At 54.0% G+C, this 57,671-nt stretch carries 50 protein-coding genes and 1 pseudogene (1 of these 51 running past the window's edge); 6 read left to right on the top strand and 45 right to left on the bottom strand.

The window, feature by feature from the left end; all coding sequences use genetic code 11:
- The 25 genes from DQG23_RS17810 to DQG23_RS17685 all read right to left on the bottom strand — a co-directional run.
- On the bottom strand, positions 1–296 hold the 5' end (the start) of the coding sequence (locus DQG23_RS17810; RefSeq protein ID WP_113032228.1) for a DUF4349 domain-containing protein. Its footprint begins 1,042 nt before the window's first position; the window shows 296 of its 1,338 coding nt (coding positions 1–296); the start codon lies at positions 294–296; the stop codon falls past the left edge of the window.
- Positions 297–479: 183 nt separating this feature from the next.
- Positions 480–722 (bottom strand): hypothetical protein, encoded by a 243-nt coding sequence (locus DQG23_RS17805; protein ID WP_113032227.1) that lies wholly within the window; start codon positions 720–722, stop codon positions 480–482.
- Between the two features lie 177 nt (positions 723–899).
- Complete coding sequence (locus tag DQG23_RS17800; protein ID WP_113032226.1) at positions 900–2,171, bottom strand: adenosylhomocysteinase; 1,272 nt, start codon at positions 2,169–2,171, stop codon at positions 900–902.
- A 129-nt stretch (positions 2,172–2,300) separates the two neighbouring features.
- Positions 2,301–3,920, bottom strand: coding sequence for a bacillithiol biosynthesis cysteine-adding enzyme BshC (bshC, locus tag DQG23_RS17795; RefSeq protein ID WP_113032225.1), 1,620 nt, complete (start codon positions 3,918–3,920; stop codon positions 2,301–2,303).
- Positions 3,921–4,175: 255 nt separating this feature from the next.
- Positions 4,176–4,490 carry a DMT family transporter gene (locus DQG23_RS17790; protein WP_113032224.1) on the bottom strand — a complete coding sequence of 105 codons (315 nt, stop codon included), beginning with the start codon at positions 4,488–4,490 and terminating at the stop codon, positions 4,176–4,178.
- Positions 4,487–4,828 carry a DMT family transporter gene (locus DQG23_RS17785; RefSeq protein WP_113032223.1) on the bottom strand — a complete coding sequence of 114 codons (342 nt, stop codon included), beginning with the start codon at positions 4,826–4,828 and terminating at the stop codon, positions 4,487–4,489. The genes DQG23_RS17790 and DQG23_RS17785 overlap by 4 nt, the downstream gene beginning before the upstream one ends.
- A 54-nt stretch (positions 4,829–4,882) precedes the next feature.
- Positions 4,883–5,467: a TetR/AcrR family transcriptional regulator gene (locus tag DQG23_RS17780; protein WP_113032222.1), complete on the bottom strand. Its 585-nt coding sequence runs from the start codon at positions 5,465–5,467 to the stop codon at positions 4,883–4,885.
- Positions 5,468–5,731: 264 nt separating this feature from the next.
- Positions 5,732–6,880 carry a galactonate dehydratase gene (gene dgoD, locus DQG23_RS17775; protein ID WP_113032221.1) on the bottom strand — a complete coding sequence of 383 codons (1,149 nt, stop codon included), beginning with the start codon at positions 6,878–6,880 and terminating at the stop codon, positions 5,732–5,734.
- 6 nt (positions 6,881–6,886) lie between these two features.
- Complete coding sequence (locus DQG23_RS17770; protein ID WP_113032220.1) at positions 6,887–7,702, bottom strand: carbohydrate ABC transporter permease; 816 nt, start codon at positions 7,700–7,702, stop codon at positions 6,887–6,889.
- Positions 7,702–8,589: a carbohydrate ABC transporter permease gene (locus DQG23_RS17765; RefSeq protein WP_420330241.1), complete on the bottom strand. Its 888-nt coding sequence runs from the start codon at positions 8,587–8,589 to the stop codon at positions 7,702–7,704. The genes DQG23_RS17770 and DQG23_RS17765 overlap by 1 nt, the downstream gene beginning before the upstream one ends.
- 86 nt (positions 8,590–8,675) lie before the next feature.
- Positions 8,676–10,007, bottom strand: a complete 1,332-nt coding sequence (locus tag DQG23_RS17760) for an ABC transporter substrate-binding protein (RefSeq protein WP_113032219.1) — start codon at positions 10,005–10,007, stop codon at positions 8,676–8,678.
- 203 nt (positions 10,008–10,210) lie between these two features.
- A complete protein-coding gene (locus DQG23_RS17755) occupies positions 10,211–11,149 on the bottom strand; it encodes a DUF4434 domain-containing protein (protein WP_113032218.1) in 939 nt (312 codons plus the stop codon).
- 50 nt (positions 11,150–11,199) lie between these two features.
- Positions 11,200–12,273 (bottom strand): glycoside hydrolase family protein, encoded by a 1,074-nt coding sequence (locus DQG23_RS17750; protein ID WP_113032217.1) that lies wholly within the window; start codon positions 12,271–12,273, stop codon positions 11,200–11,202.
- A 114-nt stretch (positions 12,274–12,387) separates the two neighbouring features.
- Positions 12,388–16,554 carry a DUF4855 domain-containing protein gene (locus DQG23_RS17745; protein WP_113032216.1) on the bottom strand — a complete coding sequence of 1,389 codons (4,167 nt, stop codon included), beginning with the start codon at positions 16,552–16,554 and terminating at the stop codon, positions 12,388–12,390.
- Positions 16,555–16,592: 38 nt separating this feature from the next.
- Entirely contained in the window at positions 16,593–17,417 is an 825-nt protein-coding gene (locus DQG23_RS17740) for a carbohydrate ABC transporter permease (RefSeq protein WP_113032435.1), read from the bottom strand.
- A gap of 59 nt (positions 17,418–17,476) precedes the next feature.
- Positions 17,477–18,385, bottom strand: coding sequence for a carbohydrate ABC transporter permease (locus DQG23_RS17735; protein ID WP_113032434.1), 909 nt, complete (start codon positions 18,383–18,385; stop codon positions 17,477–17,479).
- A 110-nt stretch (positions 18,386–18,495) separates the two neighbouring features.
- Entirely contained in the window at positions 18,496–19,866 is a 1,371-nt protein-coding gene (locus tag DQG23_RS17730; protein WP_238177926.1) for an ABC transporter substrate-binding protein, read from the bottom strand.
- 260 nt (positions 19,867–20,126) lie between these two features.
- On the bottom strand, positions 20,127–21,728 hold the full coding sequence (locus tag DQG23_RS17725; protein ID WP_113032215.1) for an extracellular solute-binding protein: 1,602 nt from the start codon (positions 21,726–21,728) through the stop codon (positions 20,127–20,129).
- Between the two features lie 66 nt (positions 21,729–21,794).
- Positions 21,795–22,661: a carbohydrate ABC transporter permease gene (locus tag DQG23_RS17720; RefSeq protein ID WP_113032214.1), complete on the bottom strand. Its 867-nt coding sequence runs from the start codon at positions 22,659–22,661 to the stop codon at positions 21,795–21,797.
- Positions 22,661–23,686, bottom strand: coding sequence for an ABC transporter permease (locus tag DQG23_RS17715; protein ID WP_113032213.1), 1,026 nt, complete (start codon positions 23,684–23,686; stop codon positions 22,661–22,663). The genes DQG23_RS17720 and DQG23_RS17715 overlap by 1 nt, the downstream gene beginning before the upstream one ends.
- Positions 23,687–24,018: 332 nt before the next feature.
- On the bottom strand, positions 24,019–26,304 hold the full coding sequence (locus DQG23_RS17705; protein WP_238177937.1) for a helix-turn-helix domain-containing protein: 2,286 nt from the start codon (positions 26,302–26,304) through the stop codon (positions 24,019–24,021).
- 240 nt (positions 26,305–26,544) lie between these two features.
- A complete protein-coding gene (locus DQG23_RS17700) occupies positions 26,545–26,835 on the bottom strand; it encodes a late competence development ComFB family protein (protein ID WP_158560577.1) in 291 nt (96 codons plus the stop codon).
- A 42-nt stretch (positions 26,836–26,877) separates the two neighbouring features.
- Complete coding sequence (locus DQG23_RS17695) at positions 26,878–27,273, bottom strand: DUF3397 domain-containing protein (protein WP_158560576.1); 396 nt, start codon at positions 27,271–27,273, stop codon at positions 26,878–26,880.
- A gap of 35 nt (positions 27,274–27,308) precedes the next feature.
- The gene (locus tag DQG23_RS17690) at positions 27,309–28,331 is read right to left on the bottom strand and encodes a ketopantoate reductase family protein (RefSeq protein ID WP_158560575.1); all 1,023 of its coding nucleotides are present in this window, start codon (positions 28,329–28,331) and stop codon (positions 27,309–27,311) included.
- 146 nt (positions 28,332–28,477) lie between these two features.
- A complete protein-coding gene (locus DQG23_RS17685; RefSeq protein ID WP_113032207.1) occupies positions 28,478–29,128 on the bottom strand; it encodes an RsfA family transcriptional regulator in 651 nt (216 codons plus the stop codon).
- A gap of 345 nt (positions 29,129–29,473) precedes the next feature.
- Here DQG23_RS17685 and DQG23_RS17680 point away from each other — a divergent pair, with 345 nt between their 5' ends.
- The gene (locus tag DQG23_RS17680; RefSeq protein ID WP_113032206.1) at positions 29,474–29,704 is read left to right on the top strand and encodes a DUF2626 domain-containing protein; all 231 of its coding nucleotides are present in this window, start codon (positions 29,474–29,476) and stop codon (positions 29,702–29,704) included.
- An 85-nt stretch (positions 29,705–29,789) separates the two neighbouring features.
- Here the strand turns inward: DQG23_RS17680 and DQG23_RS17675 are convergent, their stop codons facing one another.
- Positions 29,790–30,926 (bottom strand): class I SAM-dependent methyltransferase, encoded by a 1,137-nt coding sequence (locus tag DQG23_RS17675; RefSeq protein ID WP_238177925.1) that lies wholly within the window; start codon positions 30,924–30,926, stop codon positions 29,790–29,792.
- 132 nt (positions 30,927–31,058) lie between these two features.
- Here DQG23_RS17675 and DQG23_RS17670 point away from each other — a divergent pair, with 132 nt between their 5' ends.
- Together DQG23_RS17670 and DQG23_RS17665 are read left to right on the top strand one after the other, a co-directional pair.
- Complete coding sequence (locus DQG23_RS17670) at positions 31,059–32,066, top strand: hypothetical protein (RefSeq protein ID WP_113032204.1); 1,008 nt, start codon at positions 31,059–31,061, stop codon at positions 32,064–32,066.
- A gap of 127 nt (positions 32,067–32,193) precedes the next feature.
- Positions 32,194–33,279, top strand: a complete 1,086-nt coding sequence (locus tag DQG23_RS17665; RefSeq protein ID WP_113032203.1) for a coiled-coil domain-containing protein — start codon at positions 32,194–32,196, stop codon at positions 33,277–33,279.
- A 264-nt stretch (positions 33,280–33,543) separates the two neighbouring features.
- On the opposite strand, the gene DQG23_RS17660 is transcribed toward DQG23_RS17665, so the two are convergent.
- Positions 33,544–34,635, bottom strand: a complete 1,092-nt coding sequence (locus tag DQG23_RS17660; RefSeq protein ID WP_475111643.1) for a sugar ABC transporter substrate-binding protein — start codon at positions 34,633–34,635, stop codon at positions 33,544–33,546.
- A gap of 410 nt (positions 34,636–35,045) precedes the next feature.
- Here DQG23_RS17660 and DQG23_RS17655 point away from each other — a divergent pair, with 410 nt between their 5' ends.
- On the top strand, positions 35,046–35,534 hold the full coding sequence (locus tag DQG23_RS17655; protein ID WP_146762330.1) for a hypothetical protein: 489 nt from the start codon (positions 35,046–35,048) through the stop codon (positions 35,532–35,534).
- Between the two features lie 290 nt (positions 35,535–35,824).
- Here DQG23_RS17655 and DQG23_RS17645 read toward each other — a convergent pair whose 3' ends face one another.
- Complete coding sequence (locus tag DQG23_RS17645) at positions 35,825–37,156, bottom strand: PhoH family protein (protein WP_113032199.1); 1,332 nt, start codon at positions 37,154–37,156, stop codon at positions 35,825–35,827.
- Between the two features lie 164 nt (positions 37,157–37,320).
- On the opposite strand from DQG23_RS17645, the gene DQG23_RS17640 reads away from it, so the two are divergent.
- Positions 37,321–37,869, top strand: a complete 549-nt coding sequence (locus DQG23_RS17640; protein ID WP_113032198.1) for a YhcN/YlaJ family sporulation lipoprotein — start codon at positions 37,321–37,323, stop codon at positions 37,867–37,869.
- Between the two features lie 56 nt (positions 37,870–37,925).
- Here DQG23_RS17640 and DQG23_RS17635 read toward each other — a convergent pair whose 3' ends face one another.
- The 10 genes from DQG23_RS17635 to DQG23_RS17590 form a co-directional block, all read right to left on the bottom strand.
- The gene (locus DQG23_RS17635) at positions 37,926–38,378 is read right to left on the bottom strand and encodes a pyridoxamine 5'-phosphate oxidase family protein (RefSeq protein ID WP_113032197.1); all 453 of its coding nucleotides are present in this window, start codon (positions 38,376–38,378) and stop codon (positions 37,926–37,928) included.
- A 140-nt stretch (positions 38,379–38,518) separates the two neighbouring features.
- On the bottom strand, positions 38,519–38,791 hold the full coding sequence (locus DQG23_RS17630) for a hypothetical protein (RefSeq protein ID WP_113032196.1): 273 nt from the start codon (positions 38,789–38,791) through the stop codon (positions 38,519–38,521).
- Between the two features lie 7 nt (positions 38,792–38,798).
- A complete protein-coding gene (locus tag DQG23_RS17625) occupies positions 38,799–39,233 on the bottom strand; it encodes a hypothetical protein (RefSeq protein WP_113032195.1) in 435 nt (144 codons plus the stop codon).
- Between the two features lie 50 nt (positions 39,234–39,283).
- Complete coding sequence (locus tag DQG23_RS17620; RefSeq protein WP_420330240.1) at positions 39,284–39,562, bottom strand: YlaH-like family protein; 279 nt, start codon at positions 39,560–39,562, stop codon at positions 39,284–39,286.
- 164 nt (positions 39,563–39,726) lie between these two features.
- Positions 39,727–41,565: a translational GTPase TypA gene (typA, locus tag DQG23_RS17615; protein ID WP_113032193.1), complete on the bottom strand. Its 1,839-nt coding sequence runs from the start codon at positions 41,563–41,565 to the stop codon at positions 39,727–39,729.
- Between the two features lie 50 nt (positions 41,566–41,615).
- Positions 41,616–41,861, bottom strand: a complete 246-nt coding sequence (locus DQG23_RS17610; protein WP_113032192.1) for a hypothetical protein — start codon at positions 41,859–41,861, stop codon at positions 41,616–41,618.
- A gap of 593 nt (positions 41,862–42,454) precedes the next feature.
- Positions 42,455–43,318 carry a hypothetical protein gene (locus DQG23_RS17605; protein ID WP_113032191.1) on the bottom strand — a complete coding sequence of 288 codons (864 nt, stop codon included), beginning with the start codon at positions 43,316–43,318 and terminating at the stop codon, positions 42,455–42,457.
- Positions 43,319–43,409: 91 nt separating this feature from the next.
- A complete protein-coding gene (locus tag DQG23_RS17600) occupies positions 43,410–44,150 on the bottom strand; it encodes a glycerophosphodiester phosphodiesterase (RefSeq protein ID WP_113032190.1) in 741 nt (246 codons plus the stop codon).
- Positions 44,151–44,237: 87 nt separating this feature from the next.
- Positions 44,238–44,792: a glycerol-3-phosphate responsive antiterminator gene (locus tag DQG23_RS17595; RefSeq protein WP_113032189.1), complete on the bottom strand. Its 555-nt coding sequence runs from the start codon at positions 44,790–44,792 to the stop codon at positions 44,238–44,240.
- A 65-nt stretch (positions 44,793–44,857) separates the two neighbouring features.
- A complete protein-coding gene (locus tag DQG23_RS17590; protein WP_113032188.1) occupies positions 44,858–45,631 on the bottom strand; it encodes an HAD-IIA family hydrolase in 774 nt (257 codons plus the stop codon).
- A 337-nt stretch (positions 45,632–45,968) separates the two neighbouring features.
- Here DQG23_RS17590 and DQG23_RS17585 point away from each other — a divergent pair, with 337 nt between their 5' ends.
- The gene (locus DQG23_RS17585) at positions 45,969–46,862 is read left to right on the top strand and encodes a hypothetical protein (protein WP_113032187.1); all 894 of its coding nucleotides are present in this window, start codon (positions 45,969–45,971) and stop codon (positions 46,860–46,862) included.
- 92 nt (positions 46,863–46,954) lie between these two features.
- Here the strand turns inward: DQG23_RS17585 and DQG23_RS17580 are convergent, their stop codons facing one another.
- From DQG23_RS17580 to DQG23_RS43445, 7 genes and pseudogenes are all read right to left on the bottom strand, one after another.
- Positions 46,955–48,946 (bottom strand): transglycosylase domain-containing protein, encoded by a 1,992-nt coding sequence (locus DQG23_RS17580; protein ID WP_113032186.1) that lies wholly within the window; start codon positions 48,944–48,946, stop codon positions 46,955–46,957.
- 175 nt (positions 48,947–49,121) lie between these two features.
- On the bottom strand, positions 49,122–49,607 hold the full coding sequence (locus DQG23_RS17575) for a hypothetical protein (protein WP_113032185.1): 486 nt from the start codon (positions 49,605–49,607) through the stop codon (positions 49,122–49,124).
- A gap of 173 nt (positions 49,608–49,780) precedes the next feature.
- Positions 49,781–52,762, bottom strand: coding sequence for a VWA domain-containing protein (locus tag DQG23_RS17570; RefSeq protein ID WP_113032184.1), 2,982 nt, complete (start codon positions 52,760–52,762; stop codon positions 49,781–49,783).
- Positions 52,746–54,785: a vWA domain-containing protein gene (locus DQG23_RS17565; RefSeq protein ID WP_113032183.1), complete on the bottom strand. Its 2,040-nt coding sequence runs from the start codon at positions 54,783–54,785 to the stop codon at positions 52,746–52,748. The genes DQG23_RS17570 and DQG23_RS17565 overlap by 17 nt, the downstream gene beginning before the upstream one ends.
- A gap of 27 nt (positions 54,786–54,812) precedes the next feature.
- Complete coding sequence (locus tag DQG23_RS17560; RefSeq protein WP_113032182.1) at positions 54,813–55,718, bottom strand: DUF58 domain-containing protein; 906 nt, start codon at positions 55,716–55,718, stop codon at positions 54,813–54,815.
- On the bottom strand, positions 55,715–56,704 hold the full coding sequence (locus DQG23_RS17555) for an AAA family ATPase (protein WP_113032181.1): 990 nt from the start codon (positions 56,702–56,704) through the stop codon (positions 55,715–55,717). The genes DQG23_RS17560 and DQG23_RS17555 overlap by 4 nt, the downstream gene beginning before the upstream one ends.
- 441 nt (positions 56,705–57,145) lie before the next feature.
- Positions 57,146–57,671: pseudogene (locus DQG23_RS43445) on the bottom strand (phage tail tape measure protein); the annotation flags it as partial.

Raw genomic sequence — 57,671 nt, 5'->3', positions numbered from 1 at the left:
GTTATAAGCAGCGCTGCCACAGCTTGCTGGAGCTTGCCGCTTCGCAAAGCGGCGCCTGACCCAGCCCGGATTCGAAATCGAGCCGGCTTTTCCTTCGATCTCGACAAGAGATTCTGCGAGGCGGCTTCACTCGATCGCAGTACAGTGCTTTGTGAGGCCGTCTCCACCAATCCCGAGACTGCGCTCTGCGAAGCGGCATCGCTCGATTGCGTTACCGGGGTTTCCGAAACCGCTTTCCCCAAATCCCGTACGCAGTTCACTTTCGTTCGATTAGCATGGTTGTCTCTAGTCTTCATGCCAAAACCCCCTTCGTCCCGGTTTACCGGAATTGGTCGAACGCCTTCTCGGCATCCAAACTTGTAAACGGAAGAGGGATGGAAAATGTTGCTTGCTGCGGTTAGATCTTCAAAATATACTAGAAACCAATAGGCTTCTCTGTAATCCCGCGGCGGGCGATCGAAACCGGCAGTGGTCGCTCCTTATTCGAGCTTACCGCGTTTTTGAGTTTCAAGCCGTTTATCGTAGCGATCGTCGACTTCCTTGGCCATTTGACGGTACAGCTCCGTTTCTTCGCGAACAGGATCTTTTTCCGTCTGGATTCGCATCACATACTTCGGATGAATTCGCTTTACCGCCGATTCCTTCGGGTCATCCGTTTTCATTTCGCCTTCGGAGAGCATTTCGATCAACTGCTGTTCCAGCATATTCCGTTTATCATCCATGAAAAGACCTCCCGTTTATAGATTGCCGAATACGTTTATTATATCGCATATACGCCCTCGCCAACCGAAAACCGTATGCGAAAGGTAAAGGTATCGAAACCGCCGGAAGCGACGTTGCGCTTGATAAGCTTCTTTTGTTTAATAAAAAAGCGTCCCCCGCAGGGAACGCCGATACTTCTAATGCTCCGTCCAGCTGTCCAAATATGCTTTCTGCTCGGCGGACAACGAATCGATGCCGATGCCAAGCGACTCCAGTTTAAAGCGAGCCACTTGCTCGTCAAGCTCATAAGGAACGTTGACGACTTTGCTTCCGATTTCTTTATATTCATCGTTAACATATTTCAGTGACATCGCTTGAAGCGCGAATGTCATGTCCATAATTTCCGCCGGATGTCCGTCGCCTGCCGCCAGGTTTACGAGACGTCCTTCCGCCAAAATATAAAACTTCCTGCCGTCCGCAAGCTGATACTCCACGATATTGCGGCGCACCGTCCGGATCGATACGGCCAGCGCTTCGAGCTCCGGCTTGTTGACCTCAACGTCGAAATGACCCGCGTTGGACAAAATCGCGCCATCCTTCATCACTTTGTAATGCTCGCCGGTGATGACGTCGCGGTTGCCAGTTACGGTTACGAAGAAATCGCCGATTTTCGCCGCTTCGCTCATCGGCATAACGTGGAAGCCGTCCATGTACGCTTCAACCGCTTTTATCGCGTCGATTTCGGTTACGACGACGTTCGCGCCGAGCCCTTTGGCCCGCATCGCAACTCCTTTGCCGCACCAGCCGTAGCCGGCGACAACGACCGTCTTGCCTGCCACGACGAGGTTCGTCGTCCGGTTGATGCCGTCCCATGCGGACTGGCCGGTTCCGTAACGGTTGTCGAACAAATATTTGCAGAACGCGTCGTTCACTGCAACCATCGGGAATTTCAGCTGTCCGTCCTTCTCCATCGCTTTCAAGCGCAGGATGCCTGTCGTCGTTTCTTCCGCGCCGCCGCGCACGTTCGCAAGCAAATCCTGGCGCTCCGCATGGAGTATGGAAACGAGATCGCCGCCGTCGTCGATGATCAGATCCGGAGCCGTCTCCAGCGTTTTGATCAGCAGCTCTTTATATTCCTCCGGGCTCGGGTTGTATTTCGCGAATACCGTAATCCCGTCCTCGACCAATGCCGCACAAACGTCGTCCTGCGTAGAGAGCGGGTTGCTGCCCGTAATCGCTACTTCGGCTCCGCCCGCTTTGACAACCTTCGCCAGGTAAGCGGTTTTCGCTTCGAGATGCAAGGAAATGGCGACCTTTAATCCTTTAAAAGGCTGCTCCGTTTCGAATTGTGCTTTGATCCGGTTCAGCACCGGCATATGCGCGCTTGCCCAATCGATTTTAAGATGACCTTCCGGCGCAAGGCCAAGGTCGGTAATGACACTGCGTTCTTTGGCATTATTGGATGACATCGGAAACCTCCATTAGCTGTAATGAAAAAACTTCGGAACCTTCAACTATAAGCTCTCGTCAATAGCGGCTCCGGTTGACGCACCGGATAGACTGCATTCGGGAGCGTTCGCGCCGCTTGCCGGGGGTCGTTATAAATGGACAATGCGATGCAAGCCGTCCGGTTCGTAAGGCGTTTCCGCCAGTACGTGCAGCCAAGAGTCGCCGTACTTGTTCAAGTAAGCATAAACATTATACACTCTTTCCTGCAGTTTGCCGATAGGTGATATCGTCAATCGGATCCGGTCAAGCTGACGGACAGCCGACTCCTGCTGCGCTTGGCGGGCGTCGATCGCCTTTCCTTTGAGAAACCGGATTTGCTCGGCGATTTTCTGCATATTCGTCTCCCCGAGCTTCCGCAGTCCGGCATTGATGCCGGCGATATCCTCGACAAGAGGCGTGTACATGTCGTTAAACTTCAACTCGATCTCGTCAAAACGCTGCTCGAGCTTCAGTTCGTCCTGCTCTTTCAGCCAGCCGTTTTTCTTCTCTTCGAAACAACCGAGCACATCTTCGAACGAAAGCCCGTATTTATCCATATGCTTGACGATGGTGCCTTCCAATAACGTATATTCCTGACGAGGAACGATAATCGGCATCCTCATCCCCAGCGCATGAAAAACGCCCTTCAGCTGCGACCAGTAGGCGATTTCTCCCGGTCCGAGCACGACGCCGAGCACCGGAAGCACGTAATCCTGCATGGCCGGACGCGTCATGACGTTGTTGCTGAAACGCTGAGGCGCTTGCTCCGTCCACTCGAGCAGCTGTTCCATGCCGTATCGGAACTGTTTCTTGCGATCCGTAAAATCGTCCCCGTCCGAATGCAGCAGCACTCGCTCGCCATCTTCCCGGAAAATAAAGAGGTTCACGCTGTCCGCAGCCGTTTCCGCTTGCGGACGGTATCCGAGCGCTTCCACATTCGCTACTCCGGCTTCGACCGCTTCGCGAATGTCGCGGTGCGCTTCCAGCATATGCCTGAACATCGGCGCTTCCAGCTTCCTTAAGGAAGGATCGTCGGAATCGATCAGCACGAGCCCATGCCGCCCGAACATGTCTGCGACGATCCGGGCAAAATAGGAGACGAGCGTATCGGAACGTTCGGCGAATGCTTGCAGCTTATCGAGAAGCGGCGCTTTAAATTCTGTATCGGGCAGTTGCCCTTCCAGCTGTTTGATCGCATCGCTCCATTCGGTTATCGACAGACGGCTTATCGACGTTCGGATGCCTGTCGGATGAGCGATTTGGACTTTCTCTATCGATTGCTGTGGACTCATAACATATGTATGATTCACTTCATCGAAATCATGATCCTCCCCGGCAATCCAAAACACGGGCACAACCGGCCTGCCCAGCTGGGCGGAAGCTTCCCGCGCGGCTTGCAGAACCGTAATTGCCTTGTAAACGACAAGCAGCGGTCCGGTAAACAGTCCCGCTTGCTGCCCGCCCGCAATGACAAGCGTTCGGGGATCGCGCAAAAGCCGGATATTTTCGATCGCTTCTGGCGCATTTTCCGATTTCTCGTTAAAAGCCATCAGCAGCTTCACAAGCTCTCCGCGGTTCGCCGCAGGCGAACTGCCGCTATCGAGCCATCCGGCGCGTTCCGTCCAAGCCCCGGGCGCGAAATCGTAAAACGATTGAACATTTTCGAATGCAGACGTATATTGTTCGGCTAACGGCTGGCTTTTGGGCCAGCTCGCCGTTTCGATCTTCATCGTTATGGCCTCCTCTTCCGCACATGCATGATGTAACCTAGTTTCGATTTTACACATCCGCCTTCCATTCGTCAAAGCTTACGCGATAAAAGCTGCTTACATGCATTTAGCCGAAGGCATGCCGCCCTCGGCTAAATCATTCCTTTATACGACTGAGCCGATTAAATCCGCTCTTTTCCGCAATGATTATCGTGTTATCTGCTATACCAAACGTAAGTTCGTATATTTCTCATTCGGCTGCAGCGACTTCAATTATTAAGCCAAAAGCTTCAAGCCGATGGCTGCGGATAAAATCATCGAGATGAACAATACCCGAATCCACTGCTTCGGCTCGCCGAACAGCAGCATTCCCGCCAAAGCGCCGCCGGCGGTGCCGATTCCGGTCCAGACCGCGTATGCGGTTCCCATCGGAATTTCTCTCATGGCAAGCGACAGCAGCAGGAAGCTGACCCCAAAGCCGCCGACCAGCACGGAGAACGATTTCCAGGTACGTTTTTCATTGACCTTCTGAATGCCGATTACGCCGACAACCTCACCAAATCCTGCAAGAACAAGTATGATCCAGCTCATGATGCGGCCGCCTCCTCGCCCTTCGACTTGGTGACCATTTTAAGCCCGATGACGCCCGTAAGCAGAATCAGAATAAATAAAACCTTCAACCAGCTGAACGGTTCGCCGAAAACGATCATTTCCAAAATAACCGTCCCCGCCGTACCCAATCCCGTAAATACGGCATAAACCGCACCGATGGGCAATACCCGAGTCGCGCGGATCAAAACGTCGAAGCTGAGAATGATCGCGATAATCGTCAGCAGCCATTCCCACCAAGCGGCGGAGTGTTTAAGTCCGGTCACCCAGGCAACCTCCATTACTCCGGCGCCGATAACCATTAACCAGTTGCGATTCATGATGCTCCCCTCCCAAGGTAAGCAGCGGGATCTCTCTTTTTGGCGATCCCTGCCTTAATTCTTTGCGTTCAACCCCTGCCAGAAAATCGCCCATGCAGCGTTCAAACGTTTGGAAAAGCGGTCCTTTCCTCCATACATCAGCTCCACGAGCAAGCCGTCCAGCAAGCAAAGGAATGCCGTCGCAGCCTGTTTGGCCTGCTCCTGATTTTCTTCGCCCCGCGGCGAAGCCTGCAAAAATACGGCCACGAGCGCCTCCTCGATCTTGTCCAAATACTCGTCATACATCGAATCCAAAATATTTTTCTGCAGCGAAGCCGGCGGAAAAAACATCATGCGCATCCAAAATTTCATTGCGCCGTCCCCGTCGAACCGCTCTTTAAAATGTGCGATTACGCCGAGCAGCCGCTCCTCCAACGGTTCATCATCCTGCCGCGACAAAACATCGGCGACAGATTTCCATTCCTGCTGGGCGACATCGCTGAATACGCCGAAAAACAGCGACTCCTTGCTCTTGAAATGAGCGTAAATGGAAGGCGTTCGAATGCCGACATCCGCCGCAATTTGCGAAAGCGAAGCGCCATCGTAGCCGTGCTTGGCAAAATGCTCGAGCGCAGCTTCTTTAATCCGGTTCGCAGTCATCTCCAACACCGCCTAACTATCATTAGTTAGGTACACTATCTCACACCCGTATTCCGGTGTCAATCATTTTTTTGCGCCGGTTTACCTTGTCGGGTTAAACGGTCTTGCGGACTGCCGTTTCCGACAGTTGCGCTTGGTTATGCCTTTTCCCTCGTATTCACACAAGGTTTGACCGCCGACGTGTGACTGAGCACCGTGTACTGGAGTCGCGCGCGGCGCGGAAAAGCCTCTTGAAGAACCGTTTGCCGCTCAGCCACATCATTCCTACCACTCCGCCACTGTACCGTCGTCCTGCCGCCATACGGGATTCCGCCAGCGATGGCCGGTTTCGGCCATTTCCCGCACTTTCGCTTCATTGATTTCTATGCCGAGCCCGGGGCCGGTCAAATTGGCGACAAAGCCCTCTTTGTACTCGAAAATACCGGGATCCGACAAATAGTCGAGCAGATCGCTCCCTTGATTGTAATGAATGCCGAGGCTCTGCTCTTGGATGAAGGCGTTCGGCGTGCACGTATCGAGCTGCAGGCAAGCCGCAAGCGCAATTGGTCCGAGCGGACAATGCGGTGCTACGGCGATATCGTACGCTTCCGCCATCGCCGCTATTTTACGCGTCTCGAGAATGCCTCCGGCATGCGACAAATCCGGCTGAATAATATCGACGATGCCCTGCGCAAGCAGTTCCTTGAAGCCCCATCGCGTATACATACGCTCGCCCGTTGCGATCGGACAGCTTGTATACCGGGCGAATTCGGCCAACGCTTCATTATTTTCCGGCAGCACAGGCTCCTCGATAAACATCGGCCTGAACGGCTCGAGCTCCTTGGCCAGCACCTTGGCCATCGCCTTATGTACGCGGCCGTGAAAATCGATGCCGATTCCGACATTCGGGCCGACCGCGTCGCGGACGGCTGCGATTCGTGCCGCCGCTTGTTCGACTTTGGCGAACGAATCGATATAATGCATTTCTTCGGTGCCGTTCATTTTCACCGCGGTAAAACCCGCTGCGACCTGCCGCTTGGCCGCTTCGCCGACGTCGTTCGGCCTATCGCCGCCGATCCAGCAGTAAACGCGGGTTTTGTCGCGGCAAGCCCCGCCGAGCAAATCGTAAACGGGAGCGCCGTAAAATTTCCCCTTAATATCCCATAACGCCTGCTCGATCCCCGACATCGCACTCGTAAGGATAGGTCCTCCGCGGTAAAAAGCCGCCCGGTAAAGCACCTGCCATATATCCTCAATCCGCATCGGGTCCCGCCCGATCAAGTAGTCGGCCATTTCCTGAACGGCAGCCGCCACCGTATCCGCCTTGCCTTCGACGATCGGCTCGCCCCAGCCCGCTATCCCCTCATCCGTATCGATTTTGAGGAACAGCCAGCGGGGCGGCACTTTGAACAGCTCCAGCTTCGTTATTTTCAACGCGTTTCACCCCTTCACGGCGCCGGCCGCAAGACCGCTGACGATATAACGCTGGGCGACGAGCGCGATAATGAGCACGGGAAGCGTAATGATGCAGGCGGCGGCCATCAACGCGCCCCAATTGATTTCCGAGTAAGACATGAAGTTGAATACCGCGATCGGCAGCGTCTTCGTTTTGTCCCCGGCCAGAATGATCGAGAACATAAAATTGTTCCACGAGAAAATGAACGAAAGCAGCGACGAGGTAATGACGCCCGGCCCCGAAATCGGCATGATGATCCTTAGGAACACTTGATGCCGCGTGCAGCCGTCGATCAAGCCGGATTCCTCGATTTCAAGCGGAAGCGCCTCGAAGAACGAAATCATGATCCAGATGATGAACGGCAGACCGACCAGCATATGGCTTAGAATAAGCGCCGTATACGTATCGACCAGATTGATTTTGGAAAATAAAATGAACCATGGAATCAGAAACGTAATACCCGGAATGATCCGGGCGACCAGGATGACAAGCCCTAACTGCTGCAGCTTGTATCTGGCGATCGCATATGCGGCCGGCAGCCCTAACACGAGCGACAGCACCGTCGAGCCTACCGCTACGATAAAGCTGTTGACGATAAATTTCAGGAAGTCGTACTCTTGGAAAACGCTCGTGTAATTATGTCCCGTCGGCTTGAAAAACAGAAAGTTGCCCGTGGACATAATTTGCGCTTGCGTCTTGAACGAAGCGAGAAGCATCCATATAAACGGAAATGCGAACACGAACAGGACGATACACGTCAGCACGGCGAGCGTCGCCGTGCCGCCTTTTTTACGTTTCATTACGCAGCCTCCAATCGTTTGCGCGCCCAAATCATCAAAAGCGTGAAAGCCATTACGATGGCAAAGAAAATGACGAGCAGCGAAGAGGCCATCCCCAGCTTGAAATATTGAAAGCCGAGCACGTAGCCGTATAAATTCAGCGTCTCCGAAGCGAAGTTCGGCCCGCCTTGCGTCGTCGCGTAAATAATGTCGAACGTTTTGAGAACGTCGATCAGCCTCAGCATCGCCGCTACGATGATGGTAGGCCTCAGCAAAGGAAGCGTAATGGCCGTGAACTTCGTCCAGGCGGAAGCCCCGTCCACGTCTGCGGCTTCATACGGATCGTTCGGCAAAGTGGACAAACCCGCCATAATGATCAGCGAAATCATCGGCGTCCACTCCCATACGTCGATCACGATCAGCGAAGGCAGCACTTGGCTCGGCGATGCAAGCCAGAGAAGCGGCTTTAAACCGAGCGATTTCAGCACCGTGTTCGCAACGCCGATCGACGGCTCGTAAATAAGCAGCCATACAAGCCCCATCGCCACAGGCGTCGCAACCATCGGCAGCAAAAACACGGTTTTTACGAGATTTTTGCCCATAAATTCGCGATTAAGCAGAACGGCTATGGCGATCCCGAGCACCGTTTCGAAAATTAGCGCGACAAACGTGAAATAAAACGTCGCCCTGACCGCATGCCAGAACCGATTGTCGTTAAACAGCGCGATGTAGTTGTCGATGCCGACCCACTTCGGAGGCGTCGTAGCGGACATGCTCCATTCGAAGAAGCTGATCCTCAGCGTATACACGATCGGAAACACCATCATCAGCAGGACGAACAGAACGGCCGGCAGCGTGTACACCCATTTGAGATTGCGGTCAAACCAGTTAAAGCCCACTCGCTTCATCCTTTCCCCGGAGCGATATTGCGGAGAGCCGCCAGGCACCATCGGATCTTTGCACACGGCGGCTTGTCTCCGCGCTTACGGAATCGCTACTTGGTTTTATCTTTGTCGATGATCGCCTGCAGCGCCTTGTTGGCACTTTCCGCGGCCGCCTGCACATTCGTATCGCCGTTCATAATCTTCTGCACGACTTCGCCTACGGCGTCCCGCGCTTCGCCTACGCTGATCACGACAGGACGGTCGTGGTCGACGCCGACCTTGGACGATTCTTTGATGATCGGCACAAGCTCCGCCGGAAATCCGGTTACGCCGTCCGGATTATCCCATACCGACATCCGCGCGCCGGGATTGCCCTGCTTCTGTGTTTTGAGCACGATTTCCTTCGACGTAGCCCACTTGATAAATTCCCAAGCAGCATCCTTGTTCGCCGCCTTCGCGTTTACCGCGAGCGCCCAGGACGTTATGCTGTATGGCTTGGAGCCCGCTTTGCCGCCAGGAAACATTGCGAACCCGACTTTATCGGCAACCGTCGATTTTTCTTTATCGGTGACGTTTTTGTACAGCGAGTTGGCGTCCGTCATAAAAGCTACCTTGCCTTGGGCATAAATGCCGAAAGCTTGCGGCCAGGACATATTCAGCACGCCCGGAGGCCCATAATCGCGCAGCAGCGTACCGTACGTCGTAAACGCCTTGACCGCTTCCGGCGTATTGATCGTCGCCTTGTCGTCCTGCATAAAATCGGCGCCTTCGGAGTAGAGAAACGACGACAGCTGCGTAATGAGCGGCGATCGTTGACCCCGGGCTACGAAGCCGTACTGCTCGATTTTCGGATCATGCAGCTTCTTGACCGCAGCGGCTAGCTCGTCAAGCGTTTTCGGGACGGCGATACCCGCTTTCTCGAGCAAATCCTTCCGGTAATACAAAATTTCCTGCTCGGTAATAATCGGGATGCCGGCGAGCTTCTGGTCGACCGTCGTCGAGCCGATTGCCGACTTGGAGAAATCGGCGAAGTCGTAAGCCGCATCCTTGTTCGAAAATTCGTCAAGAGGATGCACCCAGCCGTTTTTGTAGAACAGCTTACCCTCCTGCAGCGGACGGTACATAAAAACATCCGGCGTCGCCGATCCCGATGTGAATTGAACGGTAAGCTTCTGCGTCAGCTGATCCTCAAAGAAGCTTTCGACCTTTACCTTCATCCCGGTTTGCGCTTCGAATTCCGGCAGCAGCGCTTTTATCGCATCGCCCCACGGATGGTTGGCCGTCACAAGGGAGACGGTTTTACCTGCGAACGGCTTCTCCCCTCCCGCTTGGTTCGTATTGCCGGCGCCTTCCTGCGGCTTCTTGCCGCAGCCCCCGGCAACGGCTGCAGCCAGCGCCAGCGAAAGCGAAACGTATAAGCCCCTTTTCCAATGAACGTTCATTCTCGCTCCTCCTTAAATATGTTGCAGGTATTGCACCACAGTCCGAAACAGTCCGAATCCGAAATCGATAAATCGCATGCATTTCATAGATTCCCTACTTTCGAGAAAAATTACTCAAAGCCACTCCCGCGATATACTTTCCGATAAACGCAAAAAAGGACTGCCGCGGAGTAAACCAGTTACTCCGGACAGTCCTTATGATTTTATTTCAGCAGCCCAAGCTGCTTCATCCTTGCGGCATAAGCTTCGTACAGCGCGACGGACGTTTCATGGCCTGCATGTGCGCTCGAACCCGGCTTGTTCATCATGCCGAGATATTGGTAACAGAGCACCTTGTCGGCATATTCGGACAAAATCGACAGCTGCCGTTCCACGCGCTCGAAGGATCCGGGCATCAGCACTTTGCCTTGGAAGCGGAACAGCTCCAGATCCGCCCAAAGCGGCTTCCCCGCTTTGTCATGCGCTTCCCGCAGCCTGGCGAACGTTTCCTCCACCGCCTCAAACGTCGTCCGGTCGACGCCGATCTCGTCCTGATAAGCGATGTAGTCGACGTCTAGCGATCGAAGCTGTGCGACAAAACGGTCATCGCCGTTAATCGACCTGGTTCCGTACGGCGCGATAAGCACCTTTTGCGGCCCGATTCGGCGGCAATAATCCGCAAGCTCGTTGGCATAAGCGATATATTCGTCCGGGAAATACGTGAAAATGGCGGCTTCGACCGGAAAATACCAGCCCGTGAACGAGCGGTGACGACCGTAACGCCGCGATAGTTCGTCTGCAACAGCGTACCGCAGATCGTTCCGGTCTCCGCGCACCGACAAGCTGCCCATGATCGGCGTCGTAAAAAATCCGAGACCGATGTAGAAGGAAAGCCCCAGCCGGTCTCCCGCCGACAACATCGCCTCGAGCGGATCGTCGCAGACAAGATCCCAGCGCAAAGGTATCGCTTCGGAAGGATAAAACGACTTTCCATGGAGGGCTACGTTAAGCAGAACGAACGTGTCCATGCCGACTTCCGCCATTTCCTCGATTTTGATCAACCAGTCGTCTGCCGTAAACTGCTGTGTCGTCGCATTCCACGTATCGCCCTCATAAGGATTGGGGTGATAAAAATCCAGCCATGTACCGCTTATCGCTTTCATTGCCCTTTACGCTTCCTTTCCGCTTTTTCGTTTCGCTATACCGCCGCTCCTCATTTCTCCACATCCGTCCGGTCCAAAAGCAGATAGGAAACGGTCGCCGCGAAGCCTGCCGCTTTCCGGAACGTCGTCGTGACCGGCGACCGTCCGGGATCGTCCGACTTGACCTTCGAACGAAACAGACCGAGCCCTTCATGCTCCAGCCTTGCGGCCACGGCGCGCAGCCGGTCTTCGACATGCGCGGCCCCTTCAGGGATGTCCGGGTACTGCGCATAAGCGATGCATATTTCCCAAACGCTGTTCCAATCCCGGCCCCACCAGGGCGCCTCGTTATCGTCATTCGGCTCCCCTTTCATCGCATCCAGTATCGTTCGCACGGCCATATCCGCAACATGGGCCCATTGACCGGCGAGTTCCGGCGGAAGCAGCTTGACGGCGGAAGCGCCGAAAGCGACGATCGTCGCCTGATAGCCGACGCTATTACCCATGCCGACGGTACCGTCCCAATATTCGGTATACGGCCACCAGCCCGGGTTGTTTCGTCCGAAACGGTCTGCCAGATGCGCGAAGGTTCGCTCCGCATGCTGCAAATAAATCGCGTTTCCGGAAAGCTCGTACGCCCTTCCCCAAGCGTGTGCGGCGTACATATCGCCGTTAAGGACGTCATGGTTTTGCGCATCCGGACGTTTGTAGACCGCTCCCGGATTTTCTTTCGCAACCTGCGTCAGCAAATAATCGGCGGCCCGCAGCAAGCTGCGTTTGGCATCCATGCTTCCTGTCAAGCGGTAAACGTGATACAGGCCGTTCGCGACGGCGCCGATCTCGGCTATATCGACGGTTTGCGGTTCTCCCTTCTTCACGTAAAACGGCTGTCCGAACGCTCCGCTCGGCAGCTGCCTCGCTTCCACGTTTGCCGCGAGCCGTTTTGCGATGTCATAACCGTCGCCGCCGTTCAACCATCCGTCCATTGCAAAAAAGCATGCCGCTTGCCCGATTGTGCAGCAGCTGGCCCTATCGCCAAGCTCCTCGTCCCATACGGTTATGCCGCCGCTCACCGGGTCCTCCTGAATAAGTTGTTCGAAATACGGTTTTAATTTCGCTGCGATGGCAGCTATCTGTTCGTTCATGGTTGTTCTCTCCCGTTTCGGATTGAGCCCGGCGCACCGCATACGGCGACCGGGCCGGCTTCCGTTTCTCTAATTCGGCGAGCCGCTCATCCGAGCGGCCCATTTTTTGTTCATCTAGCTTCCCGACCAAGCCTCAAGGAGCGCCTTGGCATCGGCGTCCAATGCAACCCTCGCGGCATCCGAGACGTAATCTTTTTTCGGCTTGCGCCCTTTTTCCTTCTCTTGCATCGCATCGTCGTAGTCTTTTTTGGACGGCTTATGCAGCGACTTCAAGAAATCTTTCATTTCTTTCACGGCGTTATTCATTTTGCCTTTCGCCAAATCTTTTTCGGCATGCTCGAGATTTTTCTCCAGCTTTTTCTTCAGCGAATCGCTCAGTTCATTCGAAGCTTCGTACCTGTTAAGCAATTGTTTCATGGAAGTGATGCTTGTTTTCACGATAACGCGGATCGCCGCCTCGGTCCGATTGCCCGCCCGGTCCGTCACCGCAATACCGATCGTATGCGTGCCGAGCTTGCCGGCCCAGTCGATCTTCGTCCCGGCGGCAACCGGCTTGCCGTCTGCCGATAGGGCTTGCTCCGCTACACCCGAAAGCGAATCGGACGCCTGCAAGTCCAGCGAAATCGGCATACCGTCGAGTAAAGCCGCCCCGTCTTCAAGCGTAATCCCGTTCGCTTTCAAAACAAAGGAAGGAGCGGTCCGGTCGATCCGGACGTCGGCGCGTTTGACCGCTTCGGCATTGCCGGCCCGGTCCACGCTGTAATAGGCTACCGTATGCGTACCTTCTTGGCTGATCGTCGCTTGCGCCCCTTCCGTTACGGGTTCGCCGTCGACGCCGATAAACGTCTTCGCGACGCCGGACAGATCGTCAGTCGCTTGCAGGCGAACGATTTGATCCGTACGGTGCCAGCCCGGCGCGGCATCATCCGTCGTCACGGGAGCCGTATGATCGGGGAATGCCGGATACGCGCCTTTGATCGAGGCGTACGTCTTGTCGTACACTTCCCGCTGCGTTTCCACCGCGCTCGCTTGCGCCTGCTGAAGCGTATCGGTCCCCATGTACCAAGCTCGCACCGCACCGTTCATATACCCTGCGGTCACGCCTTGGTCCAAATAGCGGAGAAACTTTTGCCGGTCCGCCTCCACCGTCAGCCCGTTCCAGTGAATTTCAATCTCAACCCCGAGCCCGAACCGTTTGGCGAGATTTGCCGCCTCGGTAGGTCTCGTATCGGGGCTTTCGTAAAACGCGTAGTTCGGCTGCATGATCGCATAGTCGAAGCCGAGCGCCTTCCACTTGTAGAAGCCGTTCGCTTGGTAGAACGGAATCCAGTAGTTCATTTTGCCGTTCTGATGAATGTAGGCGTTCACCTGCTGCAGCAAGCTTTCCTCGGCATTGCTCGGCAGCACCTCGACCGATTCGCTCAGCCAATAAAAGCCGTCGAAGCTCAAATGCGGGTAACGCTCCGGATTCCATCTTTGCAGAAGCTCGTCGACATACCATTTCACCGCAGCCACCCGGTTAGCAAGCGCCTGCTGCTCCCCGATGCCGGATGCGTTAAAGCTGAGCGCACTGCCGTTTACCGTCCCGAAATTCGTCTGCGCGACAAGCGGCTTCGGGATGGCTAGCTTCACCTTAGCCTTGTACGTCGGCCTGTTCAATGCGGATTTCGCTTGGCCGACGGCTTCGTTCAAAGCAGCGATCTGGTTCGCATCTTCGAACAGGAAGTCGATGTATCCCTGCCAATCCGTTTTGTTCGCCGAAGCCGCTGCCGTCGTCGAGGCTACGTAAGACCTGCCGCTGGACGCCGTTGCATACGGCAGAAACGTGAACGAATCGAACAGCATATCCTTGATCTCGCCGTCCCGATTCAAGTAAGCGGCCGCCGGGAGCAGCTTATCCGCCGTTTTGGATTCTTTAACCGTCCCGTTCGTGTGCCAGCCGGCATAGATCAAGTAATCGTTGCGCGTGCCCCAAACCTCATCCGAGCCCGGAGCCGGGAATGCGTTCGTTTCCTTATAAGGATCCTCGAAGCCGAGATCCGGGGCTTCTGTCGCCCCGTCAGCGATCCCATGCCGCCCGATTACTTCAAGCTCGTCGACGAACGCCCAAACCGAGACGTCGAATCCGATTTTCACGCGGTTCGCAATGTAATTCAGGCCGCTCAGTTTGAATGCCTTATGCTTGGCGTCGATCGTCTCCGTGTTCGCCGAAGCTACGGAGCCGATATATTGCCATGTCTGCCCTCCGTCGCCAGAGAGCGAGAAGCTCACGTTCGACGGCATGCCGATGCCCGCCGCCGCGTCTTGCATCACCCGCAGGCTCACTTCGTTGACGGTCGACGTTTGACCAAGGTCGACGATGATACTTCTGCCGATATTCCGGTAAAAGTCGATATATTTGTCCCGGTTTTTGCTCCAATCGCCGTTGCCGAACACATTGTCGGTCAGCCGGCCGATCATCGCCTTTTCTTTGTCCGTCTGCGGCTGATCGCCCGAAATCAGGCTGAGAACCGGCGTTTTGCCGTAAGCTAAGTTGGAGGCGAGCTGTTCCGGCGCTTTCGGGAACGAACCCTTGACCGATTTATAAGTCATCTCGTAGATGTCGCGCTGGGCCGGATCGGTGCTGTTGTAGGCGTCCTGCAGCGTCAAATTGCCCAAATACCATCCCCGGACGGACTCTTTCATATAGCCGGCGGTCGTCCCTTGGTAGACGTACTGGTAATACTTTTGCCGATCCGCCTCGTTCGTAATGTTGCGCAGCTCCATCTCGACCCCGAGTCCGTACCGTTTGGCGAGTAAGGCCGTATCCGTCGGCCTCGTCACCGGAGCCGCATCCTGGAACGCATAGTTCGGCTGCATGACGGCGTAATCGAAGCCGTAATATTTCCATTTTTCGAAGCCGGACGCCTGATAAAACGGAATCCAGTGAATGATTTTGTTCTGCTGATGAATATAGTCGATCGCTTGCATGACGAGGCTTTCTTCGAGATTGTCGACATAATAATGAATCGCTTCGTCAAGCCAATAAAAGCCGTCCAGCCGCAAATTCGGGTACTTGGCCGGATCCCAGCGCTGCAAAATTTGATCGACGTACCATTTCACTGCTTTGACCCGGTTTGTGAGCGCCTGCTCATTGCCGACTTCGGCCTGGTTGAAGTTCAAGTCTACACCGTCGATTGTGCCGAAGGCGTTTTGCGCTCCGACGGGATTCGGAATCGCGATTTTGACTTTTCCTTGATAGTCCGGCCGGCTTAAAGCCGATTTGGCTTCGCCTACCGCCGCGTTCAATGCGGCAAGCTGGTTTTGGTCGTTAAACAGGAAATCGATGTACTCCTGCCAGTCCTGCTTATTCGACACTTGATTCGCGGTCGCGCCGTTTTTGTAAAAGTACGAGCGTCCGCTTGAGGCCGTCGCATACGGAAGGAACGTAAACGAATCGAACATCATGTCTTTGATCTGCTTGGACGGGTCGATATAAGCGACGGCCGGAAGCAGCATGTCTTTCGTTTTGTCGTGACGGATCGTTCCGTTCGTATGCCAGCCGGCGTAAACGAGATAATCGTTTACCGCGCCTCTCGTCTGAGCGGAGCCGGGCGCCGGATAAGCGTTGATTTCCTCGTACGGGTCGAAATCGCTTCCCGCCGGAATCGCCGCGCCGTCGACAATCCCTTTTTTGCCCATGATTTGCAGCTCGTCGGCAAATATCCAAACGTCAACGGGGAAGCTGATCCGAACCTTGTTCGCCTGGTAGTTCAGACCGCCGAACCGGAATACGCCCGCTTTCGCGTCAACCTTATCGACCTGGTCCGCCGGAACGGAGCCCAAATACGTCCAGGTCTTTCCTCCGTCGTTCGACAGGGAAAACCCGACGCTTTGCGGGAAATAAATGCCGGCGCTTGTATCCTGCATCGCCCGGAAGTTCAGCTCCTTCACCGTGGACACCTCGCCGAGGTCGACGATCACATGACGGCCGATATTCCGGTAAAAGTCGACGTACAGCGTACGGTGCCCGTTCCAGTCGCCGTCGCCCAGAACCCCGTCGGTCAGCCTGCCGGCCATCGCCGCTTCCTTGGCCGTTTGCGCCGCATCCCCCGAAATGAGCGAGACGGAAGGCGTTTTGCCGGAAGCGAGGTTGTCGTAGTAAACATTTTCATAGACGGAGGCCGTAACCGCGGATGATTCCGCATCCGCCGACGCCGTTCTCCCTGCCAGCGCCGGGGCAATAATCGTAAGCAGGACGGCCGCGATCAGCCATTTGGACAAAAAAGCTTTATACCTCATGCATCAAGCTCCTCTTCACATCAGATTGATCATCCGGATCATTTGAAGCCGGTCAGCGTAATGCCTTGAATGAACCGGCGCTGCACGAAGAAATAAAGCACGATGATCGGGACCGTGAACAAAGCGGATGCCGCCATGAGAGGTCCCCACGACACTTTGTATTCGCCGATAAAGGCGCGCAGGCCGATCGAAAGCGTCCACATTTTCGGATCGTTCAGATAAAGCAGGGGGCCGAGAAAATCCCGCCATTCGTTAAGGAAGGCGAACAGCGCGACGGAATAAAGAGCCGGCCTCGCAAGCGGAATAATGATCTGCCAGTACATGCGAAACTCGGATGCGCCGTCGATTTTGGCGGATTCCGATATTTCGTACGGGATGCTCATGAAAAACTGCCGCAGCAGGAAAATGTAAAACGGGATGCCGAACAAATTCGGCAAAATGATCGGCCAATACGAATCGACCATGTTGAACTTGTTAAACATGACGTAGACCGGAACCATCGTCGCCTGCGCCGGCAAAATCATCGTGGCCATCATGACCAGAAAAATGAAGTTGCGGCCCTTAAACCGCAGCCGGGAAAGGCCGTAAGCGACAAGCGGAGCCGAGAATAGTTGGCCGATCACCGCAAGGATGCACAGAAACACCGTATTCATCGTGTACCTCAGAAACGGGATCGTTTGCACGGCGCCCGCATAGTTGGACCACTCGAATTTCGTCGGAAACCAAACGGTCGGAATCGCGAAAATGTCGTCGGCCGTTTTGACGGACGTCAGCATCAGCCAATAAAACGGCAGCAAAAACAAGATGCCGACGATGCCGAGCAGCAGATGAGGCAGCACCGATTTGCGGAAAACGACACCCATGCTCCGGCTTTTTTTGGCTTCGCGCTGCGGCTGAACGGACGGCACGGAAGCACCCTTCATTATTTTTCACCCCCGTAGTACACCCAGCGCGCGGACGTTTTGAATACGAGCAAGGTTAAAGCCAGCACAAAAATGAACAGCATCCACGCCATCGCCGACGCATAACCCATATTGAGGAACGAAAACGCCGTCTGGTACAAATAAATGGCGTAAAACAACAGCGAATTACCCGGGCCGCCGACGGACTGCGACGCTTCCGCGAACACGATCGCCTCCGTAAAAAATTGAAACGTGCTGATGAGGCCGATAATCAAAATAAAAAGCGTAACCGGCGAAATCGCAGGCAGCGTAATGTTCCAAAACTTGCTCCACTTGCCGGCACCGTCGATTTCAGCCGCTTCGTAATACGTCTGCGGCACATCCTGTAGAGCGGCCAAATACATGACCATATTCGTCCCCGTTCCCCAGAACCCCATCAAAATAATGGCGGGCTTCGTCCAATTCGGATCGATCAGCCAGTTCGGCTGGATCAGTCCGAAATAGCCGAGCAAGTCGTTGACCAGTCCGTACTGCGCGTTGAGCAGCCACATCCACAAAAGCGAGATGGACACGGACGGGACGAGCGTCGGCAGAAAGTAAATCGTCCTGTACACCGATTGGCCGCGCACGTTCATATTAAGCAGCAGCGCAAGGGCAAGGGCGAAGGCGACATGCGGAAGCAGACCGACGACGACGAGATAAATCGTGTTGTACAGCGACATGTAAAATTTTTCGTCCTTGAACAGCTCGGTATAGTTTTCCAGTCCCACCCATTCCGGAGCGGAAAACAGATTGTACGCCGTCAAGCTGTAAAAAAACGACATGACGGTCGGGTACAGCTTGAAAATCAAAAAGCCGACCGTAAATGGACTCGTAAACAAAAGGCCGACGAGTATCGCCTTCCGCTCGCGCTTTTTGATGCCCGTCATGTTTCGGCTCAGGTCAGCCACCGTATTCAGCCTCCTTCCCGGCGGACAAGCGGCCGGGCACAGGATGGACGGCTTTCGCCGCCCTGCCTGCCCCTGCCTCTAAATCCTCATTATTTCTTCGCTTTGTCGGCGAGCGGTTGAACCTTCTCGGCGACCTTATCCATCGCGTCTTTGGCGCTTTGCTGCCCCTTAAGCGCCTTCTCGGTTTCCTCGGACAAAAACTGCAAATATTGATTGATGTAGACGTTGTTCGGGAAGCCTTGAAGGTTTTTGTTTTTCGCCCGGTCGTAGAAATCCCAAAGCGTGCTCAGCTGCTCGTTTTTTCTGAGCCGGTCGTCGTCCAGAACCTTTGCCAGCGTCGGAATGACTTTGGATGCCGTCGCGAATTCGACCTGCGCGTCGGCGCTCATCAAATACTGCATGAACTCCCATGCCGCCTCCGGATTTTTCGCCTTCTTCGGAATGAAAACGGCGCGCGGCGAAACGAGTCCCGCTCCTTTTAAATCCGGGCGGTCCTGCGGATACGGGAACGGTGCGATGCCGAGCGGACCGTCCTTTTTGCGCTCTTCGGCGAAATTGTATTCCCAGCCGATCATCATCGCGAGCTGGCCTGTCAGCAGAGGATCCTGCGGAGTACCCCGCTGGCCGAGTCCCGAGCGGAACTTGCCGATCGCGTCGACTCCGAATTCCTCGTAATATTTACGTTGGTACGCGATCGCATCGACGTTTTCCTTCTTGTTCGGCGTTACTTTGCCGGTCGCTTCGTCCACCCACGATCCGCCGAAAATGAGCGGCCAAAAGACGTTGTCGATCCACGGGTAATCGGGCAGAAAGCCCATATTCGTCAGATTGCCGCCCGCGTCTTTTTTCGTCAGCTTTTTGGAGTAATCGAGAAGCTGCTCCAGCGTTTCCGGCGGCCCCGACAGACCTGCGTCCTGGAACGCTTTCTTGTTGTACATAAGCGTGCTGCCCATGCTCATCGTGAACGGAATGCCGTAATACTTGCCGTTCACCTTCATGCGTTCCATCGCCGAAGGAATGACGGCCGCCGTATCGAAATTGTCTTTTTTGAAATACGGATCCAGCTCGAGAACGGCGCCTGCGTCCGCCCACGGGCCGAGATTGTTCCAGAACGTCAGCGCGACGTCGGGAGGGTTTCCGCCGGATATGGCCGTCAGCTGCTTCGTAGCGTCTTGATTGCCTAGTACCTTGACCGTAATCCGATCCTGCTTCTTGTTGAACGCCGCGACTTGCGCTTCGATCGGCCCCGCGTCCTTCTCCGACCATACGTGCCAGAACGTGATTTCGACCTTTTCCTTCGGCTTATCCGACGGCTTGACGGACGCGGATGCCGACGGCGATGCGGAAGGGCTTGACGACGACCCTTTCGTGTCGGTATTGCTGCTGGAACATGCCCCCAAGACGGATAACGCGAGCACAGAGGATAACATAGGGGTTACCGCTTTTTTGATGTTGCTCAACCGAATTACCTCCCCAGCCGATTTTTGTTGCCTCAACGAAAAACCTCTTGCCTGCTCCTTGCAAAACCAAAAGCCCATGGCCCGTTCTGGCATCACCCCTTTCAAATGTAATCGTTTACACGTCTTGTCAAGCAAAACCGGCTCCGGTCCGCATATCCCCCCTCTCCGGAATAATCCGGAGAAAGAGGACTTGCGTTACGGAAACATTCGCTCGGCTCGTGGCCGAAAGTTCGTTATCGATATTTAGATCGCTGGAACAATTATTTCCATTCGCCTTTAATATTTGCGGCCTTCAAGGCATCGTTCACCTCTTTGACCATTTGCGCGCCGCCTTTGTCCTTCCATTCCTTGACGAGGTTATCCCAGTCGGAAATCGGACGCTGGCCGTATATCATTTTCGTTTGCTCTTCGTACATGTACTTCCACAGGTCTACTTCCTTGGACAATCTCGTTTCGGAGAATACGGCGTTAACCGGATTAAAGTAGTGCTTAGTATCCACATGCAGCTTTTCGAATTTGGCTGCTACATCGGCAAGGACGGGAACCTTATACGTTTTGGAATAGGAGTTTGCGTCGTCGCTCGGCGCCCAAGGGACGGCAAGCGGCATATAGTCAAGCGGCTTCAAGCCTTTCTCTCCGCTTTCTTTCTTGACCGTGCCGTTCTCGACTTTGTAGCCTTGGCCGTCGTTGCCTGTGATCCAATCGAAGTCTTTGTTGTTCGCGTTTTGCTGATCGATCGGGTAAAACTTCCTGCTGTAATCCAGCATTTCGAGTATGCGCTGCAGCTTCTCCGGCTCTTTGGCCAGCTTCGCGTTAAGCAGCGTTATGCCGGAAAACCCTTGGTGAGCCGTAAAGCCTTGCGAACCGTCCGGCGCCTTGAACGGCGGAATCGGTTCCAGCTTCGCTCCCGGCGCGACATCGGCCAAACCTTGCGCATACGTCTCGTTCATGCCGCGCGGCGTGCCGATGAATATGCCGGCTTTGCCGCCGTAAAACTCCTTGTTCGTCTGTCCCCAGTTCATAACCGCGAAGTCCGGCGTAGCGGCGCCTTGCTTGTAAAGGTCGGCCATCCACGTAATCAGTTCTTTGCGCGGCTCCGTAATGATGCCTGGAACATAGTTGCCTTCGGTATCCTTGTGGTACCACGCAAGGAAATCCCAGTAAGCGCCCATCGAGAACGGCGGGTTGATGTTTTGCGACATCGCGAGGCCGTACGTATCGTTTTTGCCGTTTTTGTCGGGATCCTGCGTCGTAAAGGCGATGGCGACCTGCTTTAATTCCTCGTAGCTCGTCGGCATTTTCAAACCGAGGTTGTCGAGCCAGTCTTGGCGGATCATCGGCGTCAGCTGATAGTTAAGAGGGAAGTATGCAGGAAGGCCGTACATTTTACCATCGATTGACACCGACTTGCGGACGTTCTCGGGAATCAGCTTGAACGACTCGTATTTGTCCAAATAATCGTTCAGCGGAAGGAATGCGCCCTGCTTCGCCCATTTGAAATATTGCGAATCCTGGTGATTCTCAAGCGTTATGATATCCGGCAAATCGCCCGATGCGACGGTCGCGCTCAGCTTTTGCAAATAATCGGTTACGACGACGATTTGCGGCTTGTAGTCGACATTGAACTTTTGATTGATCAGCTCGATCCCGCGTCCGTTTGAAGGAGGAACCGAACCCGCATAACGGAAATCGAGCGTCGTTACGGTAAATTTTTTGGGAGCATCGCTCGGCTTGGCGCTTGCCGCCTGTCCGCTTGCGCTTGGCGACGGCGACGCCTTCTCTGTAGAGCCGGATCCGCACGCGGCTACGCTGACCGACAAGGCGGCGATCGCTGCGGTGGATGCTATCTTTTTCATCTTCATGTGTTAACCCCTCCGTCTAATGTTCGATGTGGTGGTCCATTTCGTTTATGAAGCCGTTTCGTGCCGTTATCCTTTTACAGAGCCGAGCATCACCCCTTTCGCAAAATGCTTTTGCAGGAACGGATACAAAATCAGAATCGGAACCGTAGCCAGCAAAATGGCGGCCATTTGAATCGTCTCCGCCGGAGGCGCAAACTCCGTCGCCATTTCTAGACTCGCCTGCGGCTCGTTGACGACGACGATTTGTCTGAGCACGACTTGAATCGGCCAATCCGCCGAGTTGTTTAAGTACAGCAGCCCGGTGAAATAGTTGTTCCAATGCGCTACCGCATAAAACAGCCCGAATGCCGCCAATGACGGTTTGGACAAAGGCAAAATGATTCTCCAAAAAACGCTCAAATCGTTCGCGCCGTCGATCGTGGCCGCTTCGGTTATTTCCGCAGGGATGCTTAGAAAAAACTGGCGCATGACGATGAGATAATACGGACTTATCGCAACCGGCAATATCAGCGCCCAGATAGAGTTTAAGAGACCGGTTTCTTTGACGACCAAGTAGGTCGGAATCATCCCGGCTGTAAACAGCATCGTAAACACCACGAGAAACATGATCGTCCGCTGGGCAAACACTTGGCGGGACAACATATACGCAAGCGTTGTCGTAAACAGAAGGTTGACTAACGTCCCGATCACCGTAATTTCGATCGTAACGCCCAGCGACCGGATAAACGGCTTGGAATTGAGAATGTATTCGTATGCGGTGGTCACCCACGTTTTGGGAAACAGCATAAATTCGCTCTGCAAAAATTCCTTGTACGTCGAGAACGAGATCGTGAAAACGTAAAGGAAAGGAAACATCATGACGACGGCGATTGCCGTTAGCAATAAGTAATTGAAGCCGTTAAAAACATAAGTCGAAGCCGATTTATGCTGCATCAGAACATGCCCTCCTCGCCGAAGCGCTTCGCCAAATAATTGGCCCCCGTTACGAGTACGAGTCCGACCAGCCCTTTGAAAAGACCGACCGCCGTCGCGAAGCTATAGTCCGATTGCTGCACGCCTTTCACATAAACGTACGTATCGAGCACATCGCCGACTTCCTTCGTAAACGGATTCAGCATCAAGTAAATTTGCTCGAAGCCGACATCCATTACATTGCCCAGACGCAATATAAGCAAAATAACGATCGTGCTGCGAATCGCCGGCAGCGTAATATGCCATATTTGCCGCCATCTTCCCGCTCCGTCGACGATGGCCGCCTCGTAAAGCTGAGGGTTTACCCCGGCAAGCGCCGCCAAAAAAATGATCGTTCCCCAGCCGGCTTCCTTCCATATGACCTGCGCGATCAAAAGCGGCTTGAAATACGCCGGATCGGTGAGGAATGGTATCGCTTTCAGCCCAAACGTATCTTTAAGGAAATGATTGACGAGTCCGTCGCCCTTCAGAAAAACCACGCAAATGCCCACTACGACGACCCATGACAGGAAATGCGGCAAGTAAATGACCGACTGAACGAGCCGTTTAAAAATCTGATTCCGCACTTCGTTGAGCATAAGCGCAAGGACGATCGGCGCCGGAAAAGCGAAGGCGATCTGCAGGAATGAAATGTTGAACGTATTCCACAACACCCGCAGCACTTCTTTATTCTCGAAAATCGTTTGAAAATGCTTGAACCCTACCCACGGGCTGCTAAATAAGCCTTGAAACGGGCTATAGTCGTTGAAGGCAAGCACGAGTCCCGCCATCGGGATATATTTATAAACGAGTAAATATAACAATCCCGGAAGACCGATCAGCAGCAAGTAGCGATCCTTCCATATCCTTTTGGTTATCCCTTTGCGGGCTCTGTCCGGCTGCGTCTGCAAGTGCTCGGCTTTGCGGATCCCGGTAGTCGTGTCCAGTTGAAGCAGCCCCTTTCTTAGATGTTGAGTTGCATCCTTTCCGTTTGATGAATGATTCATCAGTAGCTTTCGGCATCACTCGGGCCGTCATGCAATTGTCGATGCCCGCGCTTAAGCCCATGCCTGTTTGTGTTATGCGCTTCCGTTGACCTTCCCTTCATCGTCTGTTCTGGTTCCTCACAATTCCTTGCCCGTTTGTTCTTGTTTCGCTTCGCAGGCTGTCTGGCACAACCGGCTGACATCACCATATCAATCCCCCATTTTAAAGGCAATTATCACTTCAGCCCGCCCTGACATATAAAGATAAATACTTTGCATCAAAAGAAAAAAGGCCTCCCGTTGCAGTCGGGAAGCCTTCATAGAGCAAGTATGGGCCGTATTCGATCTTCCGTTCAATCTTCGTGGTGCCGAAATTGCTTGCGGTATTGTCCGGGCGGCATGTCCGTCACTTGTTTAAAAATGCGTGTGAAATTTTGTACGGTCGTATACCGGAGACGATCGGCGATATCTTTGATCGGCATTTCGGTATGCGCCAGCCATTCCTTCGCTTTCTCCATCCGGAAGTCGATGACGTAATCGCCGAAAGCGAAGCCTGTTTCTTCTTTAAACATGCGGCTCAGTTGCGAAGGCGAAACCTGAATCGTATCCGCCACCTGCTGCAGCGACAGGTCCGTTTCGAAATGCTCGTGAATATAAAAAAGCGCCTGCTGAACCTGCTTTTTGCGCTTCGGCAAATTTGCATCCTGCAAAGCTTGAACGACCTGCGGGAATACGGTTTGCTTCAGCCATTCCTTCACTTCATTAAGCGATTCCATGCCGTACAGCTGTTTATACGGATCCTTCTCAAACCATTCGCGAGGTTCTTGGCCCCATTCCTGAAGCAAGTAATCAAGCTCTCCGAGCAAGTATGCAAATAGTCCGAGTACGGTTTCCGAGTTGTGAACATATTGGGGAACGATTTGAATCATTTGCTCCAGCTGTGCGCTCGCTTCGGCAAGATCGCCTTTGGCAAGCGCCGTGACGATTTTCTTCTGGCCATGCAGCAGCGACGAGCTTGACTGCCGGATGGACGGCTCGATCGCATGCTGCGAAATGTTGACGTCATTCCCCATAAGCAGCCGGTAGCCGATCAGATCGGACGCTTCCTGGCAAGCCTCGCCGATTCCCCCGTAGCCGCGCTGCGCTTTGCTTACCGCAACGGTTACGGTAAATTGGAAAAATTGTCTAACCTTCGACCGGAACTCGTCGGCAAGCGCCTCCAGCGCCTGATCGCTCGTTTCGTTGACCTTGTCGACCCCTACGATAACGGCGACCTGACCGGGGATCGGCGATGCCGTCATGCAAGAGAACGACTCCTCGGCAATTTCTTCGATCATTTTACGAAGCGCGTACAGCAGCAGCGAACGGTCGTTTTCTAAATATTGCTGCTTGAAACGTCCGTACTCGTCCACGTCGATCAGACATACGTAGAAATAAGCGCCGCTCAGCGGCATGCCATGCTGCTCCATTTTGCCGCGGATGTCGGCTTCGCTCATTTCGCCGCGCAGCAGCTGCTGAACGAAGGCTTCCTTCCAGAACGGCATCCGTTCGCTCAATTCGCTTCTCAACCGCTCATTGGTTTTGGCCATGTGCTGGTAAATCGAGTCGAGCGCTTCCAAGCCGTCCTTATAGCCTTGTCCCGGCTTGTCGTCCCCGGCGAACTTGTGCAGCAGCCGTTGAATCGGGTTATACAGCCGGCTCGAGCCGATCAGGGAAAGCAGTACCCAGAGCAGCGTAAGCAGTCCGACAAGACTCCATGTGACGTATTTGATATTGTCCGATTTGCGGGACAGCTCCTTCGTCGGCGTCATGGCGATATACGTCCAATTGTTCATGCCGGATTTCTGTGCGGACAGATTGTAACCGACGCCGTCAAGCGTGAACTCCGACGTGAACGACTCCGGATTTTGCCAAAAGCGGTACAGCTCCGAAGACGGCGTCAGCTTCGAGCCAAGCTCGCGCGAGTCCTGGCTCATAACGATCGTTCCCTTGTCGTCGATGACGAGCAGCTTGCGCTCCTCGCCGAGCTGCGCCTGATTGAACAACTCGATCAGCCGTTCCGTCTGGACGTGAATGACCAATACGCCGTCCGGCGCTTCTACGTTGAATGTAGGGACCGGACGAACGATCAACAGCTCGTTCAAGCCTTGATCCTGATTCGGCGAAATGACCGTAGCCGCGTTGTATTTGTAGCCGGTGCGCTTTACGAGCTCATTGTAGCTGAAATCCGCTTGATTGATATAGCCGTCCCGCGTCGAGTACACCTTTTTGAATTTGTTGTAAATAAGAGAGATGTCCAAATTGATGTCCGAATACGTTCTCAGCTTCTGTACCGTATCGATCGCTGCGAACGTTTGCCCGAGATCCGATGTAACCGGACCGATCTCGACGGACTTTTCGATAACGATATTGCTGGCCAGCTGCAGAGAAGCGCTTTCCAGCTTTTTCAGAAAATCGTTGATCTGATATTGAAACTGGCGCAGAATAATTTGGTGGTTATGGTCCACCTCTTCCTGCACGATTTTGGCCGTGCTCAGCGTCGAGAACGTACCTAGCACCAGAAGCGGTACGATGCTGAGCAGAAACATATACACGAAAATCTTTCTTTTGAATGACGCCCGTTTGATCCAAGGCAACATTTGCAACCGCCCCAATCCTCCCTTTAACGGATCGGTCAGACCTACCGCGCGCGAACAAGAACGAGTCTATCATATCATACTCCATCCGAATCAGACAGTTTGGCGGCTCGAAGCGAGGATAAATGGCTGCGCCGCCTTATTGAGGCTGGCGCGAGGAACAAACGGCTAAGGATATGCGCTCCGGCAACGCACAAAAGCGCCTCGCATCTTACGACGCAAAGCGCTCTCGTGACGAGTCTTTTATTTCGGAGCTTCCTCCTGCAAAACGGATTCCCGCTTATTTTGGGTCACCTTTTCGATCGCGCGGGACAACTCCCGGTAAACGTCCGTCTCGACCTGCGAGCGAAGCTGCGTTTGCACGAACATTTCGCCTTTGGCGCTCGAGACGTATTTAGGCGGAAGGTTATTCAAAGCGATCGCCATCACATCGGCTTGCATTTTTTCATCCAGCTCATGACCATTCCCGCCGGCAGTCAGCCAATCCTTCAGGCAATATTTCACCACATCTTCCATCATGTTATGTATCGTCATCATTACCCCCCTCGCTGCAGAAGCTATTTATTGGATCTAAACCTATGTCATCGTCATATAACGACCGATCCCGATTAGGAGCAATAAGAAATATAAGGCCGACAGCAGGAAAAAACCGAGTCTGGACAATATTTTGAGCAGCTTGACGACATGCACTTGCCCGTATTTGCGGTTTTGCTCCCTGCCGATCCAGGCGGCTGCGAGCAGAAAAAGCAAAATAACGAACCAATATAAAATGGAGGAGCCGAATACGTTCGTCACCATGATGGACAAAGTGCCCAGCAGCAAAACCGAGGTGACATCCATCGAAATGCGCGTCGATCGCTTCTTGTCGCGAGTGTAGCCGAAGCAAATAAACCACACGCCGAAAAACGTGATGAACGGCACGATCGCTATCGCCGCCAAAATATGCCGAAATATAACGACAATCACATCCATCCGCACCGGCTCCCCTATTAACAAGTTCCTTCGGATTAGCTTTCTTTCACGATCGTTCGCTCTTTCGCCTTCACCAGCGCGTACAACGTCCGATTCACGGGCAGCGCGATATGATGCTCGTCCGCTTCCCGCAGCAAACTGCCGTTGATCCATTCGATTTCCGTCATACGTCCCGAAGCAAGATCCTGCAGCATGGACGAATGATTGAGCGCGGTGCGAACGCAAACGTCGAGCACTTCGCTTATCATGCCGCCCGTTTGCAGCGGTATCCCATTAGCCGAAGCGACCTCGCAGACCTCCGTTACAAGCTTGTCCATCAGCTCCCGGCATTCCGGCAGCTCCGGCAGCTTTCCGTTCGTCACCCCAAGCAGCGCGGTCAACGGGTTGATTACCGCATTGATCAGCAATTTTTGCCAGATGAAGCTATCCATGTGTTTCGACAAAAACGTCTCGAATCCTGCCGAAAGAAACAGCTGCCGCATATTTTTTTCGTTTTCGTCAAAATACGCGTCGTCTTGTGCGTCCTCAGGAAGAGGAACGTATGTTCCATTCTTACTCCCGTTTCCCCCCGAACCGGTGAACGCCTTTCCGATCCGCGTGACGCCCCATCCGGTATGGGAAACATGATTCAGACCGTCCCGGCGGGCGCCTTCCGTCGTCACGGCCACATAAATCCGATCGGGCGGTATTTCCGCGGCAAGCCTTTCGGCATGCCCGATCCCGTTCTGGAAGCAAATCAGCCTCGTCTTAAGTCCTATGCGTTTAGCCAGCCAGCGGGCAAGTTCCGGCGTAATATGCTTCTGTTTTACGGTTAACAGCAGCCAGTCCGCATCCCGTTCTTCCGAATCGGGCGATCCCGCAGCAGCCTCTCTGTAGCATTCGGCCGCAACCGCGCGATAAATCGTACCGCTGCCGTCCTGCAATGCCACGCCCTCCGCATTCAAACGATCGGCCTGCTCCTCCGTGCTGGTTATAAGAACGACATCCGCCCCTGCATCCGAAAGCCGCGCGGCGAACAGCAAACCGAGCGAGCCGGAACCGACACATTCAATCCGCATGCGCCCACCTCCTTTCCATAGCTCCACTATAACATGCCGCTGCGAATCCATATACGCCCAAAAACTTCGGAATATCCTTTCAGAAAAACAGAAAAAGACCCTTTTCAGGGCCTTTTAGTAGTTATGGATTCGCTCTTACGCTTCGCTCATTCGATACGCTCGAGATTTCCGTTGGCGTCCATCTTGAACCTCGCCTTGTTTTCTTCGTCCTCTTCAACCAGAAAAGCAAGCTTGCGCGCCCGGTCCATAATTTGGATCAACGCTTTGTAATCGTCGTTGACGACACGGTAGTCGGTCTCCACCTCATTGACTTGCTTGCTCAATCTTTCATTCTCCTGACGCAGTCTATCTAGCTCCTCCTGCGTATCCTGGAGCTCTTTCTCCATATGGCGGCTTTGTCTCGTCATATCTTGATAGGCGTTTTTCCAATGGCGCAAATAACGGATGACCGCATCGATCGAAATCGTATCCTCGGCAGCCATTTCGCTGCTGCGAGGCACGCCTACCTCCAACTCGACGGTCGATACCGTCGCAAGCCCCGGAAGGACGGAGGCATGTTTTTTCATCTGATTGCGCTTTTGTCTCTGCGCTTTCGCAATTTGAATCGCCGCCTCGTATTTCTTGCGGACGCAGCTGTTCCACCGGAACCCGCAAGCCGCCGCTGTCCTTCCTATTCTTTCGCCTACCTCCTCGAAAGCGGACAGTTGCGTGCTCCCCTCGCGGATATGACGCAGCGTTACCTCTGCCAATATAAGATCGTCTTCCTCACTCCATGCATCTTGTCGAATCGCCGACATCCCAATACCTCCCAACAAAGTACTCGTTATCTCTTCATGGATTGAATCGCAAATAGTTGCGGCAGCTCTTATCACTTGCGTATCACTTGCGCATTCGCAGCCGTTACTTATTTTTATGCCCATAATAGAGTTCATAGAATCTATTTCATACTAAATGGTATTGCCATTTTTTTGCGCCCTCATACATGTTTTCGAGGGAAAAAGGCTACACTAGCATTAATGCGGCCGATCGGCTTGCATATAAAGTTTTTCATTTCGTCACCGATTAACGGTTTACACTCCGAAAGGCAATATGTATAATGGAGGAAGCGTAAAGCGACCGTCGTACAGAGAGGGGGATTTCGAGTGTCACGCATGTTTCGCGTACTTGGCTTCTGGGCGCTTGTGATCGGCATGATGGCTATTGCCGGCGGCATGATCCCGATGGCCTTAATATTTTTCTTCCAAGCAGCCGTTTTCGTTCTGCTCGGCTACATGAATTTGTCCGAACGTACCTACATATTGATGTTCTGGGGGTACATGATTTTATCGTTTACCGGCTTTACTTACTGGTCTTTCTTCAAAATGGACATTTAACCCACGAAATAAAGGTGATCTGCCGGACAAGCCGGAGGATCACCTTTTTTTGATGCCTTTATGATCATTCGCTTCGTTCAGCCGCTTAATCGACCGCTTTCCGCTGAATGAGCACCTTGAACAGCTCGCTCATCTGATCGCTCAGCAGCAGCTGCCTGACGGCCCGGTTTCGTCTGGCTTCCGGTCCGAACGGATCGGTGGAAGCATGCTCCATAAGAAGCTCGAGAATACCCGCTTCCAGCAGAAACTGCTTCTGCGTCATCAGCTTCCAGTCGGCAAGGCCCGCTTGCTTGCCCGACCGAATAAGCGCCGAAAAATTTACATGCGCGGTCATATCCTGCTCGCCGGCGAATCGATACGGGTCATCGAGCGCCAGGTGATTGCGGTAGCAAACGAATGTGCCGTTCATCCGGTGCGGCGAATACAGTTCCTCGGCAGCATCTCCATAATCGATCGTGATCAAGACCCCGTTCCCGACGGCGGCAGCCGTCCGTTCCAGCCAGCGGGACGCATCGAGATTGACTTCGGCCGTCTGACCTTCGGCCAGCCGGATCCTTTCCTCGGTTATGTAATGAAGCACATCTTCGTTATTGCACGGAAGCTCCTTTTCCTTAAAGCAGTCCTTTTCATCGTCCCACCCTACATGCAATTCGTACAATTCGCCGTTTCTCCTGCGAATGCGATGGACCGCGAAAGCGTCGAGCAGCTCGTTGGAAATAACGGCAATTCCCGGGCCGTCTGTCTGGACTTGCTCCGCAAGCCATTGATCCGGCTCCATCGTTTGAACATGTCCGCGATGCGGCTCCAGCAAGCTTAACAAACGTTCGGCGTGGTAACGGCTGCGCTCGACCGCGACATACGTCAAACGTTCGTAAATGCCCGGAAAACGCGCCTGCAGCTCGTCAAGCAGCTGAAGGGCCAACTGGCCGGTCCCGGCTCCCCACTCGACAATCCGTACCGGCCCCTCTTTCCATTCGTCCCCCATCAGTTTACTCAGCGCGCGGGCGACAAGTCCGCCGAAAATCCCTCCAACAGCCGAGCTCGTATAGAAATCTCCCGACTTTCCGACCTTCGGCTTATCCGATGTATAATAACCGTACGACGCGTGATACAGACACCATTCCATATACTCGCGAAACGTCACCGCCGCTTCCGGCCTCTCCGCAATCCGGTCCTTTATGTACGAAACGAGCGGATTCGTTTGCTTTGCACTGTTTATCAAGACGGCTCCCCCATTCATGAAAGCAATTTCCCTATCCACAAATTTACCACTTTCCCTACAGACAAAAAAGAGCGTTAACGATATAATGGAATAATCGAATTGTTACAGTGCTGTTGCAAAGGAGTATTTGCCTTGAAACGTATGACCCGCAATAAGCTGAGGCCGCTTGTTCTCGCTGCCGTTCTTGCTTGCGCCGGAGCTCTTGCAGCCGGCTGCAGCGACGATGGAGCCGCCCTTAAGAAGTCCGTGCTCGACTCTCTGAACAAACAAACGGAAATGAAAGCATATGCGTTCTCGGGAACGGCAGATCTGAATATCGGAACGCTGCCGGCCGCGGCGGATGCGAATCCGATAGCCTCGAGTTTGCTGGGGATGATCCAGAACAGCAAGCTGGAATGGAGCGGAACGGCGACCACCGATCCCGTACGTCTTGAGGCGAGTCTTAAATCGACGCCGGCCGGATCTTCAGCCGGACTTGAGCTGCCGCTTATATTGAACGATAACAAGCTGTATGTCAATTTTCCGTTGATCAACAAGAAGGACGAATACTTTTTGATCGATCTAGCGAAGCTGAGCGTTATGAGCGGTCAAAATAATGCGCTGAGTGCCGAAAGCTTAAAGCAAGCGACACAAACGGCTTCCAGCGTCAGCAGCGTCTTGATCGAAGACCTGAACGCCAAATGGTTCGATAAAAGCAAAGAGGCCGCAGCCTTCCCGGACGGGACTAAAGGAACCGTGATTCAGATCGAAATAACGAACAAAAACAAAAAAGAAATAACCGACGCCATGCGCGCCAAGCTGCCGGAGATGATCGATAAGCTTGCGGCAGGCGGTTTCGTAAGCAAGGACCAAACGGCAAAGCTCAAAGAAGAAGCGTTAACGGTATCCGTAGAAGCGCCAGGCAAGCTGGCATTCGCAATTGACGAGCAAGGCTTCGCGCGCGAGCAGCAAATCGAGATTTCCTACACCCAGGCCGGCAAAGACGGCTTGCCCGTCAAAAGGCATCTGAACCTGCTCCAGAAAGCGGACGGCATCAACCAGGAGCCCAAATTCGTCAAGGACATACCGAGCCAGGTCAAACCGTTCGAGGACGTGCTGCGTTTATTGTTGGGCGGCGCAGGCAAGGCTCCTCAGAAGTAATGCAGCAATTTCAGCCGCCTGTCCTTGCTTCCTGCATATCCGACATGCGGGAAGCATTTTTTGTGAGTACAAGCGATACGATTATATAGGGAGCTTCTATTTTAACCGGGAAAGGAGGAAACAATTGATGGGCAAGCTGCTCCGGGTGGCGCTGGCGCTAATGCTTTTCGGTACGTATGCGCTCGTCATACGGACGCAAAGCTTGGCCGAGCCGTCGCTCGAAGAAACGCGCAAGCTGCTGCAAAAAAGCTTGACGATTTATGAAATCGATCAGGAAATCGCTCGTTTGACGCATCAGGAAGAAACGATCGCCGCGCAAATATCCGATACGAGCGAGCAAATCGGCAAGCAGGACTCGAAGGTCGAACAAACGCGCGAGCATGCGGGAAAAGTGCTTCGCGCTTATTATATGGGGGAACGCGATTCTCTCTGGATGCTGATGTTTTCCGCCAAATCGTTTTCCGATGCCATTTCCGTTTATGAATATTTGAGCATGATCGTGGACAATGACCACAAATCGCTGACGTCTTATCAAGAAGCATACTCCAAGCTGAAGACGCTGCGCGGAGAGCTCGAAACGACGCAAACGGAGCTGCGCAAAGTCAAGGATGAGTTTCTTGCACAGCGGGAAAAAGCGGTTGCGCTCCAGAAGGAGCTTGACGAGCAGATCGCGGCGGTCCCTGCCGCCGAAATGCAAACGATTCGCGATCAGCTCGCCGATTTTACGAAGGAATGGCAGGAAAAGGGCGTTCCGCTTTTCCGGACGTACCTGCAAGCCATATCCGAAGCGATGCAAAGCTTGCCAGAGCTGCTTACCGGCGACAATGCCGCTAAATATTTAAAAGGAACGACCTTTCAAATATCGGACACCGAGCTGACCGAATTTTTCCGTTCCAAAAATCAGTTGTTCAACAACCTGACATTCCGCTTCGAGAACGGTTCCTTCGTCGTAAACGGCGTAGAGAAAGATATCGAAGTCGGATTAAAAGGCCATTACACGGTAGAGAACGATCCCGTCAACAAACTCCAGTTCCATGTCAGCGAGTTGACGTATAACGGTTTTACGCTTCCCGAGACGTCGAACCGGGCGCTCGAGCAGGAATTCGATCTCGGCTTTACACCAAGCAAATATGTGAAGCAAATCCAAGTGACGGACGTCACGACGAATGACGGCAAGTTTACGATCTCATTGAAAATTTCCTTAAAATTTTAAACGGAAGCAAACAAGGATAAACGGCTTCGCCGTCCTTTAAGGGCAGGCGCGTTTACCGGGAAATCGAACAATCCGCGGAGATATACTTTCTGAGATTTCCAAAAAACCTTCGAAACCGCCACAGCAAGCGGAATCGAAGGTTTTTTTATTGAATTCGGTGAACGAACCGAAGGTTACTGCAATGCTGCGGGAGCGTCCGTTTTTTTGGATGGCGTCCATAGCTTGGCGGCTTGCTCGGCGAACGCCTTAGCATCTTGTTCGCCCTTATACAGCTTGGCCATTTCGCTCTGCAGCGCAGTTTGCTTCTTCCCGGCTTCCATATCGACCGGATGCACCTTGCCTTGATCGAAAATGAGCCACTTGTACGAGNTGCACCTTGCCTTGATCGAAAATGAGCCACTTGTACGAGTTGAAATGCTCGTCCGACCGGATCGGCGCCAAATTAAAAGCGATGATTTGAGCGGGAAGCACCTTGGCTTCCGTCCATAACTTGTTGCCCGCTTCGGCTGTCGTCATTTCCTTAATCCATTCTATCGCCGCTTGCGGATTGGCCGAGCGTGACGAGATGCTGAAGCTTCTTCCCTTCAGCCATACTCCGCCGTCGTTCGTCTGCGGGGCGTTTTGCGGCAGCGCAGCAATCGCCAGATCCGATCTCGCCTGCTGCTTGAATGCGGATATCGTCGTTACGATAGCGGCCATTTTGCCCTTGGAAAGCAAGTCCCAAGGGTTCCACTCCGGAGTCGAAGGGAGCGGAAAATTTTTGGCGAACTGCTTCGCGTTCCACGCCTCTTCCTGCGGTAAGAAGAACGATTCCAGCGATTTGAGGGACTGCGCTTCGTTCAGCTTCATCGACAATTGCTTGCTGTCCGGCCATGCTCCCCCGAGCGCGATGAACAAAGCGATCATATCGTTCGGCTCGGTCAAATCCGTATACACCCCGTAGCTTCCTTCATCGGGCTTCAGCATCTTCTTGTTCCAAGCGATCAGCTCCGCCGCAGTCGCAGGGGGATCTCCAAGCTTGGCGTCCGCAGCCGTTTTTTTGTTCCAGGCTAATATATACGGATCTACATCCTTCGGAATGCCCCATATGTATCCGTTCCACTTCATCTGGTTCATCAGCAAGGGAATAATTTGTGACTGCTGCTCCGTCGTAAAATACTCATCCACCGGAAGCAAAAATCCGAGCGCAGCCAGCTCGTTCACCCACGCGTTGTCCAGCAGCATAATGTCGGGCGCTTCGCCGAGCTGGCTCTGCTTTTTGAGCTGAATGAACGCATCCCGCGACGGTACGTTTTCCAGCTTGACGGAGACGCCGGGATGTCCTTCCGTATATTGTGCGCTTAGCTTCTGCAGCATCGCAAATTCCTCGTCCTTCATCGAAACGACGGCGCGCAGCGTATTGCCTATCTTCCCTTTATCGTTCTCGGAAGCCCCTTTCGCGTTTTTCGCGACGGTCCCTTCATCGGTAATCGTATTTTTCTCCTGAATCGAACCTGTACATTGTGACAAAATAATAATAGACAAACCTAATATGGTAAAAAGAACGAGTAAGCTTCTTCTTTTTGTCAAATCAAGCGCTCCTTTTCTCAATCAGCCTTGCAATCGCTTCCTCTACTATATCAAATCTTGCGAGTACACAACAAGCAAATCGGACTATATCTTGTCGAAACGGTTTGCATCGGGCCTGTGATTTTGTTACCGTAGTAGGAGAATGGAATGTATTGGATGCGTCTGGAGCCCCAATCGAGAGGAGACATATGGCTTTCATGAACAAAATCGGATTAATGATGAATATGCCGGACGGCAAACAGCCTGGATTTTACGCGCAAATCGTCAAGGAGCTGGCAAGCAAAGTTCAGCTGTTCGACCGCGATAAAGAACTGCTTATCGTAAATGATGAGGCGGAACGCGACGCCGCGCAAAGCGTGCTTGCCCATTATAAGGTGGAGGCCGAGCAAATGCCGCTCGTGCTGCTGCCGCAGAACGCCGAGCTTTATGATCCGTTCTCGGATTATGGCTTCGAGAGCCTAGGAGAGCATTTATACTTGTACGAAAAAATTGTGAAGCTGTTCCGCTTCGACCCGCATTTCGGAGAAGACGCCGAGCCTGCCCAAGCGCTTCTTCAGTTCGACGAGCATTTGATTGCCCGTTATACGGACGATGACGGCGTGGAATATTTTGCGGTCGACGCCCAGCAGCTCGATCTGATGGAAGGAATCGCCAAGGCCTATAAGTGCAGCATAAAACCCGCATGAGCGATCATGCAAAAGGACGAATATCGATTTGACCGAGCATATAAAAAGCAATGGCCTTCCTCCCCTCAAACAACCAGCTGTCCCCCACAAAGTGAAGAAGTGCTTTGAAGCATATTCCGATTACTTTGCGGGGACCCCATAAGGATTCCAAATCGTTTAGTTGCCCGCAGGGCGATGTAGGAATCCAAAGCCAAAACTCGCCGTCAGACCATTGCTTTTCTCCTGCTTCTGCAAAGTCGACATTCGTCTTATAAGGAAAACCCGCATGATCGCTCATGCGGGTTTTAAAATTAGAGTAGATCGGCCGCCAGCTGCGCGAGACGGGAGCGTTCTCCGCGTTCGAGCATAATGTGGCCGCTTATCGCTTCGTCCTTAAAGCGCTCGACGACATAAGTCAGGCCGTTGCTCGAAGCGTCGAGATATGGATGGTCGATTTGCTCGGGATCGCCCATCAGCACGATTTTGCTGCCCTCTCCGACGCGGGATACGATCGTTTTGACCTCGTGCCGCGACAAGTTTTGCGCCTCGTCAATGATGATGAACTGCCCCGGTATCGAACGTCCGCGAATGTAGGTCAGCGCCTCGACCTGAATGCTTCCGAGACCGGCAAGCACCTTCTCGATATCCCCCGGCTTTTTCGTATCGAATAGAAATTCCAGGTTGTCGTAGATCGGCTGCATCCACGGACGCAGCTTTTCTTCCTTCTCGCCCGGCAAGTAACCGATATCTTTCCCCATAGGCACGACGGGACGCGCAATCAGCAGCTTTTTGTATTTATGCTCGTCTTCGATCTTGTATAAGCCCGCTGCGAGCGCCAGAAGCGTTTTCCCCGTCCCTGCCTTACCCGACATCGTCACGAGCGGAATCTCGTCGTTAAGCAGCAGTTCCAGCGCCATGCGCTGCTGGGCGTTGCGGGCGGTAATCCCCCACACCGCTTCATTGCTCAAATATAACGGCTCCAGCTTGCGTCCGTCCCCGTTTACTTTGAGCAGCGCCGATTTGGATGTGCCCATCTCGTCTTTCAGGATAACGAATTCATGCGGACGCAGCTTGAAGCTCAACTGCAGGCTGTTGACGCTTAAAAAGCGGAACGAATAAAACTCGTCAATAACGGCGGGATGAACCCTTAGCGTAATACATCCCGTATACATATCGGTCGGCGAAACGATCCGGTCGTTCATGTAATCTTGCGCCGTTAGTCCGAGCACGTCCGCCTTAATCCGCACGAGGGTGTCTTTACTGACAAGCACGACATCCTTCGGCTCCGGCTTCTCCTGCTCTTCCGTATGGTAATTGAGCGCAACCGCCAAAATCCGGTTATCATTCGTAATTTCGCCGAAAACATCCTGCATTTTCACGAAGCTGCGATGGTTTAATTCGACCTTGATCGTTCCCCCGTTTTCGAGCGCCACGCCGTCCTGCAGCCTGCCTTGGGCCCGAAAGCCGTCAAGCAAACGCGAGACATATCTTGCATTCCGGCCGATTTCGTCGGCCAGACGTTTTTTCGAATCCATTTCCTCCAGCACGATAGATGGGATGATGACTTCGTTTTCGCCGAAAGCAAATACGGCGTTCGGATCCTGGAGTAATACGTTTGTGTCCAGAACGAAGATTTTTTTCATGCTAAGTCCCCTCCCAAGATTGACTTTCGGCAGCGGAAATATACATACAAAAAAAGAGTACGGGCAAACTATCGTTAGCTCACGCTTTCCATGCCATGCGGTCTTACCGCAAATACCCGATGTCTTATCTTTATCGCATATACCGTGCAGAAAGGACGATTCGAATGAAAACGGCAATAATCGTCATCGCTGCGGTCGCTCTGCTTGCCGGCTGCGGCCATCCTTCCAATAAGGGAAGAGCGCCCGGGTCCGCCGGACCGGACGGCACAGTCAGAACGCAGCAAGCTTCGCCGCCGATCACGCAAGAAAACCGCCAAGCCGTAACCGAACGTTTGGAGAATCTTGTCAAAGGCATTCCGCATGTCAACAATGCCACCTGTGTCATTGTCGGGCATACCGCCATCGTCGGCATCGACGTAGACGGAAAGATGGAACGATCCAGAGTCGATACGATAAAATACTCGGTCGCAGAAGCTCTGCGTAAAGATCCTTACGGCATTAACGCTTTCGTCACCGCGGATATGGATTTAGGCGACCGGATTCGAGCCATTCGCGATCAAATCAAGAACGGGCAGCCGGTAGCAGGCTTTGCCGAGGAGCTCGGCAAAATAATCGGCCGCATTATTCCGCAGATTCCGCGGGACATCTCACCCAAGCAAGCGCCGACGCCGGAAAACGAGAATCCGCAAAACTTCAAGTCGAATAACTTGTAACGCCGCTTTCTAATTAAACGGCCAGAACATAAAAGCCCAGTACTGCATCAGCAGGACTAGGCTTTTTTCATCGCGTCAAATACTTGTCCGTCCAGCTTATCCGCTGCACGTTTATCGTAAGTTTTTACATATTCCGGATCGACGGAAACGCGCGCGCCGTAAAACATCGCTTCGCGAACCGCTGAAATGCTTACTTCGATGCACGCCAGCTTAAGCGGAACGTCAGGAAGCGTATCGGCACTGACGGAAGCTTCTCCGTAAATCGCATTCAACGTGCCGCCGCCGAAAAACGATAACGATACGAGAGGCGTTTTCTTGATGTTGGCAATAATGCGGGAACGCTGGTCAACCGCAAAACGCAGTTTGCTCCCGTCAACCGTATACACCCACGAAATGGCGTTTACGGTAGGAGAACCGCTTTCCGCATCCAACGTATTCAGCATGACGATCGTTTCCCTCTGCAGGATTGTGATCAACTGCTCCGGCAAGGCTGTTAATGTTTCTGCCATGCAATCAGGCCCTCCTTCTAGTTTGGTCACTTTCAGTATATCATAGCGCACCGCTAAAAGCACTCGGCGCCATACTGCGTCATCTCCGAAAGGAAATACCGCATTACTTGTATTGTATCGTGAACAAGGCCGATATATGTTTAAGCATATTTCGGATTCGACTCGATATCCGCCAGCAATTGACGGGACGATTCGAGATCGAACAGCTGTTTTTTGCTTTTGCCGCCGGCTTCGTACTGTACATGAATCATCGTGGCGTCCTCCGCCGCAATACGGAACGATGTAAGCTGATGATCTTCAGTCAATATCAGCTCAAAAAAATCGAGCGTTTCCTTCGCCGCAAAATCGTCCGGACGCGCATCCGATACGATTTTGATTTGCAGCCAGTTGAACAGCGCATCCTGCAGGGTCATCTCGGCCTCAATCCTCTCTCAACAAAATGACTTGATATCCGCTTTCCAGCCACCCGATCATTTTCCTCAGCCATTCCCGCTCGATCTGCGGCAAGCCGGAATCGTTCTCGATATCGCTTTGATTCATCCAAGTCAAGCATTCGCTAGCCCCCGGCAGTCTGTCGAAAAACGCCTCTGCGCAATGGGAAAGACGAAGCGGATTACCGTCGAAAGTCACTTCCAGCCCGCTGTCAAGCTCGGGCAGCCATTCGTCCGATCCGCAAAATTCGTCATCGTCGTCCGGCAGAAGATTCGCTTTAAACATCGGCAAAACCCGGGCATTAATCGTGGAAAGCCTTTCCCGGAACGTTTGCAAGTCGAAAAGCGGGGCGCATAAAATCCGCTCCGCTCCCAAAACAAGCTTATTTTCGTACGTAACAGGGGTTAACCAAAAGTTCGCCATACCGCGTCACCTCTTTTTTCGTTCAGAGAATGCCGATATTCCGGATGTTCTTATTGCTGCTTCCGCTTCTGACGAGCTTCGACCCAGTAACGGATCCTCACCATAAACATAAGCGCTACCGCAACCGTCAAACAGGGGACGATAGGCAGCTGAAGATCGACCTGGAACAAAAGCAGAACGAACGCCCCGACGCCGATAAGCAAATAAACGAGCGCTTCTTTCAAAATCGGCAGCCTGCGCACTCGGAACACTTTGTTATATACGTAAACAAGAAAAATGTAGATCATGATGTAAGTGATCCATGGATGCGTCACGAGCCATCCCGTAATTGAACTCATCGCCGTAATACCTCCTGAAGCCCGAAGAAGTATTTAGCTTTAGCGGATACGCCGATCGTTCGTGCAAGAACGGACCGGCTGCCGAAAAAGCCTATATGTAGATCGGAAGGCGCGGGCTGAGCCTAAGCTCCGATCTCGCGCCTTCAAAGGGATATTTATGCGTTCGCTTCCGCCATTTTACGATGCTTTTCGGCACGTTCGCGTTCGCTTTTGTTTAAGATCTTCTTGCGCAAGCGAATCGACTTCGGCGTAATTTCGCAATATTCGTCGTCGTTCAAATACTCAAGCGCCGCTTCAAGAGAATAAATACGCGGTGTTTTCATCTTGACCGTATCGTCTTTGCCCGCGGAACGAATGTTCGTCAGCTGTTTTTCTTTGCAAATGTTAACGATAATGTCGTTATCGCGCGTATGCTCTCCGACGATCATGCCTTCGTATACGTTCGCGCCCGGCTCCAGGAACAAAAGACCGCGATCCTCGATGGACAAGATACCGTAGAGGGTCGAAACGCCGGTATCGCTAGAAACAAGCACGCCCTGATGACGTCCGCCGACATTGTTGCCGGAGTATGGCCCGTAGCTGTCGAATGCGTGATTCAAAACGCCGTATCCGCGCGTAAGCGTCAAGAAGTACGTGCGATAGCCGATCAGCCCCCGCGCCGGTATGAGGAACTCCAAACGAACTTGGCCGGAATTATTGATCATGTTGACCATTTCTGCCTTGCGCGTTCCCAGGCTCTCCATGACCGATCCCATGCTTTCTTCCGGAACGTCGATGATCAAGCGCTCGTACGGCTCCATTTTTTGTCCGTCGATTTCTTTGACGATAACCTCCGGCTTGGAAACCTGAAGCTCGAAGCCTTCTCTGCGCATGTTCTCGATCAGAATGCCCAAGTGAAGCTCGCCGCGGCCCGAAACGATAAACGCGTCAGGGCTGTCCGTTTCGTCTACGCGCAAGCTGACATCCGTTTCCACTTCTTTAAAAAGACGCTCGCGCAGCTTACGGGAAGTAACCCACTTGCCTTCCTTCCCTGCGAACGGGCTGTTGTTGACTAGGAACGTCATTTGCAGCGTCGGCTCGTCGATTTTAAGAACCGGCAGCGCTTCAGGCTTGTTAGGATCGGCGATCGTTTCGCCGATATTGATTTCTTTAATACCCGCGATCGCAATAATATCGCCGGCTCCCGCTTGCTCCACTTCGACCCGTTTCAAGCCTTGGAAGCCGAAGAGCTTCTCGATGCGGGCTTGCTTGATTGCGCCTTCCCGCGTCATAACGGCTACAGGTTGACCTTGACGAATGATTCCGCGGTTAACGCGGCCGATCCCGATGCGGCCCAGGTATTCGTTGTAATCCATTAAGGTTACAAGGAATTGAAGCGGCTCATCGACGCTTTCCGTAGGAGCAGGAATTTGCTGGACGATCGTTTCATATAAAGCGACCATGTTGCTGTCTTGCTTCTCCGGGTCCAAGCTGGACGTTCCTTGAAGCCCCGATGCATAGACGACATTGAACTCAAGCTGCTCGTCGTTCGCGCCAAGCTCGATGAACAAATCGAGAACTTCGTCCACCACTTCGGCAGGCCGGGCGTTAGGGCGGTCGATTTTGTTGACGACGACAATCGGTTTCAGTTCTTGCTCAAGCGCTTTGCGCAAAACGAACTTCGTTTGCGGCATGCAGCCTTCAAACGCATCGACGACAAGCACGACGCCGTCGACCATTTTCATAATCCGTTCAACCTCGCCGCCGAAGTCGGCATGTCCCGGCGTGTCGACGATGTTGACCAGATAGTCTTTGTAATGGATGGCCGTGTTCTTGGCCAAAATCGTAATCCCCCGCTCGCGTTCTATATCCCCCGAGTCCATCGCGCGCTCTTGAACAGCCTCGTGCTCGCGGAACACGCCGGATTGCTGAAGCAGTTGGTCGACCAGCGTCGTTTTGCCGTGGTCAACGTGGGCAATGATTGCAATATTCCGTATCTTTTCGCGTGAATGCATTTTCCAAACCCTTTCGCTCACAAAATAAGCGCCGGACGAAAGCGCCGACGCTAACTAATCACCTTATTATAACCGGATCGCAAACATCGCGCAAGAAGCAGCTGCTGGAAGCAAGCATTTTTTACTGAGAAAACCGCCTTGCGGCAGCTTTGATGTTCGATATACGTTTGTTCGTTGGCGAGGCAATGGGTATAGGCTTTCAACCGCTCTTGAAATCGTGTTTCTTTGAACTTATTACGAGGTAGAAACACGATTTCAAAGGCGGCCCATAGCGAAGCTCCTTTGCTGGCCCCCATACCCATTACCTCTTGTTCGTCTTCGTGCTTCTTGCCACGTCTTTGACATTTACCGCTCCTCTAACCGGTATTCATACCCGCGTGCCCATCTTTGCACGTCGCTTGCATGTGCTGCATTTCGATTTTGCCCACTTGGAATCAAGTACAGCTTCCTTTCCCCGCCTGTAGTCCGAATTCGCCTACTTGCAAAGGGTTATTTTGTTCGGCACACCGATGAATTCGTTCTCCAAGCCGGCAAAATCTGACTCCAGCGTAAGGCGAACCTCGATCCCTTGCTCAAAGCGGGCTGTTTCGGACTATTTCATTGTTAGAGTATCCTTAATGGCAGCGCAGTGATGAACGGCTTTGCCGTTCTTTAAAGGACTGGCGTGTTACCGAAGGGATACCCCAACATCATATAAATTCTTCTCTTCAAGGATAAACGGCTTCGCCGTCCTTAATGACTGGCGCGTTTATCGAGGTTAGAGCTGCTTCAACGATTTGCTTTCAACGTCCGAACCTGCTTTGAAAAACTGGTGCCTGTACCGGAAATCCATCGGATAGCGAATCATTTATTTTTCGGGAATTCAAAGGTTATCGCCTATCGGCATCCGTTATTTGGCCTTAACCACTTGGGAGCTTGTCAGCACCCACTCGCTGCCGGACCATTTCCAAACGGAGTGCGCATACGCGATCGTATCCGCATTCGCTACTCCGGTAATCCGCTGAATACCGGCCAGCTCGCAAACGCCGTCCTTGTCGATATCGACCGGCTTCAGCTCGGCATAATCGTTCACCGAAACATCGACCGGCTTGACCAGCTTGCCCTTTTTGTAAACCCCGTTTTCTTCATAGATCCGTTTGCGATCCTTGAGATCGATCGTATACGTTTTGCCGGTTTCATGGACTGTAATTTTCGCTTTGTATCCGTTCTGAAACGAACCGGTTATCGTTAGCGGTTTAGGCGTCGGCAAAACGACCGGCTTGCCGCCTCCCGCCGAATACAAATAATAGTTCGAGGTCCCTCCGCTTCCTCCCGTCGAAGCCGAAACGAGCATTTCGGGAACCTTGTCGCCGGTCACATCGCAGAGCGCGAGCTGCGGCGTATAGCCTCCGTCCGACCGAAACAGCAAATACGTCTTATTGGGAGGATCGTCGACAGCGACATACAACTGCTCGTAGTAGGGGCTTCCCGCCTCCCGTTTTTGCCCGAGCAGCAAAATCATGTCCGGCTTGCCGTCTCCCGTTACGTCGGCTGCCGTTCGCTGGATCTCATCCAGCGAGAGCGCTTTGGCGCTCCCATTCCGCTTCGGTCCAACCGGCGGATCGACAGCCGCGTTAGGCGCATATACGGCCGAACTCGCCGTCACGCTCCCATACTCCGCGGCTTCCGGTACTTGCGCTGCGGTAACCTCCGGTACGAAGCCGGCGCATACGCCAGCCGCCATTGCCGCTATTATTAAGGGCATAATTCGCATCAAGCATACTCCTCTCGGGAACATTCCTACTGCTCAAGTTACGTTGCCCGATTAAAGAAACGTTGATGCAAGCCCGTTACAATTCAAGCGATTAAATGCCCAGCTCCGCCATAACCGCCTTCAATCTGCCCGGATAATCGGTTATGATGCCCGAAACGCCGAGCTGAACCATTTGCTTAAGCTGCTGCTCTCCGTTGATTGTCCATGGATAAACCTTCAAGCCTTGACCGGTCGCATCGCTCACTTCCTCTTTATTCAGACTGCCGAAATACGGATGCAGCGAATAAACCGGCACGCCGGTAATGGTTGCCAATGCGGAATGCCGAACCGGATTGAATGAATACAAGAGGCCGATTTGGACTTCCGGCTCGATAAGCTTCAGAAGCACCAGGCTCTTATGATCGAACGAAGATACGACGACGCTTGATAGCCGATCCGTACGCCGTAAAAGCTGCGCCAGAGCATGCTCCAGACGGCGGCCGGGTGAACCTTTGATTTCTACGTTAATCATGATGCTCGGCGGAACGAGCTCGAATACTTCCTCCAAGGTCGGGAATCGTTCGCCGGTATACTTCTCGTGAAACCATTTCCCTGCATCCGCCTCTTTAATTTCCGAGAGTGTCAGCTCGCTGATGCTGCCCGTTCGATCGGATGTGCGGTCAAGCGACGAATCGTGGCAAACGATAATTTCTCCGTCCTTCGAGAAATGGACGTCAAGCTCGATAGCATCGCAGCCCTGCTCCAAGCCGAGACGGAAAGCGGCAAGCGTATTTTCCGGTGCCTCTCCGGACGCTCCGCGGTGCGCGATAATAAGGGGGCGGTTTACAGTCATTCGATTCCTCTCCAATCGTATATGTAGAATATATAGTAGTTCGAGTTTAAAAAGGTCCCTACCAGAACCGGGAAGGCTGGATGAATTCTACCACAGCTCGGTCGATCCGGCTGACACCGCCAGCGCTCCCGCGCGAAGGGATTCGTCGATTTCCTCCTGATTGTCGACTAGACCGCCTGCAATGATGGGCAGAGGCGTCATATTGGTCATCTCCCGAATAATACGCGGCATTATGCCGGGCATCACTTCTATGGCGTCAGGCACGCTGCTTTCGACCGATTTGATGCCCCTCGCAACGGCGCTGCGGTCGATCAGAAAAATACGCTGTATGGCCATCACGTTCATTTCCTTTGCGAAACGGATGAGATTGCTCTTGGTCGAAATGATCCCAGTCGGCTTCACATGCTGCGCCACATAAGCGACGCCGCTGCGGTCCGCCGCAATACCCTCGATAAATTCCATATGGATAAACACATGCTTGCCCGCATTTTTCACACGGTCGACGAGCTGCTTCATATTGAATATGGACCCGGTCAGCAAAAAAACAACATTGACGCGGCCTTCGATCGCCCGATCCAAATCTTCTTCCTTCTGCACCGCTGCAATCGTTTGGTAGTCGACCATATCGACGATTTTGTACATTCGCCTGCCCCCTTCTTCCGTTAGCTTCAGTATACCATCTTTCGCGGAAGCAAAAGCAATACGCACTAAAACGAAAGAACGGAGGCGATGCTCGGCACCACATGGTCGGGCTTATAAGGCGACCGTTCCGCCATCTCGATCGTACTGACTCCCGTAAGCACTAGAACGGAACGCATACCGGCATCGTTGCCCATCCGGATGTCCGTTTCAAGCCGGTCTCCGATCGCATAACAATCGGCGGCATCGACCTCAAGGCGCTCCACTGCGGCCTTCGCTGCAATAAGAGAAGGCTTGCCGACCACCTCGTCGACCGGCTTTCCGGTCGCCGCTTCCAAAGCTGCGATAATCGCTCCTTTATCGGGTATTTGCCCGTGTTCGTACGGACATGTCAGATCCGGATTCGACGCTGCGATAAAAGCCCCTCTCATCGAAGCCTGATAGAGCAGATTCAGCTTATCGTACGTAAACGCCCGATCCCAAGACAACACCAAATAATCGGCCTGCTCGCTATTTTCGGTGAGCGGTATGCCGTGCTCAAAAAGCTCGTCGCGAATAGGCCGCTCGCCAATCACATAGGCGGTTTGCCCCTTTTGCATGCGATCCCGTAAAAATCGGGCCATAATTAATGACGAATTCAGCACGTCTGACAATTGTGCGCGGATGCCCATCTCATTAAGCTTTTTCACATAGGAGAGCCTTGTGGCGATCGGTTTGTTCGTCAAAAAGACGATTTTATCCCCCCTTTCCCGCAGCACCCGAATCGTATTTGCCGCTCCGCAAATCATGGTATCGCCCAAATAAACGGTACCGTCCAAATCGAATATGTAACCTTTCGCCATACGCACGCTCCTTCGCCGGCGCAGCAGGTTCCGGAAAATACAAAAAAAGCCCGGAAACGGTAAACATGCTCCCTGCCATAAGCTGGAAGGAACATGATTCCGGTTTCAGGGCTTCTCCATATACTCGAACCTGACCGATTATGCTGTTAACTGAAATATACCCGCCTGCTCCGGCGGTGTCAACCACTTTTTCGCGCTGCACCGCGTTCTCTCCAGGTCGAACGGACCCAAAAAGCCCTTTCCGTCCGAAACAACATAGTAATGCTTGTTCGAAAAGCAGGCTTTTGGAACTTTTTTTATTTAAGATTTCCGAGCATCAGGAAAGGACTTTGACGAAATGAAAATGAAAAAGTGGCTCTTCTTCCTATCGGGTGCAGCCGCAGTAACACTGCTTGTTTACGGCTTTACGTTTTTGGGCGGTAATCAGGCTTCGGCAACCTCCGCATCCTCGGACGGTTCTGTCGTATCCGTCGATCCCGCCAAGCAGCAAATCGTCATCAACGAGCAGCAGGGGCAAAACACGTACCCGCTTTCCAAAAACGTTTGGATTTATCGCAACGAGCAAAAGGCGGTGTTGGCGGATCTGCTTCCCGGCGACAAGGCAAGGATCGTCTTCAATTCTAAGCAGCAAGCCGCATATATTATGGCTTCTTCAGCCGATTTCGCCGACGCCTCTACAAAAGCGGAAGCCGGCACGGAGGCAGCGCAAACCGTTATGCCCAGTCAAAGCCCGGCGCAAACCTCCCAGCCGACGGTTACGCCTGCGCCTGCTTCGCACTCGGAACGGACAAATCCCGATTCCGCGGCCGCAATCGGCATCTCGGAAGCCGACTTTCCGGATAAGCTGGAAATCAGCCTAATCGGGCCGGAGCATGAAATCAAACTCAAGCAAGAAAAAAGTAACGGAAAACCTAAAGCTGAAGTGAAATTCAAGCAAAAGGATACCGGAAGCATTCACTTGAAAGACGCGCAAGCCGAGCAATTCATCCGCCAGCTGCTGACATCGATTCATTACCGGTCCGACATGGACAAGGACGAAATCGCCCAAGCGCTGGCCGGCGCCCTGCACATCGGCACTTCTTCGAAAAAGGAAATTAAGATCGAAACGAAGCAATCGTCCGGCAAGGGTTCTGGGAACTCGAAAAACAATCAAGAAAAACACGAAGGCAAAGGTAAACAAAAAGACGGCAAGCACGGCGATGACGAAGATCATAACGATAATGAGGATTGAAAACTCAACAGCACCGCGCGCCGGATAAGAAAGTTATCGATTCCCGGCCGTCAAACCGGACATCCCGTGTTATGCAGGGATTGTCCGGTTTTTTAATCCTCGTCCTTATCTTTCTTATTTTTTCCCTTCCCCTTGTCCTTCTCTTTGTCCTTCTCCTTCGGATTTCCATGACCGTTTCCGTTTTCCTTAGGGCCGTCGCTTCCGCTCCCCGTTGAGAGCCCGAGAGCCGGCGGGCGCTGAAAAGCGGTGACCGGCGCGCCTTCCAGCGCCTTCGTCATAATGGCGCGAAAAATACCTGCAGGATAAGCGCCGCCCGAAGTAGTCAAATAATGGTCCTTGTCGGTCTGATCGTACCCGAGCCAAACGGCAGTGACGAGCTCCGGCGTATAACCGACGAACCAAGCGTCCTTTACCCCGTTAGCCCCTTCGAACTGAGGCGAATCCGGCAGCTGGGTCGTGCCGGTTTTGCCGGCTGACGGCCTAGACAGCGCCGCATTCGTGCCGGTTCCTTTGCCGACGACATCCTGCAGCATGGCGGTCATCGTATTGGCGTTTGCAGGTGTCATCACTTGAACGGGCTTGACCGAAGCCTCGATTAAGGGTTGTCCGTCTTTCGTCGTGATTCGCGTTATGGCATGCGCTTTGTTCATTTTCCCTTGATTCGGAAACATCCCGTATGCCTGCGCCATCTGCAAAGGAGACACGCCCGTTTGCAGTCCGCCAAGCGCAATCCCGAGCGTCCTGTCTTCTTTCCCTAACGGAATGTCCAGTTTGCTCGCAAAATCCATGCCGTAATCGATACCGATTTCGTTCAGCAGCCACACTGCGGGAATGTTCCACGAGCTCAAAACCGCTTCATAGAGGGAAACCTCGCCTCGCGTTGAGCGATCCCAGTCCTGCGGACGATAACCGTTGATGTCTAGCGGACCGTCATACAGTCTGGAGTACGGCGTGTATCCTTTCTCCAGTGCGGGCGCGTAAACGACGAGCGGCTTGAATGTCGAGCCCGGCTGTCTCTTGAGCTGACTGGCACGGTTGAAACCGCGAAAAACATGGTCCCCCCTGTTTCCGACCATCCCCCTGACGCCTCCCGTCGAAGGATCGAGCACAACCGCTCCGCTCTGTATAAGCTGATCGTCCGTACTTTTCGGGAACGAGTCTTCGCTTGCATACACGTCCTCGACGGCGTTCTGAACCTTCGGATCGAGCTCCGTATAGAGCTGAAGGCCGCCGGTCAGCAGCTGCTCCTCCGTAAAGCCGTACAGCTTGACCGCTTCTTCGATAACATAGTCCACATAAGAGGCGTGCTTGCCCCGCGTTTGGTCTTTTCCGGTCTTTGCAAGCGCCAGCGGACTATTTACCGCCTTATCATACTCTTCTTCGTTGATATAGCCCTCTTGTTTCATCAGCCCGAGCACAAGGTTTCTGCGCTCCAGTGCTTTCTCCTTATTTTGGATCGGCGAATAACGGGTCGGCGCCTTCGGCAATCCGGCGAGCAGAGCCGACTCGGGGAGCGACAAATCGCGGACGTCCTTGCCGAAATATAACCGGGCCGCCTCCTGAACGCCCCAGCGTCCTTCTCCGAAGTAAATCTGGTTTATATACAGCTCCAATATTTGATCCTTCGACAACGTAGATTCGATCTTAAGGGCCATTGCGGCTTCCTTTAACTTGCGCCCCATCGTTTGCTCCGCTGTCAGAAACATGTTTTTGGCAAGCTGCTGCGTAATCGTACTCCCGCCCTGCATCACTTCGCCCGACTTCGCGTTCGTAAATAACGCCCGCGCGATCGATTTGACATCTACGCCCGAGTGTTCATAATATCGGCGATCCTCCACGGCGATAACCGCGTGCAGGAGCTGCACGGGGATGTCCTGCAGCGGGACGGGATCGATTTTGGAGGAGGATAGCTGCGTAACCGGAGCGCCGTTGCGGTCATATATCGTCGTCGGCTCCGGCAGCGGATCGTTAAGCCCGCTGACATCCATCCTTCCGATCCATATTGCAGCGGCGGCAATGGCGGCGGCAACCGCCGCTATGAAAAAAATCGTCATTTTCATCCAGATCGCTTTCGGCTTTTTCATGTCGTACCCCTCGTTTTGTCTATGTTGTATGTATGCGTCAGCTATCGGGTGTATAACGGCAGGTCAGGACCGATTCAAGCTGCAACTAAATGATTCGTAAGCAGGCCGCAAAAAGAGACCGCCCTCCGCATAGCCGATAAGGCATGCGAAGAGCGGTCTCCTCAAGTTAACGCAATTACCAGGAGCGAGGCCTGCGTGCGACTACCAATGCGACGCCGGCAATGATGAGTACGGCGGCGACGATGTAAATGCCTGCCGTCACAAGAAACATGATGCTGAACAGCACGACCGATACGATCGCGATGATCACGGCGGCAATCGCCGTCCCTCTCGGGCTGTTGCGATCGAACAAATGCAGTTCGTACAAACCTACGGCGACGCCGAACAGGAAGCCGGGCCACAAATATTTCATCGAGCTCCAGCCGAACAGGTTGCAGTAAAAGAAAATTAGCGAATAGGTAATCAGAATACCCCCCGGAACGAGAACCCCGGACGGCAGCACGCGGCCGAAATATAACATGTGCAGCGCAATCCCCGGTATCAGAATGAACAGGGGCCAAATCAGACTTCCTAAAAAGCTGAATACGCCAAGTTTACCGAGCAGCAATACGACGGCGATGCCAATCAACAAAAGGCCGATCGAATATCGGTTTTTTGCCATTACCTTCCCCCCCGAATAGACAGAATACGACACGGTGTTTGACTATAGTGTAGCGGAAAATGCATAAAAAAACCAGCGGTCCGAAACCGCCGGCTCCCGAATTGCAATATTTGACGAAAAAGCGGACCGATTCGGCAGCTTGCCGAGGCTGCGGAAGGCATCCGGAAGCGCGTTTATCGGCGCTTCCGGTTTTTGGCCGCGAGCAGCCGGCTCATGCTGTCGGTCCCCGCTTCGGCGGAGCCGCCGTGAGCCGGCGCGTCTCGGCCGTCCTCCTGCGCCGCGGGAGCCTTCGCCGGCCTGCCGCCCTGCGAAGCGGGGCCAGCCGGCGGCTCCGTCCCGCGCGGTGCCGCGGCGGCTGCGCCGCGAGGCTGGGCGGGGTGCGCAGCTGCGGCGTCACGACCGCCGTGCGGCGCATCGGCGTCGCGGCGCAGGAGCGGGCTCGCGCTCCGTACGCGCTGCCGCAGGCGGTCGTACGCCGCCTCCGGCGACTTCCCGCGCTGCTCATGACCGGCCCGGCGGGCGGGCATGAGCAGCGCCAAGGGCCGGCGCAGGAGCTGAGCGGCGCGCGCCCAGCCGAGCGACAGCCTGCGCACGGCGACGTCGGCGAGCCACAGCAGCAGCGCGGCGATCAGCAGCGGCGTGCTAAGCTCGTACGGCTGCTTGCGCGGCTTGGCGTCTGCGGCGAACACTTCCGCCGGACGGTCAAGCGACAACACGCGGCCGCCCGTCTGCTCGGCAAGCTTGCGCAGCTTCTCGCCGCCGTCTCCCGGCGAAATCCGGTATTCCGGCGAATACGGAACGACGATGCCGCTCGTCACGCTGCCCAGCAGCTTTTGGCCGCTTTCCGGTCCGGAGGCTCCGCCGCCTATGCCGCTCCCCGCATCGCCTGGGCCGTAAAGGTCGATCTTGGTCACGTAAACGCCCGGCTTGGAAATCGGCAGCTTCGCCTCATATTCGCCCGGAGCAACCGGAGTGAATACCGCCTCTTGCTTGCCCAAGCTTTCGTCGGTCACAATCGCACGCAGCTCTCCTTGAAAATCGGTTCCCGTCGTTTTGGCGCGCAGATTAACCGTATTTTCGCTTAATTCGCTCGACAGCTCGACCGGTGAAGCTTGAAATTGCGGGAACGTCCATTTGACGATCCGGCTTAGCAGGTCGGGAAAACGGCTCCAAGTCACCCAATCTCCCGACCATTTTCCGGTTACGTCGCTCGTCCATGCGACGCTTTTGCCCGCGCCGTACTGCCATCTGGCGAGCAGCGGATCCGGCTCCGGACTGATAAGCACCGATTCCGCGGTCTCCTTGGCCGTCGTCGCAATATAGCCCCCGATCTGCGGTACCCCGCCTTCAAACAGCGGCGACCAGTCTGCGCCTTGCGCAAAAGCCGGGACGAACGGCTGATCGACGATGTACGTCCGCGAGATGAGCACCGCCTCGCGGCTGAATATAGCCGGAATCGTGCTTTGATCGTCCGTAAAATAATAACGGCCTTTGGCGAGCTGGGCGATCCGTTCAAGCAGCGCTTGGTCGGCATCCTGTCCGATCGCCACGCTGGACAAGGATATATTGTTCTTCACCATATCCGCCGCTAACGCTTCGTAGCTGCCGCCCGAGGACGATTGCCCGTCGGTCAGCAAAATAATATGCTTTCTTTGCGCAGTTACGTTCGCAAGCTTGTCGTAAGCTTCCTTCACCGCTCCGTAAACTTCCGTCCCTCCGTCGGCGCTGATCGAGTTGATATCCGCTATCGCTTTTTTCTTGTCCGACAGCTTCTGCGGCTCGAAAACCCACCATGGCGAACCGTCGAAGGCCAATATTCCGAGCGTATCCTTATCGCGCAGCAGGTCGACCGTACGTGCCGCCGCTTCCTGAGCCAGCTCCATCTTGCCCCCGGACATGCTGCCCGATTTGTCTATGACGAGCACGATCGCCAGCGACGGGATTTCCCGCTTGCCGCGCAGGTCCATATACACCGGCAGCGCCTTCTCGACGGGGGTTTGAAAATAACCGCCCAATCCGAAGCTGCTCTCGCCCCCAAGCATGACAAGCCCGATTCCGTAATCGCGCACCGCTTGTTCGATCATTTGCATTTGAGCGTGCGACATTCGCGTGGCCGATACGTCATTCAGGACGATGCTTTCGTATGCGGTATAGTCGGCCAATTCCTTCGGCAGCAGCTCCGGCGGAATGAGATCGTATGGAATAAACCCGGCATCGAGGGCGTTCGCCACGTTTTTGGACGTTCCCGATTCTCCTTCAACAACAAGCACCTTCGGCGGTCCGCTGACGCGGCTGAAAGCATAACCCGCATCGTTGGCTGCCTGCTCGTCGCCGTCCATATACAGCTCCGCCCGATATCGGTGCAGTCCGGTATCCTTCGCCACGCTCTCGACGACGAAACGGTTCACCCCTTGCTCAAGCGCAACCTGCTGAACCGTCACTTCGCGATTGTCTTCGTAGATGCGCAGCACGCCGTTTCCGGCGGCGGTGCTTCTGACCGTGACTTCGATGGCATACTGCTCGGCTTGATACAGCTTCCCCGGTACCTTTACGCTTTCGATCGCCGCGTCGCGCTTAGGCTTTGCGGGGATCGGCAGCACATCGACCGGAACCCCTTTGTCGCGCAGCAGCCTGCCTTGCTTCGCCACTTCGCCTACATTCTCCATACCGTCCGAAACGAGGACGACTCTGTCGGCGAAGCCGCCCTCCTCCGTCGCGCCGGCTGCCAATTGCAGAGCGGACGCGAGATTGGAGAACGAACGGTTCAAGCTCGCCGTAAACTGAAATTGCCGCAAATCCCGCTCGTCGGCTTTTCGCTCTACCGCCGCCTGCAATCCTGCGGAGACGACTCCGATGCGGTCCTGCGGTCTTTTGGCTTCGCCCGCTTCCTGCATCCACTTCGCGTACGCCTCGGGATCCGGCATGCTGTCGGAACGGTCCGCCACGAACACGACCGTTTTTCCATCCGATATGTTGACCGCCTGAATGCCGGCCAGCGCCGCAATCAGCAGAAGAAGAATAATCGTGCGCAGCGACAACGCCAGCGTCTTTCGAAAGCCAGCAAGCCGGTCCGTCCGCCGCCAAAGCCAGACGATGTATCCGCATAGCGGAATGAGAAGCAGCAGCACCCATGGTTCGCTAAATTGTATGCCCACGCCGGTACACCCCCCACTCCAGCAAAACGACGGCCAGTACGAGCATCAAAACCCACTGCAGCAAAGGATACGGCGCACGTCCCTCCGAGACGCCGCGATCTTTCGCGCCGGCCGCTTGCCCGCCTTGCTCCTGTTCGGACAAGCCGGTTTGATTTTCCGCGCCGGTTTCGGATGTTGACGGCAAACCGCCTGCCGCATCCGGATTTCCGACGATTTGCTCCAGATTTAGACGCAGCGTCAAATCCATCTCTTTGGCATCCATTTGAACAGTCAGCAGACGGGCTTGTATCGTCTGTCCTTCGCTGTCGGATTCGATAAAACGGTACAGTCCGGGAAGCTTCGGCACGTTCTGCAGCGCGGATACGATGCCGCCGTTCCTATCTGCAGTTTGATCGAATGCCGCAGCATCGTTAGCAGGAGCATGTACGGCTTCCCAGCGTGCAGAGGCAGTTCGAGCGGAAACGGTCACTTCTAGCTTATCGCCTGCAAGCGCCGATCCCAACCCGGTTGCGGCCGTCTCGGTCAGCCAGTCGACTGCATTGTGGACTAAAACGGGAAATTCGCTTCGAAGCGGCAAATCCGACTGATGAAGATCGAACGCGAACAACAATCGCCGTTTGCCTTCGTTCTCTCCGGCGTAAATGACTGGCGTATCGCCTTGATTGGCGACCGGTTCGCCCCAAAGCGCCTTTTGCGGCTTCCAAAGCTGAGCAATATGCGCATCCTGCAGCTTCAAATACTTCATGACCGGATGCGGGGCTACCGTCATCTCGCCAGTCGGCTTCACACCCGCGCCGGCTTCGCCCGGTACCGAACCGATATACCAAACGGGCAAACCCGCCAAGCGCTTGTCCCAATCCGTGCCCAAAACCGCGCTTTCGCTTATGGTGTCGACGACAATCATATCAGCAGCGGCTTCGGTCGACGTAAACGCCGTGCCGTTCTTCTGAGGTTTGATTACCGATACGCCGGCCAGACTCAGCGCTTTCTCCAGAAACAGATTGCCGTCCGTCAATAAAATCGCGCTCTTCTGCTTCGCCGCAGTCGAGACGGCATATGCGGCGTTATCCGCCGCAAGCGCATCGTTTATATCGAGGCTTAGCCGATAATAGTCGCTTTCGGGCAAGCCATGCCAATACAGCGATTTTTGCTCACCCGCCCGAAACACCTCGCGCTTTACCGAAACAAGCCGCTCGGCGGCGTAAATCGATACGTCGAACGTTTCCTCGCGCGTCCCCCAGTTTTTGACGGAGGCGACCGCCGAAACGGTGCCGGACGCATTTCCGTCCGGCAATGCACCGAAACGAATAACGCCGGCGTTTCCAGCCTCATCGCCGCCGGCTTGCATCAAGGTGACGGGGACACCGAAGGAAGTCCCGCTCCCTGCCGCTTCCGCCCACTGGCCGTCCGTCAACAGCCGGACTTCGGCGTCCGGCTCCTCCCGCGTCAGCGCTGCGGCTAACGATAACGCTTCGTTATAAGCCGTAACGCCGAAAGTCGGCGTCAGCTTCGATACCGCTTCTTGGACCGCTTCCTTGGAAGCTTCTCGGGAAAGCAGAAGCTCAGGCTCCTTCCCGGCCGAAATCAGCGTAATCAGACTGCCCTTTGCTTCCGCGTCCATCCAGTCGAGAAGCTGCTTTTTGGCTTCATCAAGACGGGTCGCCTCGGATGGTAAACTGCCGCTGCCGCCGTTCGCGCTCGACGCCGGCCCCGCTTTTGACTGCATGCTTGCCGACGTATCCACGATAAACACCACATGCGCGCTCGCCGTCTGTTTAGTCCAAACGAACGGCTGCATGATGGCAAACACAAGCAAAGCCGCAACAAGCAATTGAATATAGAGCAGCAGCCGGTTGCGCAACTTCTGCCAAGGCCGGTTCGCTTCCATTTCCTTAAGCACGCGATTCCAGAGCAGATGGCTCGATATCGGGGTATCGACGTACGTTCTTTTAAACAAATACAATGCTGCAATGGCAGGCAGCGAAAGCGCGAACCAGAGACCGTTCATCCATTCCACCCGCATCCGCGTCGCGCCCCCCTTTCAAATCTTCTATCGAATCAACCCGCTCCGCCGGAAGCCTTGCACCACCGTTTCAGCAAGCGGAGCGCTAGTTAGAACAAACTCATAAGTTATGCCCCGCTCGCGGCAAAAACGTCTGAGCGATTCCGTGTACTGTTTTACCGTTTCCCGATAAACGTCAAGCACTTTGCGGGAGATCGCGACTTCTTTTCCCATGCCCGTCTCTATGTCCAACAAACGTAAATCGCCGGACAGCTGCGGGTTCCATTCTTCCTCGGCCAGCACCTGCACGACGACAACTTCCTGTTTGGCGGCAAGGAGCGTTTTCAGCGTCTCCTCTACACCGTCCTCGAACAAAAAATCGGAAAAAATCCACGTCATTCCCGGTTGCCTAGGCATAGCGGCCGGCTGCGTCAACGCCTTACGCAAATCGCCTTCCCGTTCCGGCGGCGCCTGCCGCAAAAACTCGAACATCCGTCCTGCGGCCCCTTTGCCCCGAAGCAGCGGCAAACGGGATGTGATAGACGAGCCGAAAAGGCTCACATCCGCGCTGTCATATCCGCACAATGCGGCATAGCCGACAGCGGCGGCTAAGTGCTTAGCATGCTCAAACTTGCTTTGCGCGCCGCCTCCGGCTGTAAAAGCCATGGAAGCCGATGCGTCGATCAATAAGTGAACCTGCATCTCCTGCTCGTCGGTAAACAGCTTGATAAACGGCTTGCCTGTCCGTCCGTATGCGTGCCAATCCAGCCGGCGTATATCGTCTCCAGGCGAATACAGCCTGTAATCGGCGAATTCCAGCGAACTCCCAAGCTCGCGCGAGCGTCTTCTGCCTTGCATGGTCCCGCGGATGCGGCTTTTGCCGGCTATGACGCACCGTTCAAGCTTGCGCAGCACATCTTCCGGAAGGAACGGCTGCGAGGCGGTTACGCTCATCCTTTTGCCTCCGACGCGGAAATGACGTCCCGAATAATATCATCGGTGGTTACGTCCGACGCTTGTCCCTCGAAATTAAGGAAAATACGATGGCGCAGAGCCGGCAGCGCAACCTGCTGAATATCGTTTCGCGAAACATGCAGCCTTCCCGAGAAAAGCGCTCGCGTTTTCGCCACGGAAATAATCGCTTGTATGCCCCGCGGTCCCGATCCGAATCGGACGTACCGGCGGACTTTGTCCGTTGCCTCCGGCTCATGGGGATGCGTCATAAGCAGCAGCTTCACCGCATAATCGAGAACGTCTTCCGCGACGAGCACTTCTTTAATGCCTTTTTGTATTTCCTCCAGCTTCGAGCCGTCCGCCGCTTTGTTTGCAACGGGCTGCTCGTTGGAAGTCGTTCGTTGAACGATTGTTTTTAACTCGTCGCGAGTCGGATAAGTCACATGGATTTTAAGCAAAAAGCGGTCCAGCTGGGCCTCCGGCAGCGGGTATGTCCCTTCGTTTTCGAGCGGATTTTGCGTGGCGAGCACAAAAAAGGGAGCCGGCAGCACATGCGTCTCGGAGCCGACGGTAACCGTTCTTTCCTGCATCGCCTCCAGCAGCGCGCTTTGCGTCTTTGGCGTGGCCCGGTTTATTTCGTCCGCAAGCACCAGATTGCCGAACAAAGGTCCTGCTTGAAACCGGTAGGAGGTTTCGCCTTTCACGCCGAATTGGATGATATTCGTTCCTGTAATGTCTGTCGGCATCAGGTCCGGCGTAAACTGAATGCGCGAAAAGCGCAAATCGAGCGTGTCCGCAATCGTGCGGACGAGCATCGTTTTGCCTAAGCCCGGGATGCCCTCGAGCAATGCATGACCGCCTGTAAAAATGCACCAAAGCATCTGCTCGACCGCTTCCTGCTGCCCTACGATGACGCGCTCGATTTGCTCTTTGACCGAACGTATCGTTGCGGCCCATTCGCCAAGCTGTTCTTTCGTTTCGATCATCCTTTTTCTCCTCTCCTCTACGTTCATCCTCTTAACCCGATCCGTCAAAATGAAGGTCTTACTAATACGCCATCAAGTCTAAAACTAGGAATTGATGACCTGGTTACGATAGCAAACATGGTCGTAACGGTTATGAAACGAACCATGCGCTTAGTGGAGAAAACTTCATTGTTTATAAGGCTGCCCTCACTATTCCATCAGGTAAAATGATCGTTCTCGCCCTTTAGTGAGGCAAACGAAACTATCAATTTCGTTTGCCTCACTATTAGTTGTGTTTGCCTCATTACCTCACCAAAACACGGGTTATCGGTTTGAATTAGTGAGGTTTGCCTAACAAATAGTAAACTTCACCTCATTATGAGGTCACTATCCGTTGCACGATCAAATGCCTTACATCCTTGAAATCTATAGGATAAGACTTGAAAGGCTACTAGCTTTTGTCTAGCGATTCGGCTGTATTTCAGTAAAATAAGAGCGAACCAAGCTTTGCACGCTTTGCGGCAGCTCGGAACGGTCAAGCGTACGCGTCGCCTCCGCTGCATATTCCGTGTACACTTCCTCGTACGGACGAGACTCACCTTCGGCAACGGGGACCGGAACGCCTTTTTCCGTTTCGCCGCCGGAGCCGTTTATCGGGCCGCTATCCAGCATCGGGGTTCCTCCTCCGGACGATGCACGAGGCGTGCTTACAAGGCTCCTGGAGCCGCCGCCCGCTCCTGCGCCGCTTCCACCCGCGCCCGCAGCTCCGCCTGCCCCTGCGCCGCTTCCACCCGCTCCCGCAGCTCCGCCCGCTCCCGCGCCGCTTCCGCCTGCGCCTGCAGCTCCGCCTGCCCCTGCGCCGCTTCCACCCGCGCCCGCAGCTCCGCCTGCCCCTGCGCCGCTTCCGCCTGCTCCTGACGCTCCGCCCGCTCCCGCGCCGCTTCCGCCTGCGCCTGCCGCTCCGCTGGCTCCTGCGCCGCTTCCGCTC

The organism is Paenibacillus contaminans (assembly GCF_003285015.1).
Classification (GTDB): domain Bacteria; phylum Bacillota; class Bacilli; order Paenibacillales; family NBRC-103111; genus Paenibacillus_V; species Paenibacillus_V contaminans.
This window is presented reverse-complemented; position numbering and strand designations above follow the sequence as displayed.

Coding starts and splice junctions, on each gene's coding strand:
- DQG23_RS17580 (WP_113032186.1), bottom strand. CDS start 48,946: ATGAAAAAGCCGAAAGCGATCTGGATGAAAATGACGATTTTTTTCATA.
- DQG23_RS17600 (WP_113032190.1), bottom strand. CDS start 44,150: ATGACTGTAAACCGCCCCCTTATTATCGCGCACCGCGGAGCGTCCGGA.
- DQG23_RS17595 (WP_113032189.1), bottom strand. CDS start 44,792: ATGTACAAAATCGTCGATATGGTCGACTACCAAACGATTGCAGCGGTG.
- DQG23_RS17790 (WP_113032224.1), bottom strand. CDS start 4,490: ATGAGCTGGATCATACTTGTTCTTGCAGGATTTGGTGAGGTTGTCGGC.
- DQG23_RS17700 (WP_158560577.1), bottom strand. CDS start 26,835: ATGACGATACATAACATGATGGAAGATGTGGTGAAATATTGCCTGAAG.
- DQG23_RS17800 (WP_113032226.1), bottom strand. CDS start 2,171: ATGTCATCCAATAATGCCAAAGAACGCAGTGTCATTACCGACCTTGGC.
- bshC (WP_113032225.1), bottom strand. CDS start 3,920: ATGAAGATCGAAACGGCGAGCTGGCCCAAAAGCCAGCCGTTAGCCGAA.
- DQG23_RS17705 (WP_238177937.1), bottom strand. CDS start 26,304: ATGTTGCCTTGGATCAAACGGGCGTCATTCAAAAGAAAGATTTTCGTG.
- DQG23_RS17590 (WP_113032188.1), bottom strand. CDS start 45,631: ATGGCGAAAGGTTACATATTCGATTTGGACGGTACCGTTTATTTGGGC.
- DQG23_RS17555 (WP_113032181.1), bottom strand. CDS start 56,704: ATGATCGAAACGAAAGAACAGCTTGGCGAATGGGCCGCAACGATACGT.
- DQG23_RS17735 (WP_113032434.1), bottom strand. CDS start 18,385: ATGACGGGCATCAAAAAGCGCGAGCGGAAGGCGATACTCGTCGGCCTT.
- DQG23_RS17765 (WP_420330241.1), bottom strand. CDS start 8,589: ATGAAGCGAGTGGGCTTTAACTGGTTTGACCGCAATCTCAAATGGGTG.
- DQG23_RS17695 (WP_158560576.1), bottom strand. CDS start 27,273: ATGGATGTGATTGTCGTTATATTTCGGCATATTTTGGCGGCGATAGCG.
- DQG23_RS17685 (WP_113032207.1), bottom strand. CDS start 29,128: ATGTCGGCGATTCGACAAGATGCATGGAGTGAGGAAGACGATCTTATA.
- DQG23_RS17770 (WP_113032220.1), bottom strand. CDS start 7,702: ATGAAACGTAAAAAAGGCGGCACGGCGACGCTCGCCGTGCTGACGTGT.
- DQG23_RS17655 (WP_146762330.1), top strand. CDS start 35,046: ATGAACAAAATCGGATTAATGATGAATATGCCGGACGGCAAACAGCCT.
- DQG23_RS17565 (WP_113032183.1), bottom strand. CDS start 54,785: ATGCGGGTGGAATGGATGAACGGTCTCTGGTTCGCGCTTTCGCTGCCT.
- DQG23_RS17750 (WP_113032217.1), bottom strand. CDS start 12,273: ATGAACGAACAGATAGCTGCCATCGCAGCGAAATTAAAACCGTATTTC.
- DQG23_RS17715 (WP_113032213.1), bottom strand. CDS start 23,686: ATGAATCATTCATCAAACGGAAAGGATGCAACTCAACATCTAAGAAAG.
- DQG23_RS17805 (WP_113032227.1), bottom strand. CDS start 722: ATGGATGATAAACGGAATATGCTGGAACAGCAGTTGATCGAAATGCTC.
- DQG23_RS17760 (WP_113032219.1), bottom strand. CDS start 10,007: ATGAACGTTCATTGGAAAAGGGGCTTATACGTTTCGCTTTCGCTGGCG.
- DQG23_RS17745 (WP_113032216.1), bottom strand. CDS start 16,554: ATGAGGTATAAAGCTTTTTTGTCCAAATGGCTGATCGCGGCCGTCCTG.
- DQG23_RS17645 (WP_113032199.1), bottom strand. CDS start 37,156: ATGAAAAAAATCTTCGTTCTGGACACAAACGTATTACTCCAGGATCCG.
- DQG23_RS17625 (WP_113032195.1), bottom strand. CDS start 39,233: ATGGCGAACTTTTGGTTAACCCCTGTTACGTACGAAAATAAGCTTGTT.
- DQG23_RS17725 (WP_113032215.1), bottom strand. CDS start 21,728: ATGAAGATGAAAAAGATAGCATCCACCGCAGCGATCGCCGCCTTGTCG.
- DQG23_RS17785 (WP_113032223.1), bottom strand. CDS start 4,828: ATGAATCGCAACTGGTTAATGGTTATCGGCGCCGGAGTAATGGAGGTT.
- DQG23_RS17690 (WP_158560575.1), bottom strand. CDS start 28,331: ATGCGGATTGAATGTGTCGGTTCCGGCTCGCTCGGTTTGCTGTTCGCC.
- typA (WP_113032193.1), bottom strand. CDS start 41,565: ATGCATTCACGCGAAAAGATACGGAATATTGCAATCATTGCCCACGTT.
- DQG23_RS17610 (WP_113032192.1), bottom strand. CDS start 41,861: ATGGGGGCCAGCAAAGGAGCTTCGCTATGGGCCGCCTTTGAAATCGTG.
- DQG23_RS17740 (WP_113032435.1), bottom strand. CDS start 17,417: ATGGGTGTCGTTTTCCGCAAATCGGTGCTGCCTCATCTGCTGCTCGGC.
- DQG23_RS17755 (WP_113032218.1), bottom strand. CDS start 11,149: ATGAAAGCGATAAGCGGTACATGGCTGGATTTTTATCACCCCAATCCT.
- DQG23_RS17630 (WP_113032196.1), bottom strand. CDS start 38,791: ATGACCCTGCAGGATGCGCTGTTCAACTGGCTGCAAATCAAAATCGTA.
- DQG23_RS17635 (WP_113032197.1), bottom strand. CDS start 38,378: ATGGCAGAAACATTAACAGCCTTGCCGGAGCAGTTGATCACAATCCTG.
- DQG23_RS17560 (WP_113032182.1), bottom strand. CDS start 55,718: ATGAGCGTAACCGCCTCGCAGCCGTTCCTTCCGGAAGATGTGCTGCGC.
- DQG23_RS17720 (WP_113032214.1), bottom strand. CDS start 22,661: ATGCAGCATAAATCGGCTTCGACTTATGTTTTTAACGGCTTCAATTAC.
- DQG23_RS17605 (WP_113032191.1), bottom strand. CDS start 43,318: ATGCGAATTATGCCCTTAATAATAGCGGCAATGGCGGCTGGCGTATGC.
- DQG23_RS17585 (WP_113032187.1), top strand. CDS start 45,969: ATGAAAATGAAAAAGTGGCTCTTCTTCCTATCGGGTGCAGCCGCAGTA.
- DQG23_RS17575 (WP_113032185.1), bottom strand. CDS start 49,607: ATGGCAAAAAACCGATATTCGATCGGCCTTTTGTTGATTGGCATCGCC.
- DQG23_RS17780 (WP_113032222.1), bottom strand. CDS start 5,467: ATGACTGCGAACCGGATTAAAGAAGCTGCGCTCGAGCATTTTGCCAAG.
- DQG23_RS17640 (WP_113032198.1), top strand. CDS start 37,321: ATGAAAACGGCAATAATCGTCATCGCTGCGGTCGCTCTGCTTGCCGGC.
- DQG23_RS17665 (WP_113032203.1), top strand. CDS start 32,194: ATGGGCAAGCTGCTCCGGGTGGCGCTGGCGCTAATGCTTTTCGGTACG.